Here is a 57,671-nt window from a genome sequence, read left to right as displayed (position 1 = left end):
GCATTACAGAATCTCGCTCAGGAACTGGTCGCGCGCGGTCATCGGGTGACCTTTATTCAGCAATACGATATTAAACACTTGATCGATAGCGAAACCATTGGATTTCATTCCGTCGGGACAGACAGCCATCCCCCCGGCGCGTTAACGCGCGTGCTACACCTGGCGGCTCATCCTCTGGGGCCGTCAATGCTGAAGCTCATCAATGAAATGGCGCGCACCACCGATATGCTGTGCCGCGAACTCCCCCAGGCATTTAACGATCTGGCGATAGATGGCGTCATTGTTGATCAAATGGAACCGGCAGGCGCGCTCGTTGCTGAAGCACTGGGACTGCCGTTTATCTCCGTAGCCTGCGCGCTGCCTCTCAATCGTGAACCGGATATGCCCCTGGCGGTTATGCCTTTCGAATACGGGACCAGCGACGCGGCTCGCGAACGTTATGCCGCCAGTGAAAAAATTTATGACTGGCTAATGCGTCGTCATGACCGTGTCATTGCCGAACACAGCCACAGAATGGGCTTAGCCCCCCGGCAAAAGCTTCACCAGTGTTTTTCGCCACTGGCGCAAATCAGCCAGCTTGTTCCTGAACTGGATTTTCCCCGCAAAGCGTTACCGGCTTGTTTTCATGCCGTCGGGCCTTTGCGCGAAACGCACGCACCGTCAACGTCTTCATCCCGTTATTTTACATCCTCAGAAAAACCCCGGATCTTCGCCTCGCTGGGCACGCTTCAGGGACACCGTTATGGGCTGTTTAAAACGATAGTGAAAGCCTGTGAAGAAATTGACGGTCAGCTCCTGTTAGCCCACTGTGGTCGTCTTACGGACTCTCAGAGTGAAGAACTGGCGCGAAGCCGTCATACACAGGTGGTGGATTTTGCCGATCAGTCAGCCGCGCTGTCACAGGCGCAGCTGGCGATCACCCACGGCGGAATGAATACGGTACTGGACGCGATTAATTACCGGACGCCCCTTTTAGCGCTTCCACTGGCCTTTGATCAGCCCGGCGTCGCGTCACGCATCGTTTATCACGGCATCGGCAAGCGTGCTTCCCGCTTTACCACCAGCCATGCTTTGGCTCGTCAGATGCGTTCATTGCTGACCAACGTCGACTTTCAGCAGCGCATGGCGAAGATCCAGACCGCCCTTCGTTTGGCAGGGGGCACCATGGCCGCTGCCGATATCATTGAGCAGGTTATGCGCACCGGTCAGCCTGTCTTAAGTGGGAGCGGCTATGCAACCGCATTATGATCTGATTCTCGTGGGGGCTGGACTCGCGAATGGCCTTATCGCCCTGCGTCTTCAGCAACAGCAACCTGATATGCGTATTTTGCTTATCGACGCCGCACCCCAGGCGGGCGGGAATCATACGTGGTCATTTCACCACGATGATTTGACTGAGAGCCAACATCGCTGGATAGCTCCGCTGGTGGTTCATCACTGGCCCGACTATCAGGTGCGCTTTCCCACACGCCGTCGTAAGCTGAACAGCGGCTACTTCTGTATTACTTCTCAGCGTTTCGCTGAGGTTTTACAGCGACAGTTTGGCCCGCACTTGTGGATGGATACCGCGGTCGCAGAGGTTAATGCGGAATCTGTTCGGTTGAAAAAGGGTCAGGTTATCGGTGCACGCGCGGTGATTGACGGGCGGGGTTATGCGGCAAACTCAGCACTGAGCGTGGGCTTCCAGGCGTTTATTGGCCAGGAATGGCGATTGAGCCAACCGCATGGTTTATCGTCTCCCATTATCATGGATGCCACGGTCGATCAGCAAAATGGTTATCGCTTCGTGTACAGCCTGCCGCTCTCGCCGACCAGATTGTTAATTGAAGACACGCACTATATCGATAATGCGACATTAGATCCTGAACGCGCGCGGCAAAATATTTGCGACTATGCCGCGCAACAGGGTTGGCAGCTTCAGACATTGCTGCGTGAAGAACAGGGCGCCTTACCCATCACCCTGTCGGGCAATGCCGAGGCATTCTGGCAGCAGCGCCCCCTGGCCTGTAGTGGATTACGTGCCGGTCTGTTCCATCCTACCACCGGCTATTCACTGCCGCTGGCGGTTGACGTGGCCGACCGCCTGAGCGCACTTGATGTCTTTACATCGGCCTCAATTCACCAGGCCATTACGCATTTTGCCCGCGAGCGCTGGCAGCAGCAGCGCTTTTTCCGCATGCTGAATCGCATGCTGTTTTTAGCCGGGCCCGCCGATTCACGCTGGCGGGTTATGCAGCGTTTTTATGGTTTACCTGAAGATTTAATTGCCCGTTTTTATGCGGGAAAACTCACGCTGACCGATCGGCTACGTATTCTGAGCGGCAAGCCGCCTGTTCCGGTATTAGCAGCATTGCAAGCCATTATGACGACTCATCGTTAAAGAGCGACTACATGAAACCAACTACGGTAATTGGTGCAGGCTTCGGTGGCCTGGCACTGGCAATTCGTCTACAGGCTGCGGGGATCCCCGTCTTACTGCTTGAACAACGTGATAAACCCGGCGGTCGGGCTTATGTCTACGAGGATCAGGGGTTTACCTTTGATGCAGGCCCGACGGTTATCACCGATCCCAGTGCCATTGAAGAACTGTTTGCACTGGCAGGAAAACAGTTAAAAGAGTATGTCGAACTGCTGCCGGTTACGCCGTTTTACCGCCTGTGTTGGGAGTCAGGGAAGGTCTTTAATTACGATAACGATCAAACCCGGCTCGAAGCGCAGATTCAGCAGTTTAATCCCCGCGATGTCGAAGGTTATCGTCAGTTTCTGGACTATTCACGCGCGGTGTTTAAAGAAGGCTATCTGAAGCTCGGTACTGTCCCTTTTTTATCGTTCAGAGACATGCTTCGCGCCGCACCTCAACTGGCGAAACTGCAGGCATGGAGAAGCGTTTACAGTAAGGTTGCCAGTTACATCGAAGATGAACATCTGCGCCAGGCGTTTTCTTTCCACTCGCTGTTGGTGGGCGGCAATCCCTTCGCCACCTCATCCATTTATACGTTGATACACGCGCTGGAGCGTGAGTGGGGCGTCTGGTTTCCGCGTGGCGGCACCGGCGCATTAGTTCAGGGGATGATAAAGCTGTTTCAGGATCTGGGTGGTGAAGTCGTGTTAAACGCCAGAGTCAGCCATATGGAAACGACAGGAAACAAGATTGAAGCCGTGCATTTAGAGGACGGTCGCAGGTTCCTGACGCAAGCCGTCGCGTCAAATGCAGATGTGGTTCATACCTATCGCGACCTGTTAAGCCAGCACCCTGCCGCGGTTAAGCAGTCCAACAAACTGCAGACTAAGCGTATGAGTAACTCTCTGTTTGTGCTCTATTTTGGTTTGAATCACCATCATGATCAGCTCGCGCATCACACGGTTTGTTTCGGCCCGCGTTACCGCGAACTGATTGACGAGATTTTTAATCATGATGGCCTCGCAGAGGACTTCTCACTTTATCTACACGCGCCCTGTGTCACGGATTCGTCACTGGCGCCTGAAGGTTGCGGCAGTTACTATGTGTTGGCGCCGGTGCCGCATTTAGGCACCGCGAACCTCGACTGGACGGTTGAGGGGCCAAAACTACGCGACCGTATTTTTGAGTACCTTGAGCAGCATTACATGCCTGGCTTACGGAGTCAGCTGGTCACGCACCGGATGTTTACGCCGTTTGATTTTCGCGACCAGCTTAATGCCTATCAGGGCTCAGCCTTTTCTGTGGAGCCCGTTCTTACCCAGAGCGCCTGGTTTCGGCCGCATAACCGCGATAAAACCATTACTAATCTCTACCTGGTCGGCGCAGGCACGCATCCCGGCGCAGGCATTCCTGGCGTCATCGGCTCGGCAAAAGCGACAGCAGGTCTGATGCTGGAGGATCTGATTTGAATAATCCGTCGTTACTCAATCATGCGGTCGAAACGATGGCAGTTGGCTCGAAAAGTTTTGCGACAGCCTCAAAGTTATTTGATGCAAAAACCCGGCGCAGCGTACTGATGCTCTACGCCTGGTGCCGCCATTGTGACGATGTTATTGACGATCAGACGCTGGGCTTCCAGGCCCGGCAGCCAGCCTTACAAACGCCCGAACAACGTCTGATGCAACTTGAGATGAAAACGCGCCAGGCCTATGCAGGATCGCAGATGCACGAACCGGCGTTTGCGGCTTTTCAGGAAGTGGCTATGGCTCATGATATCGCCCCGGCTTACGCGTTTGATCATCTGGAAGGCTTCGCCATGGATGTACGCGAAGCGCAATACAGCCAACTGGACGATACGCTGCGCTATTGCTATCACGTTGCAGGCGTAGTCGGCTTGATGATGGCGCAAATCATGGGCGTACGGGATAACGCCACGCTGGACCGCGCCTGTGACCTTGGGCTGGCATTTCAGTTGACCAATATTGCTCGCGATATTGTGGACGATGCGCATGCGGGCCGCTGTTATCTGCCGGCAAGCTGGCTGGAGCATGAAGGTCTGAACAAAGCGAATTATGCGGCACCTGAAAACCGTCAGGCGCTGAGCCGTATCGCCCGTCGTTTGGTGCAGGAAGCAGAACCTTACTATTTGTCTGCCACAGCGGGCCTGGCTGGGTTGCCCCTGCGTTCGGCCTGGGCAATCGCTACGGCGAAGCAGGTTTACCGGAAAATAGGTGTCAAAGTTGAACAGGCCGGTCAGCAAGCCTGGGATCAGCGGCAGTCAACGACCACGCCCGAAAAATTAACGCTGCTGCTGGCCGCCTCTGGTCAGGCCCTTACTTCCCGGATGCGGGCTCATCCTCCCCGCCCTGCGCATCTCTGGCAGCGCCCGCTCTAGCGCCATGTCTTTCCCGGAGCGTCGCCTGAAGTTTTGACAGGGGCGGCGCATAGAGGAAGCCAAAAGAAACACAACCTTCTTTGCCCCTGACGGCGTGATGCATACGGTGCGCCATATACAACCGTTTGAGGTAGCCCTTGCGTGGAATATAGCGGAATGGCCAACGTTGATGCACCAGCCCGTCGTGCACCATAAAATAGAGTAATCCATACGCCGTCATACCTGCGCCAATCCACTGGAGCGGCCACATTCCTGTACTGCCCAGATAAATCAGCAGGATCGATAATGCAGCAAAAACCACGGCATAAAGATCGTTAACTTCAAACGCACCTTTACGCGGTTCATGATGTGAAAGATGCCATCCCCAACCCCAGCCGTGCATGATGTATTTGTGTGCCAGTGCAGCAACCACTTCCATGCCAATCACGGTAACGAAAACGATCAGGGCATTCCAAATCCACAACATAATTTCTCCGGTAGAGACGTCTGGCAGCAGGCTTAAGGATTCAATTTTAACAGAGATTAGCCGATCTGGCGGCGGGAAGGGAAAAAGGCGCGCCAGAAAGGCGCGCCAGGGATCAGAAGTCGGCTTTCAGAACCACACGGTAGTTGGCTTTACCTGCACGAACATGGTCCAGTGCATCGTTGATTTTCGACATCGGGAAGTACTCCACTGTCGGCGCAATATCTGTACGGCCAGCCAGCTTCAGCAGTGAACGCAGCTGCGCAGGTGAACCGGTTGAAGAACCCGTCACGGCGCGGTCGCCTAAAATCAGGCTGAAAGCCGGCACGTCAAACGGCTTCAGTACGGCACCCACGGTATGGAACTTACCGCGAGGCGCCAGGGCCGCAAAGTAGGGTTGCCAGTCGAGATCGACGGCGACCGTGCTGATAATCAGGTCAAACTGGCCCGCCAGGCTTTTTAAAGCTTCCGGATCGCGGCTGTTCACCACATGATCGGCGCCCATGTCCAGAATAGCCTGCTTCTTATTGGCCGAAGAACTGAACGCCGTCACTTCTGCGCCCATCGCGTGCAGAATCTTTATGGCGATGTGGCCCAGACCACCAATACCGATCACGCCGACGCGGCTCATCGCGGTAATGTTATGCATAAGTAAGGGTTTAAAGACGGTAATCCCACCACACAGCAGAGGGCCGGCCGTGGCCGCATCCAGCTTTTCAGGTAATGGGATAACCCACTGCCAGTTGGCGCGCAGTTTGTCAGCAAAGCCCCCATTGTTGCCAATCGTGGTTGTGGTGCCATTGGCGCAGTTGACGTGATCGCCGCTGATGCAGGGATCGCAATGCTGGCAGCTCTTGGCTGTCCAGCCGATGCCCACGCGCTGTCCCACTTTCAGGCCTTTCGTTTTGGCACTTTCGCCAAGCGCAGCCACGCGTCCAATCACTTCATGGCCGGCAACAACGGGATACGCGGAAATTCCCCATTCGTTATCGATCATCGACAGATCTGAGTGGCATACGCCGCAGTATTCAACTTCAACTTCTACATCTTCAGCGTCTAACGGGCCGGGATCATAGTCGTAACGCTCCAGTGCTTGTCCCGCCTGCATGGCTGCGTAACTCTTAATTGTCATTCTGTACCTCATTTAACGCGTTGTTTTGGCGGTCAGCGTATTTGCAACTGTCACGAACTGACCGCCGCCAAGATGATGTAAAGTGTGTAGCGCTGAGTTGCTGTCATCGAAATGCCAGCGACCATCGTAAAAAACCCGATTGTCTGCCGCAGCGGTGACCACTTCACCAAACAGCGTGTCGTACGCCTGCTGCGCTTCGGTTTCAGGTAACAGACGGCATTCCATCCACGCTACACAGCTCTCCTCCAACAGAGGCACACCGAAGTGCTGACTCTCGCTGGCCTGAATATCAAAAGCCGCAAATTTATCCTGGTCGCGCCCGGTCGTGCTGCCAACGGCATAAGCCAGATCGACAAATTGCGCGGCAGGGACACAAATACCAAATGCACCACTGGCTTCAATCAGCTCACGTGACCAGGTCGATTTATCCACAATAATCGCTACCCGCGGCGGCGAAAATTCGACGGGAACGGACCAGGCTGCGGCCATGATGTTGCGACGCTGTGACTGACTATCCCGACTGGTTATTAATATAGTCGGTCCGTGGTTCAGCAAACGGCTTGCGTGTTCCAGCGCGACAGGACGAAAGTGCGACATTCGAAAATCCTTAATGACTGGGTCAGGCAATATAACGCCAGTACACCCGGTTTGCAGGTTGATGAACCCGGTACTCTAGCGGTTTTTATCTCAGATGAACTTGCCGCTTTGTGCCTTAGCTTGACAAAATAGTGTTTAATATCATGATTTAACAATCTTGAAATTTTAAACAGGTTGCACGACAAGCGGAACCGCTGAAGGGATAATTTTAGTTCGGTTTGGTATGAAAGATGAGAAATAAGACTAATCCTTATCAGTCTGCATTCACGACTGCTGGCAGGAGCACCTGGCAGAATAAGCGTAAGTTTGTCACAGTCAGTGAAGCAGAATTTTAACCATCGTAACGGGAGTTGCTATGAACAATGACAAGCTACAGGCTGAACCTCTTGTCTGGGGACAAGGTCCACAGGTGTTTGAGGTTTTTATCGAACCCACCTGCCCTTTCTCTGTACGCGCGTTTAACAAATTCGATGCGCTGTTAGAGCAGGTTGGTGAAGATAAAATGACACTCAAAATTCATCTTCAGTCGCAGCCCTGGCACATGTACTCTGGCGTAATCGTGCGCTACATCCTCGCGGCATCGGTAGAAAGCAAAGCGGCGGCTAAAGCGGTTCTGCAGGCCGTTGCCGATCATCGGGAAGCCTTTGAGTTTACAGACCATTGTCGTGGTCCAAACCGAGATGTTACGCCTAATCAGCTTCTCGCCAGACTCAGAGAGTACAGCGGCGTCGATGCTTATGCGGCATTCGACCGGCCTGATTTGCAAAACCTGATCAAATGGCACTGTAAATATGCCCGCCAGAACGGTATTCATGTTTCACCCACCTTTATGATTAATGGCCTGGTGCAGCCCGATATCGGCAGTGGTGATACGGTTGATGAGTGGGCAAAACGTATTCTGGCCTGACAGACTTGCTGCCCAAAAGCAGCCATTCAGGCCCTGCTGTAAAAGGACTTAATATGACGATGACACTTGAACAGATTAAAACGAAATACCCTGACGCGCTGGCCTGGTCGTTTGGCGATTCACCCGATCTGGCCAATGAACTGGCCACGTTGGTCCTTACCGGCAAAAAAATCGCCACCTGCAGTTCTCTGCAAGGCTGGTATGAAGATGACGTGAAACCGCAACCCGGCGGCTATAGCATCATCTTAAACGGCGCGGATAATCCGGTTTGCGTCATCAGGACGACGGGACTGTTTGTGACACGCTTCGATCGCGTTACGCCGGAGATGGCCATGATGGAAGGCGAAGGTGACCTGAGCCTTGAGTACTGGCAGCGTGAACATCAACGCTTTTTTCAGCGTAACGGGGGTTTCAGTGCTGAAATGGAACTGATATTTGAGACCTTTCAGCTTATTGAAGTCATCTGAATCAGCCGTTAATCCGCACGCTATCCGGATTAACGGCCTAAATCACGCAGTGCATACCAAAATCAGCCCTGCTCACTCAGTACAGGATCCAGTAGCGAAGTGCCATAGGAGTTATCCACGGTGCAGCGCCACTGGTTATCGCTTTCCAGGCGAAATACATAGGTGGCCCGGCGGGTGCTTTCTACGGACTGTCCCTGCCCATCGGGATAGCGCAGCACAGTTTCCATAATCACCAGCGCGGTGCCTGCGCCCTCAATGACCTCCATCCTGCCCTGCTCTACCACCAGCTGATGCTGAAAATAATTTGCAATCGCTTCAAAGGCGCGACGAATGGCTACGCGACCCGTAACGGTCATTCCGGGCTTCACAACCAGGCTGGCATCGGCAGCATAGTGTTTCATCAGGGCATCATAATTACCGGCTGATATCGCCCGGTCGCATAACCTGACAACCTCTAAAACGGGATGGTCATTCATCAGCTCTTCCTCACACATAGCGGGTGTGCTAAGTATATCGCCATCAATGTTAAAAAGGAGTTATGTATGTTTAGCCATATGGTTGTTGGTACGGATAATATTGAGCAAGCTAAAAAATTCTACGATGCTGTTTTTGCTGTGATCCGTTGCGAAGATCAGGGCATTGATGCCCTGGGTCGCCCTTTTTACGTTAAAAATCACCAGCGTTTTATTATCACTCAGCCCATTAATGGCCAGCCCGCGACCTTTGCCAACGGGGGTACCATTGGCTTTACCATGGCCTCCTCTGAAGACGTTTTCAACTGGTATCAAAAAGGTCTCGAAAACGGCGGCTCTTCGGCTGAAACACCGCCTCATGTCAGAGAAACGGATGGAAGATGCGTCGCCTATCTGCGGGATCCAACCGGCAATAAGCTGTGTGCTTTTTATAATCCGGCATAATTTTTTAACGAATTTGGTGTGCGCCTTGAAGCGCTCCCACAAGCCGGTGGCGGATGGAGATTAACCTGACAGGGTTTCTGCCTGCGCTTCTACCGATTGCCCTTTCTCCCGGCGCGAGTTTCACGCTGGCGATGAACAGCGCGCTTACGGCTGGCCGCAGGGGGCTGGTGAAAACGCTGCTTGGTACCGCGCTGGGTATTTATACGCATGCTTTGCTGATCGGTCTGGGCCTGTCGACAGCGCTGGTTGCGTCCCCCGCGCTGTTTGCCCTGTTAAAAATAGCTGGCGTACTTTACCTGTTCTGGCTGGGCGGCCTTTTATTTATCACTGGCGTCAGGACCACGGCATTCGTGCTGAAGACAACGGGTAGCGCAATTACCGTTAAAGGTGCGTGGCTGGCTAATGTCGCTAACCCCAAAGCTATCCTGTTTTACCTGACGGTGGTTTCACAGTTTGTTGGCGACAGGGCCGGTATTGATGCCTTTCTGACGCTGGCAACAGTGCACATTGTCGTGATGAGCCTGTGGTTAGCGCTCTTCAGCCAGGCGCTGGTCTTCTCGGCGCAAAAAATCAATCCTGTCGCGCTGAAACGCTACGTCAATATCGGTGGTGGATTACTGCTTATCGGCATTGTCGTACGCACTCTTATCGCCTGACAGGTCTTTCGCCACCGACTCTCATACTTAAACAAGGAATACGGGAAAAATGATGGCACCTGTTCAGCACTGGCATAACGGCGAGTATGCCGTTACGACGGATAAGTCGCAGATGGATATCGGGGCAATATACCGTTACCTCACCCGTTCAAGTTGGGCAGCGGGAATTGATTACGCCACGGTCGCGCGGTCAATTGAAAACAGCCTGAATTTTGGGCTTTTTCATCAGCAGCAGCAGATTGGCTTTGCGCGATTCATTACTGATTACGCGACCTTTGCGTACCTGTGCGATGTCTATGTACTTGAAGAATGCCAGGGCAAAGGACTGGGCGGATGGCTGATCGAATGCTGTCAGTCACATCCCGTGGTTAACACATTGCGCCGGCTGTTGCTCTTCACCTCAACCGCGCCCTGGTTATATCAAAAATTTGGCTACCAGCCGGTAAACAAACCCGACTATGCCTGGACAATCACCCGGCCCGATATTTATCAGGCCAACCGCGATGCCCAGACGTGATCAGCCGCCTGTATTACCGATCTGCAATAATCGCCAGCCGCTGGCAGCCACGTGCCTCCAGGGCCAACGCGACCTGAGCAGCACGCATGCCGCTGGCACAGACCAGAACAATGCGTTTATCCGCGGGCGGCTGCCAGCCGGCAATGTGCTGTGGCAATATCCGCTGTGCATACTGGCTGACACTGACAGGTGCTTCCTCTGTCCCCCGTAGATCCACCACACAGTCATCGGGGGTCAGCAAAGCAGGATCGATAAACGGGATGCCGGCCTTTTTGGGCTCAGGCGCATTATCGAACCGGAACTGACGCAGTTGCCATGAGACAAAATCACAGTTGATCATGCAGCCCAGTGGTGAGGGCGACAGGTGCAACAGAATGCTGAGCGCCATCTGCGCCTGTAAGGCGCCAAGGGTGGCAACCGCCGGGCCCAGCACGCCTGCGGTGTTACAGTTACCTGAGGCTTTGGGTAATTGTGGGAACAGTGCGCGATAGCTGGGCGCGCCGCCGCAAAAACTGCCTGCATAACCCTGTCGCCCCAGCACCGAAGCGCAAACCAGCGGTAGGTTACGGGCAAAGCAGCTGTCGGAAAGCAGATAAGTCACCGCGAAGTTATCCGCAGCGTCGATAACCAAATCAATATCCACCAGTGCTTCTTCAATACGACTTGCCTGTAACGCTACGGGATGTGCTTCAACCACCGTATCAGGATTACGCTGTGCCAGCGCACGTTGGGCGCAAAACACCTTCGGCTCGCCAATATCGGCAGTCGTAAATAGCGTCTGACGATGCAGGTTATGCAGCGCCACGACGTCGTCGTCATAGAGCCGGATATAACCGATGCCAGCGCCCGCCAGGAGCGGTAATAACGTGGAAGCCAGTCCACCCGCGCCAACCACTAAGACGCGGGCAGCGGACAAAGCCTGCTGCCCCTGCTCGCCCACTTCTGGCAGCATTGTCTGTCGTTGATAACGAGCCATATCTGCTCCTTAGCGAAATTGCGCCAGCCCGAAAACGGGCGTAGAGGCGGCAGCCATGTCGCGACGCTCCATCATGCCAGCCTGACGTGCCTGATATCCCGCTTCAATGGCGCGCGCAAATGCGCCAGCCATGCGAACCGGATCGCTGGATTTCGCCACGGCGGTATTCAACAGCACAGCATCAAACCCCAATTCCATCGCCTGAGCCGCCTGGCTCGGCGCACCGATCCCGGCATCAATAATCAGTGGAACGTCCTTAAACCAGGCACGCATCGTGCGTAATCCCTCGATATTGCGTAATCCCTGGCCTGAGCCGATAGGCGCCCCCCACGGCATCAGCACTTCACAGCCCGCGTCCAGCAGTTTCTCGCCCACAATCAGATCTTCTGTGGTGTAAGGGAAAACGTGGAAACCCTCTGCACACAAAATACGTGCTGCTTCGACGAGGGCAAAGGGATCGGGCTGTAAGGTATCGGCATGACCGATCACCTCAAGCTTGATCCAGGACGTGGCAAACAATTCCCGCGCCATATGCGCAGTCGTCACGGCTTCTTTCACCGTGTGGCAGCCTGCGGTATTGGGTAAAACGCGTTTATTTAAGGTTTTCAGGAGATCGCGAAAGGCTCCGCCCTGGCTTCCTTCACGACGCAGACTCACCGTAATAATCTCGGCGCCGGATGCGCCAACGGCCTGTTGCAGAATATCCGGCGAGGGATAACCTGCAGTACCCAGTAAAAAACGTGACTGTCCGCTAAAGTCATAAAACATCGTTAGCCTCCCTGCATCGGCGATAACACTTCAAGACGACAACCCGCCACAAGCGGCTCTGAGGAATAGCGCTCCCGGGGAACAAATTCGCCGTTCACGGCACTGGCGACACAGCCAGCATCGATATGTTGTTCCACGAGTAATTCAGCCAGCGTGCGGGCTTCGGTTTCAATAGCAAGGCCGTTCAGTTCTATTTTCATCGCACTCCCTCGGACGTCAGTTGTTGCATAAGCTTCTCGGCCATCATCGGGGCCAGCAGGAAGCCGTGACGGTACATGCCGTTAATAGAAAAAATGCCATTTTCGTAACGCACTTCGGGCAGATTGTGGCGGTAAGCCGGACGCATACCTGTGCCGCTTTCAATAATGCGTGCTTCGGCGAGGGCGGGATGGATGCTGTAGGCTGCGCTTAACAGTTCCATCATAGCGCGCGCGCTGATTGGGCTGTCATCCTGGCTTTCGACCATGGTCGCGCCCAGCATAAAATGCCCCTGTGCCCTGGGCACCAGATAACAGGGAAAACGCGGGTGCAGCAGGCGAACAGGACGGGAAAACGTTATTTCGTCGGTGTGGAGAATAACCATTTCACCGCGCACGGCACGCAATTCGGGTTGGGATTGCCGGGCATGAATACCCCGGCAATCGATAATTTTCCCGCTGGGTTTACCCGGGTGAAACCGGACCCCCGCATTCAGTAAACGCGTTTGTAATTGTTGCATTGCCAGCCGGGGATCAAGATGACCTTCTGCGGCAAAGAACAAGCCACGGGCAAAACGGTCTTCCAGCGCAGGTTCAATCTCTGCTGGCGTCACCCACTGATGTGATGAGGTCATGTTAGCGAAACGCGTTAACTCAGCACTGTCGCGCGGGGGCGCAATCACCAGGGTACCCTGCTGTTCCACGCCGCTGACCCGGGCCGACCACCATGCCGCAGCATACTGACCCCAGTCAACGACCTGCTGTGGCGCACTTTCCGCTTCGCACCAGGGCGCCAGCATACCGCCAGCCCAGTGCGATGCCGCGCGGCAGTCCGGTAAGGTAATGATTTCGACAGGTTCACCTTGCTCCGCCAGTAGCGTGGCGATACACAGTCCGGACACGCCGCTGCCGAGCACTGACCAGCGGCTCATTGCCAGCCAACCTGACAGGATAACATCAGAAACAGGATTTTCACTTTGGCCTCTCTGTTAACAGTCAGAGACCCGTGATACAAGAAGGGAAAAAGCATGAGCCCGGCAAAAGCAGACTCTGCGGCAAGTATCTGCCTGTGGCAAAGATACCCGTCTTCCTACGCCAGTATCAACTGGGTCAGGTTCTAAGGGTCGCTAAGCCGCGCATTGCGCTATTAGCCTCTCAGTCTCTTTGGCGAGACTCCCCTGACGGGTTCTAGTTTTATTTTAAGCCGCGCCTTACGTCAAGGCTGATGCAGCAATTTGTCGTTAGCGACTAAGGCACATTCAGGTAACGCAGCAGAGCGGTCATACAGGCTGCGCCCAAAATGATGACGATCAGCGGCGCCCTGCGCCAGGCGAGAAAAATGGCAAACGACACGCCCAGCAGCCTTGCCATCCCGGCAAAATGCTGACCTTCGAACAACGTGGTGGTGGCTGCAACGGCCAGTAACAGTACCGTGGCCGCATCGGATAACACATTTTGCGTGCGCTCACTGACAGGCAACCGGTTACCCAGTTTGACGCCCGCATAACGAATGGCATAGGTTCCGGCAGCCAGCAAGGCAATGCCTGCAATTATCATCGGATGATTCATTTACGCGATCTCCACGTAAGCAGCCCTAACAACGAAAACAGAACAGGCATCCCTGCTGGAACAAATGGCGTGACCGCCAGCGACAGCACGGCGCCGGTAGCAGCAGGAATGCGGGTTCGGGGTTTGCGTAACGCCGGGAAGATGAGTGCGATAAGAATGGCGGGAAAAACCGCATCCAGACCGATAACGGAAATATTCGGGATAAACTGGCCAATCGCGGCCCCGAGCATGACGGTGAACGGCCAGATCAATCCGATACCGATGCCGCACAGCCAAAACGCACTGCGGCGTTGAGCCAGCTGCGGCTGAGAGATGCCGAACACCACACTTTCATCGTTCATAATGTGACAGCCGAGCGCCCCCCGCCAGCCTCTGCCCACTAAGTCTTTAACCGCAATGCCAAAGGGAAGATGGCGGGCGTTGACCAGCAAACCTGCCGCGGCAGCGGTTAACGGACTGCCACCGCCGGCAACGATGCCAATAAATAAGAATTCCGATGCGCCAGCCAGCACCAGCGTTGATAACGCCAGCGGTACCCAAAACGGAAAGCCATCAGCAGTGGCGAGCGACCCGTAAGACAGGCCGACAATGCCATCTGCGATACAGACCAGAAAAATTGCTTTTATAACGCCTTTATCCAGCGTGAATTTTTTTGCCAGCATCAACATCGAATCCCATAACGAACGATAAATCCATTATAATGGACATCGGATATGTATTACAAGACGAACGATACGTTCATTTTAACGAACAGGAAAAGTGATGAGCACGCCCATTGATATCATTGCCCGAGGTTTAGTAAGAGAACGCCAGCGTGCCGGCCTGACGCTGGCTGAAGTTGCTCGCCGGGCGGGGATTGCAAAATCGACCCTGTCTCAGCTTGAAGCCGGTAACGGCAATCCGGGTATTGAGACGTTGTGGTCGCTGTGTGTCGCGCTCAATATTCCATTTGCACGCCTGATGGAGCCGGAAACGAACCGGTTACAGGTTATTCGCCGCGGAGAAGGCCCCACGGTGGCTGCTGAGCAGGCTGATTACAAAGCCGTCTTACTGGCAACCTGTCCACCGGGCGCACGACGGGATATCTATCTGCTGCACATACAGCCCGGCAGCGAACGCTGCTCACAGCCGCATTCACCGAATACCATCGAACATTTAATTTTGACGCAAGGGCGCGCAGAGGTTGGGCCGGTTGATTCACCCGTTGAGCTTGAGGTAGGCGATTACATCAGCTACCCGGGCGACACTGAGCATATTTTTCGTGCGCTTGAGCCAGATACGCTGGCTGTGCTGGTCATGGAGCATGTGTGAAGGCAGGTTTCCCTGCCTTCGGTTAAATACAGACTTCCTGGGCTATTGCGGCGCTCTGGCTGAGGGAGGCCAGTGAGATAACACGATGCGCGCTTTTCTCCAGTAAAGCGAGATCGTGGCTGACCAGCAAAATGGCGCAGCGTTGCTGTGTTGCCAGTTCGCTAATCAACGCCAGCGTCTGCTGCTGAACGACAGGATCCAGGCGCGACGTCGGCTCATCCGCGAATAAAAACACAGGGTCCAGTAACATCACCCTGAGCAGTGAAAAGCGCTGAAGCTCGCCGCCTGACAAACCTGAAGCCGGACGGTTCAGCAACGCGTGCGCTAATCCCAGTTGTGCCATCAGTTCATCACGTCGTTTCACCGTGGCGTGGTGCAGCCGCAGAACATCATCGATAACCCTGGCCATCGCGATGTCAGGTGGAAATATGGCTGAGGGATCCTGATAAAGTTTTTGGTAACGTAACCTACTGGCAGCCCCTGGACGCACGACCTTGCCCGCATCGGGCGTTATCAAACCGCATAGCGTATCCCCCAGGCTACTTTTACCGCAGCCGCTTTCGCCGTAAAGCCCCACGATTTCGCCAGCCCGGAAGATTAGCGAGGCATTGTGAAATAGTTGCTTCCCTGACCGTTTCAGAGAAAGGCCCTCTGTCTGTAACACGATGGTTTCATCACAGGGTACTCGCGAGCCTGGCGCCCAGGCCTCAGGATCGGCCGCCAACAGCAGTTGGGTGTAAGGCGCTTGTGGACGGTATAACACCTGCCCGGCGCTGCCCTGCTCAACGACTTTGCCTTTATGCATCACCATGACCTCACCACCTAACTGCCGGGCCAGTGCAATGTCGTGCGTGATCGTCAGCAAGGTTTCACCCTGAGCCACCGCCGTATTTAACAGGTTACCCATTTCATCCCGCCGCGCGACGTCCAGCCCTTTAGTCGGCTCGTCTGCAATCAGCAGCGTCGCGCCCCCCGCGCGAGCAGCCGCGAAGCAAACCCGCTGGGCCATTCCCCCTGAAAGCTGCCAGGGAAAACGCGCAGAGGCATGCGCAAGCCCCAGTTGGTCGAGTGCCTGTGCCGCGGCCTGTTGTGCATCCCTCCTGGCTAAGCCCCGCACGTACCGGTAACCTTCCGCGACCTGAGCGCTGACACGCATTGTTGGATCGAGCGCCAGCCCGGGTTCCTGGGGCAAAGACGCGATGCGATGCCCCCACTGAGCGCGAAGACGGGCCAGATCGGTTTGGAGATCATAACGTTGTCCGTCAATCTCAACCGTGCCTGTGGCACGGAGTCCTTCTGGTAACGCCCCCATGATGGCCTGGGCGAACAGACTTTTTCCCGATCCGGTTTCGCCCACCAGCGTCATGGGTTTGCCCGGCTGAATGACCATGCTCACGGGCTCGACGATGCAGTCTTCGGCGTAAACGGCGACCTGTTTAATTACTATGCCCGTCATATCCGATCCTTATTCACTAATAAATTCATGCCAGTCAGTAACAAAAAAAGCACCAGCACGGGCTGGAGTAGAAGCCAGGGCGCTTCCCAGGCATAGGGAAAAAGTTCTGTCATCATCAGCCCCAGTTCTGGTGTCGGTGGGCGAACCCCCACGCTGATGAATCCCAATGCGGACACCGCCATAACGGCACTGCTAAACGCATAGACCGTTAACGTCAGCAACAAGGGCGCCATGGCTGGCCATAAGTGTCTGCGAAACAGATAGCGTATCGAGAAACCAAGCAGTGAAGAGGACTGGACGGCGGGAGACGTAACAACGGGTCGCAGGGTGGCTCGCGTCACGCGAAAAAACTCGACCCACAGCACCAGTGAAATCCCCAGCCACAACATTTCTGGCGAGTCAGGTGAGATAGCCGCTAACAACAGCACCAGCAGCAGACCGGGAAGCGCAAGGCACATATCCGCTAATGCGTTGCACACCTTGTCCACCCAACCGCCGCGCCAGGCACTCATGATCCCCGCCAGCGTGCCCATTATCAGTGCCGTGATAACGCATATCGCTGCCAGGCCCAGTGATAACCTGAGTGCCGCACTCAACCGGGCCAGCATTGAGCGGCCAAGATGGTCATAGCCCAACCAGGCCTGCCCAGAGGGAAGCTGTAACATCTGCAACAGGTCCTGCTGCACAGGATCCCCAGCCCCGAATAACGGCACCAGCCAGGCAAACGCGAGCAACGCCAGAATAATTGCCAGACCTGTTTTTTGACGAAAGGTCATATGCGTTTCCCCCTTGGATCCAACACATAGCACAAACCATCGACCAGCATGTTCAGGGTGACAAACGTCAGCCCCAGTACCATTGCGCTGGCCTGTATCACGGGCACGTCCCGGGCAAAAATCGCATGGACCAGCGCATGGCCAATGCCTGGCCAGGCAAACAGCGTTTCCACCACCACCACGCCTTCCACCAGCCAGACGAACTGCATGCCGAGCCAGGTCACGACCGAAACGCTGAGATTACGCAGGGCGTGACGCCAGAAAAGACGCGGTTGAGAGAGACCCTTTTGTGCCCCCCAGCGATACCAGCTGGCCGTTACAGCCTGGAATGTCGCCTCACGTACGACCCGAGCGCCCACGGCACTTAGCGGCAGCGCCAGCGTCACTGACGGCAGGATGAAATGTCGCCAGTTCCCCTGCCCGGCACTGGGCAGCCAGTCCAGACGCAGCGCAAACAAAACGATAAGCAGCAGGCCAAGAGCAAAATGCGGAACCGATTTGAGAATGGCGGCAGCGCCGTTAATGGCCCGGTCCAGGAAACGGCCGGGATGACAGCCTGCCCAAATCCCGAGTGGAATAATCAGCAGCAGGGTCAGTAACAGAGAAAAGCCGGCAAGGGCGAACGTTTGTTTCAATTGCCAGACCAGTTCGCCACTGACAGGCTCACCCGATACCAGTGAACGGCCAAAGTTGAAGCGCAGCAGATCCCACATCCACTGCCCCAGCGCACTTCCCTGGGCGGTCATATCCGCCAGTTGCTGTTTTACCTGGGCTACCGCTGCCAGATCGACCCTATCATAACCATAACGTCCCGATGCGATACGCCAGGCCATATCACCCGGTAATGCCTGTACCAGAACAAACGTTAAGATCCCGACCGCGAGAATGACGAAGGCGGCCTGGCAAAGGCGCCAGCTGAGTTGTTTAAGCATCATTTCACCCATTGCATATCACGCAGGCCAAAATGGCGTTCAAACGGATCCAGCGTGACCGAGGTGAGGCTGGCATTAACTGCCGCCGACTGCTGATACCAGGCGATGGGAATAACCGGCAAATCGCGCTGGAAAGCCGTAGTAATGACCTCTCTGGCCTTTTGTCGCACCGCAGGATCATGACTCTGCGATAACGTACCGAGCGCCTCGTTAAAGGCCTTGTCGTGCCAGTTCATTGCTCCCCAGTCACCGCCTTGAGGGCCGTAATCCTGAAGCAGCGTACCGGTGGGATCGGGCGTTAAGGCAAAATTACGGGCGAACAGCGCCATCTGCAGGCTCCCGTCGTGATGACGAGCGGGGATTTCACTGGAGTTAGTTGAATTAATGACGACATCGATTCCAATCTGACGCAGCTGCTGTTGGATTACCATCGCGATGAGCGGCAATTCAGGACGGTCCGGATAGGTCAGCAGCGTGAGCGTAAAACGCTGTCCATTACGGATCAGTATCCCATCCTGACCGGCTTGCCAGCCTGACTGCGTAAGCAATGCTGCTGCACGCTGTGGTGAGTAATCCAGCGTGGGCAATGCCGGATTGTGCCACTCGGCCATCGAAGGCGGGAACATCTGTGTCGCCGCCCCCGGATAGCGCAAAACCGCATTAGCAAGCGCACTCCGGTTAATCGCCAGGCTTAACGCCTCGCGCGTGGTGTGGTCGCTGAGAAAGGGATGTGCCAGATTCAGTTTGAGCATCACCGTTCGTGGAACGGAAACGGTAAGCAGCTGCAGAGATTTTTTATGTGACAGGCGCTGCCGACTGGCGGCATCAAGGTTAAAAACATAATCGGCGTCTCCGCTTTCAGCCAGCAGTGCGCGTGTTTCAGCGCGTCCCGCAGATAAAAATTCAGCGCCAGCGATGGCCGGTTTTCCCCCCCAGTAACCCTCAAATCGCTTTACGCTCAGCGCCTGAGGCGGCTGGAAACTTACCAGCTGAAACGGACCGCTGCCAATGATCCGCGTGACAGCGTTCGTGCTATCCCATGATGCCAGCGCCAGAATTTGTGAACGACTTTCTGCCAGCACCGCCAGTAGCGGTGTAAAAGGTTCACTGAGTGTGATGGTGACCTGTCGATCTTCACCCACAATCGACGTTATCGGTGCCTTATCCAGCAAGCCCGGCTTACCGCGGGCGATGTTAAGTGATTTCACCACGCTTTCAGCAGTAACAGGGGAACCGTCGTGAAAATGGGCGCCTGGACGCAGTGTAAAGCGCCATTGCAGACCATCCGGAGAAGCCTGCCAGCTCTCTGCCAGCGCTGGAACAGGGGCTCCTTTAGCATCCGTCTCCACCAGCGTTTCCACCACATCCATGCGGAGTAAAATATCACCCGAAAGAGCGGGATCGGCACCCTTAATTTCAAATGGGGCGGCAATACGGACCGGTTTTGTTTCGGCAGCACCGGCACTCAAGGAGGCAAATAACAGGCACGCAAGCGTGCTGTGAAGGAGGTGCTTAAGTTGTTTCATAATATGTCTTTTAACCACATAATGTTACCCAGAAATATTATGTTATAACATATCAACCCAAAGCAAAACCCATCTGAACATGTCGAGTCGAAAACGGGATAGTCACTCAGCAGTTTCACGATCCTGTGTTTTGCTATTCCTGACAAACAGTGTTGAAAATCACCGCCATTTTGTTATGTTATAACATATTAAATGACACTGATTTTAAGGATCTCTCATGGCGCTTCATTCCTTACCGGACTCACCCGATCCCCGCTTGCCTGTTTCTGTACTGTCAGGATTTCTCGGTGCAGGTAAAACGACACTGCTAAATCACATTCTTAATAATCGCGAGGGTCGACGCATTGCAGTGATTGTTAACGATATGTCTGAAGTCAACATCGATGCGGCGTTGGTGCGTAATGGCGGAGCTGAACTCTCTCGTACCGACGAAAAGCTGGTGGAAATGAGCAATGGCTGCATATGCTGCACCCTTCGTGAAGACCTGTTACTGGAGGTCAAACGGCTGGCGCAGGAAGGCCGCTTTGATCATCTTGTCATAGAATCGACCGGCATCTCTGAGCCGCTTCCGGTTGCAGAAACCTTCACCTTCGCCGATGAGGACGGGGAGAGTTTATCCACTATTGCGCGGTTAGATACCATGGTCACCGTCGTAGATGGGTATAACTTCCTTCAGGATTACCGTTCGGTCGACTCGCTTCAGGCACGAGGAGAATCTCTTGGGGCAGAAGATGAGCGATCTGTCGTCGATCTTCTGGTCGATCAAATCGAATTCTGTGATGTGCTGGTGGTTAATAAGACTGACCTCATCACGGAGGATGAGCAACGGACGCTTAAAGCGATGTTACATTCGCTGAATCCACGAGCGCGTATCATCACCAGCCACTTTGGTAACGTTCCCCTTGATCAGGTACTGGATACCGGTCTGTTTGACTTTGATCAGGCTGCACAGGCACCGGGTTGGCTGAAAGAGCTGCGCGGCGAGCATCAGCCTGAAACAGAAGAGTATGGTATTCGCAGTTTTGTTTACCGTGCCAGGCGCCCTTTTCATCCAGAACGTTTCTGGCATGCTGTTAACCACCAGCTTGATGGCGTCATTCGCTCGAAAGGCTATTTCTGGCTGGCCAGCCGCCCGGAATATGCGGCGATGTGGTCACAGGCCGGCGCGGTCGCACAGCATGGTTATGCCGGGAGCTGGTGGGCCAGCATTCCGCGGGACAAATGGCCCAGAGACAGCGAGTCTCTGAATTTTATTGCTGAGAACTGGCTGGATGGGATTGGCGATGCCCGACAGGAACTGGTTTTTATCGGCATTGAAATGGATGAAGATCAGGTGCGCAGCGCGCTTGACGCTGCGCTGTTAACGCCGCTTGAAATGGCTCAGGGCCCCGAATACTGGGTAACGCTTCCGGATCCCATGCCGGGCTGGTTTGGTGATGCTGATTCCTGATCGTTATATCCTGATTGCATCCTCTGACTCGCAATAGAAAACCCGTTTGTCTGTTCTGCATGAAGGCTGAAAGTGATAAGAAAAAGGCGCATTGTCATGCGCCTGTTTTATTGTTGTTGTCGCCAGAAGCCAGAACGTGGATTACCGACGGTTTTTCCAAATCGTCTGCACATTACAGAACTCATGCACACCAAAATGTGACAGTTCGCGGCCATAGCCACTCTTTTTCACACCACCAATGGTGACGCGCGGATCTGAAGCGCCATTGCCATTAATAAACACAGCGCCCACTTCCAGCTCTTCGCTCATCCGGGCAGCCATATGCTCATCGCCTGTCCAGACGGTCGCGCTCAGCCCAAAGTCGCTGTTATTGGCGATTTCCAGAGCGTGCTCCGCATCCCGGGCCACGGCAATCGCCGCTACCGGACCAAACAGCTCTTGCCGGAAGGCGGTCATTTCGCTGGTGACGTCTGAAAGGATGGTGGGGGCGTAATAGTTGCCCTGCCCTGCTATTTTCTCACCGCCTAACACCAACCGGGCACCCTCACGCAGGCTGGCTTGTACCTGCTGATCCAGCTCATCACGCAGATCGGCGCGGGCCATTGGTCCGATATAGGTGTCCTCATTCAAAGGATCGCCGATTTTAAGCGCTTTGACAGCCTCTACAAAACGGGCCTCAAATGCCTCTGCGATGGATGCCTCAATGATGAACCGTTTAGCCGCCATACAGACCTGTCCGGTATTCTGATAACGGCCTGTCACCGCAGATTTCACCGCTTCATCGAGGTCTGCATCAGCCAGCACGATGAAAGGATCTGATCCGCCCAATTCCAGCACGGTCTTTTTCAACGCTGCGCCCGCCTGTGCTGCGATCGCTGCACCTGCCCGAACACTGCCTGTTACTGCGACTGCAGCAATACGATCATCTTTGATAGCGGTTGAGACACCTTCGTTATCAACGTTAATCAGATTAAAACCGCCCTTTGGCAGGTCGGTTGCATCAAATAACTCAGCCATCAGCGTTGCGCTTCCCATGACGTTGGGCGCGTGTTTAAGCAGATAGGTGTTACCCGCCAGCAGCATGCCTACGGCGCCGCGCAGAACCTGCCAGAAGGGGAAATTCCACGGCATGACGGCCAGTATTACGCCTATTGGGCGAAAGGACTGCCACGCATCAGGTACCTGTGATGGCTGGTCTTCCAGCATCGCAGGTCCAAATTCTGCATACCAGTCACACAGATTGGCGCATTTCAGGATCTCCGCTCTCGCCTGCGCCACGGGTTTACCCATCTCTAAGGTAATCATGCGTGTCAGTTCAGGCTCGCGTTCACGAAGCTGATGACCGAGCTGGCGAAGCACCGTTACGCGTGATGCCATGCTGCTTTTTCGCCATTTTTTAAACGCAGCCGCGCTGGTGCTTAATGCCTGTTCCAGTTCAGCTGTGTTCTGCATGGGATAGCTGGCGAGAATGTCGCCCGTGGTTGGATTACGTGACACGGCAAAGTCAGTCATGGTTTCGATCCTTTTCAATAAGTGATGTTGTCACCATACGCCGGGATAATGCTGATGAAAAATGAATAATGCTGAGCAAGTTGTTTATAAAAAATGAAGTGCTAGCTTTATCACGCCAGGTTTCGCTCAGGCGAACACGACGAGCAGCACGTAACTATTTTGGCAGAACGGATCCGGACAGACGGCTGAATAATGTGAATGCCATATGTGTTTCATGCAAGTTATCCACTTATACAGTGAATAGTTCCTATATAACGATCATAAAGAGATCCCTTATAGATCCAAAGAGATCCCCGATCGTCGCAGGCCGCACCACACAAGGGCTGAGAGGGTGTTTGCATTCACTGTAATCAGTAAAGTATTCACTGTAATCAGTACTTTATTCACTATACACAGTAGAATGTTCACTATAATCAGTGCTAATGTTCACTGTAATCAGAAAACGATCCTTTTCATCCACAGAATGAAGATCTTATCCAATGGCAGATAAAGATAGTGAAAACAAAGCGTTACTAGAGCCTTTTCTGTCTGTGACCAAAAACAGTGGTGAAGTTATTCAGCTTCATCCCAACAAAAATAATACCGTTCAGCCCGTGGCCTTAATGCGTCTGGGACTCTTTGTTCCCACGCTTAAATCCACAGCGCGGGGCATTTCTGGTGCTATGGCTTCAACCGATGCCACCAAAGAGCTTAAAAACCTCTCTCTGGTTAAAGCGGAAGGTTATGAAAAGATTACCATCACCGGTGCCAGACTGGATATGGATAATGACTTTAAGACCTGGGCCGGTATTATTCAGTCTTTTTCCCGTTACCCTACACAGGGTGATACGGTAACCCTGCCTTTTATTGATTTCGTGAAGATGTGCGGTATTCCCTCCGCCAACTCCTCTGCCGCATTGCGTAAGCGACTCGACGCTTCGTTACGCCGTATTGCGACGAACACTCTCTCTTTTGAAGGTAACGGTAAGGCCTATCATACGCATCTGGTACAGTCAGCTTATTACGATCGTGAAAAAGACATTGTCCGCATACAGGCTGATCCCAAGCTCTTTGAGCTGTATAACTTCGACCACAAGGTTTTACTGCAGCTGAGGGCTATCTCCCGCCTTAAGCGTAAAGAATCGGCTCAGGCGCTTTATACGTTCCTGGAGAGCCTGCCGACCAACCCTGCGCCTATCTCTCTTGCCCGCTTACGTATGCGGCTCAATCTTGGCTCAAAGATTACCACACAGAATCACGTGGTACGGCGCGCGATGGAACAGCTTAAAGAGATTGGCTACCTTGATTACTCTGAAGTCAAACGAGGCCGCTCCGTATTTTTCATCATTCACAGCAGAACACCGAAACTCGATGGTATCAGTAACCTGGAAGGAATCGATACGCTCGATGACATCGATTTTGAAGACTGAGCCCAACGTTCACTGTAATCAGTACTCCTCGCGTTGCAGTGTCACTTTTGCCAAAAAGTGACACGTATGCCTATCACTTTCGTCTGAATTCTCCAGGCAGTTGGCTGGCCATTCACTGTAATCAGTCGTGTTCACTGTAATCAGTAGAAGTGAGCTGGTCCATATCTCTACTTTCGCCGTCCCTTTTTTAAGTGCATTTTTATCAATAGCTTATAAGTTAGCTTGCACTTACTAACCTTTTTTAGAACACCTCTCTCCGTGCGTTTAAACCGCTTTTACTGATTACAGTGAATGTCGGCTCGAAAGCAAACCTCCGCGTCGTCATACTGTTTATAGTGAATTTACTGAGCTTTGTTATTTACAGAATACAGTGAATGTTAGAGTTAACCCATTGTTTAATAGTGTCTTTTTTTACCTCTGTTTTGCTGGCTATTTGCCCTGCCTTTCCTGTTCCAATTGGGTGCTTTTCCGCTTAAAAAAAAGTGACAGGGTTAAGCCAGTGCTGATTACAGTGAATGATGTGTGCCGTTTGGGATGAAGCTTCAGCATTTGTCACGAAGTCAGCTGACTACAGTGAACACTTAGCTCATTACAGTGAATGTTGAGATACTGGCAGGTTAAATGAAAATCACGTTTGCTGATTATAGTGAACATCCCATCTGACGCGGCCAGGTTCCGTTTGCAGCCAACCGAATTCCTTTCCTTCTTTTACTGATTACAGTGAATGTTTTACTGACTACAGTGAATCCCCTCTCACCCGTAAGCCCGCCCATGATGAGACGTGGCCTGATTCTGGTCACTGACCCGCGGGTCAGAACTTACGAAGTATACTGATTACAGTGAATGCTCTGACCATGCTGGGGCTGGTGAAAGTAGATTGAGTTGTTTAGCATTCAACCCCGTATGAGGTGTTTGGCTGGATGCGTATTTACTGATTACAGTGAATGTTTGAAACTCAGTCCCATAGCCGTTCTGCGTTTACGTTAGAGTCTGGCTGTGGGAAAGGCCAGCCTGATGACTCCTCGTAAAGGGGCCATCAAAATGAAAGCGGAAGGTTACTGACTACAGTGAATGCCTAAAGTTACCCATAACTTTTACTGATTACAGTGAATATACTGAGCGCTGTACTTGCTGATTATAGTGAATCCTCTGTCGGCGCCCTATGTAATGACTCCCCTTTTCTTTCGTTGAAAAACGGGATATGACACCCTGCCAGTTGCCAGTTGCCAGTTGCCAGTTGCCAGTTGCCAGTTGCCAGTTGCCAGTTGCCAGTTGCCAGTTGCCAGTTGCCAGTTGCCAGTTGCCAGTTGCCAGTTGCCAGTTGCCAGTTGCCAGTTGCCAGTCCGTTCAACTCAGTACCCTTTTGTCTACCGGCTTCACAGCAGGGCTACACATCGGCCTGAACTCATGATGCACCCATCCCTCGTTTTACTGATTACAGTGAATCTTTTGCTGACTATAGTGAATCTTTCAGTTTAGCGATCTTACAGCTGCCAACCGGCATGAATCTGTGCTCCAGATATGCGGTTAAATCAGCATATTGGCCTGGCCCTCCTGCTTACGGGTAACACGTATTGGAACTGAATTGATCTCCATCAGGTCTGCAAAAATTCGAATGCATTCATTCACTGATTACAGTGAACGTTCGACACTGTTATTGATGCCTTTTCTTACCAGCTTTTACAGGAGATAGAATTTGTCAGCCTTATCGTGTGCTGGATCAAGCGTCAAGGTTAAGGCTGTGAAGATGAATGGGCGGTATTTCATGTGCGCGAGCTCGAGATGTGTCCCGCTCATCACAGTGAATTGTGCGAACAAAGTCACAGAAATCAGGAGTCCTACATTTAACACAGTATTGCGTTGATATGATAACTTGTTGCCTTGTGTGCAGGATTTAGGTATAAATTCATAAATCCTACATATTTGGAGTAAGTATGGCTAACGATGATAGTCAGGTCATGAAAGTTGCTCAGCGTTCCGAACGCATGTTATTGAGCCTTACTGAACAAATTCAGGCACAAAAGCTTGAGTTGCAGGAAAACAGCTACTACCAAATTTATGCCAAGGCGGCTCTGGCTAAACTGCCAAAACTGACCCGCGCCAGCGTTGATTATGCCGTAAACGAAATGGAAGAGAGTGGTTATCAGTTCGATAAGCGCGCTGCCGGTAGCTCGGTGAAGTACGCCATGTCCATTCAGAACATTATTGATATCTATCATCATCGCGGCGTGCCGAAATATCGCGATCGTCACACTGAAGCCTTTACTTTATTTGTGGGGAATCTTAAAGGCGGCGTTTCCAAGACGGTTTCTACTGTTTCTCTGGCTCACGCTCTTCGGGCTCACCCTCACCTTTTATATGAAGACCTGCGCATCCTTGTGATTGATCTCGACCCACAGTCTTCTGCCACGATGTTTTTGAATCACGAGCGTTCTGTCGGGCTCGTGGAGGCGACTGCCGCTCAGGCGATGCTACAAAACGTCACACGGGATGAGCTGGTAAGTGAATTTATCGTTTCATCCATTATTCCCGGTGTGGACGTATTACCTGCATCAATAGATGACGCATTTATTGCATCAAGTTGGGATCAGCTGTGTGCCACTCATTTGCCAGGGCAAAACATTCATTCGGTGTTATACGATAATGTCGTGTCTAAGCTTAAAAAAGATTACGACTTCATCTTCATCGACAGTGGCCCACATCTGGATGCATTTTTAAAGAATGCGATCGCCGCATCCGACCTCCTGATGACTCCAGTCCCACCGGCACAGGTTGATTTCCACTCTACCCTCAAATACCTGACTCGTTTACCAGAGCTGATTGGCATTATTGAAGAGTCGGGAGCCGTATGCCGTCTCCAGGGCAATATCGGGTTTATGTCAAAACTCTCTAACAAAGCAGACCATAAACTTTGCCACAGCCTTGCTAAAGAAATTTTCGGCGGCGACATGCTGGACGCAACCCTGCCCCGTCTGGATGGTTTTGAGCGTTGCGGTGAGTCGTTTGACACGGTTATATCGGCTAATCCGTCAACCTATGTAGGTAGCAGTGAGGCGCTGAAAAACGCCCGTTCTGCCGCCGAAGACTTCGCTAAAGCGGTTTTTGACCGCATTGAATTTATCCGCCTGAACTGAGGTTTTTATGAGTGCGAAAAGAATAACGATCGGCAGAACCTTCAGCCAGACACCGTTAAACACAGAAAAACTCTCTGATAACCCTTCGCAGACGTTTGTTCTTGCCACAGGAAAACGTGCCGTATTCCGTTTTGAACACATTCCTGCGAATGAGATAGAAAGCAAAACCTTTGTGACCATGGAAACGAATGGTCGCGATCAGTCTGGTCTTACGCCTGACTCACTGCGGGATATTATCCGCACGATTAAGCTTCAGCAGTTTTTCCCTGCCATTGGTGTGATGCAGGGCGAACGTATAGAGATACTGGACGGCTCACGACGTCGCGCGGCAGCACTTTATTGTAAAACCGGTCTGGATATTCTTGTGACCAATGCGGTCATCACTCCGGATGAGGCACGCAGGCTTGCGCAGGATATTCAGACGGCTCGTGAGCATAATTTGCGTGAAGTCGGGATGCGATTACTGGCGCTCAAAGACGGCGGCTTATCCCAAAAAGAGATTGCTGAAAATCAGGGCCTTTCGCAAGCCAAGGTCACCCGTGCTTTACAAGCTGCCAGCGTTCCCGCTGATTTGATCTCTCTTTTTCCTAATCAGTCAGAGCTGACTTATCCTGATTATAAAGCCTTGCTTCAGGCTGCGGATAAACTGAGTGAGACCGGGCAAACCGTCGAGGCATTGATAAACGCTATCTCGGCTGAAATCGATGTTGTCAGGGCTCGTGATGGTTTGGCTGAGGACGAGTTAAAAAACACGATTCTGAGGTTGATTCGTCAGGGCAGCCAGACGCTTGTTAAAGAACCTGAGAAAGATAAAACCACAGCGGTGGCTCTCTGGTCCTTTGCTGATAAGGATCGATTTGCGCGCAAAAAAACGCGAGGAAGAATGTTTAGCTATGAGTTTAACCGCCAGTCGAAAGAACTCCAGGACGAGCTTGATAAGGTCATTGCTGAGACATTAAAGAAGTATATGACCCGATGAAACATATCAAACCAGGCAAAATGATTGTCTGGTTTTTTATTCCCTCATATTTCCTTTATCCCTGTAATATTCGATATCGCTATAGCGAATTTCAGGCTGAAATCGCCAAATAAATAGCCTGAGATTTATCTCTAAGATACTGTTTTTTAAATTTTTTAATTTAATTTCCCAAAATGAAATTCGCTATATTTCCCGCCTGCCGCCTGCCGCCTGCCGCCTGCCGCCTGCCGCCTGTGGTTTTAATGTGGTTGTCTGCCTCGGTGCTAAAGGATTTTTGATTCGACTGACCTGCTCCCCGTTGCTGGCCACAACATGATGTTATAACAACGCGAGGACATCCCAATGAAGACAGATTTTGTACGAACAGATCATCAGTATCGCTTGCATAGCCGAGGCTGGCACTTCCTCCCATAAGCATATTATTTCTGACACAAACTTTTGCGCCTGGCGTAAGACATTTAATGGCTTTGCTCTCCCTGAAGTAAAACGCCTGAAGAAGAGAGAGCCCGTCTCAGGAAGTGACTTGCAGAAGTGATGCCTGAGTGAAGATGCATTACAGGTGGTTGAGCCGATAATACTGACGACAGATCGCAAGCGGGAAGCGGTTGCAGTGAGGTGTGAAGTGATGAGTCTGTCACGACCTCGTGCGTGCACGTATGCTGATTTGTTCCTGTCGACTTGCTGCCATGAGAAGCAGCCTCCGGTGGCTGATGCGCATTTTTCAGGGCGCTCGATTGCGCTGCCATCCGAGCGACGGCGTTTCGGTTAGCGCCGTATAGCGGGAAACTACGGCAACGAGAAGGCCTGCATGTTAATCACAAGTACTTGTGATGCCTTTACCCTCTCAGCGGCCCGGGTGTTAATTGCAGGCGAGGTCGTAGAGTACGGGTTACAGAACGCCTTCCTCTGCTCCGTCTTGCTGCTCCTGGTCTGTCGTGGTCACCGTATTTCGTCATGGACGCACAGGCATCCTGACGCAGAATAAAGTGTTATATCTGCGTTGATGATTTTACCAATGAATACCTGTCAGTTTCTCTTACCTCAGGTATATCTGGCATGCAGGTCACACGTATTCTGGACAGTATTGTGCTATTTCATGGCTATCCGGTAACGTTAAGACCAGACTCTGCACCAGCGTTTACCTGGCGGGCACTGAACCAGTGGACCTTTGCGCATGGCGTTAAGCTTCGGCTTATTCAGCCGGGCGATCAAATACCTATGGGGTTATCGAAAGCTTAAATGGTAGTTTTCTAAAGGCGTGTCAGATTAAGCCCGGGTTAAGCGAAAGTGTTCACCCAAAAAAAACATTAACGACTGGCGGAAGGACTATAAGCGTTTCAGCCTCATTCCTGAGTGATTTATCTGACGTCAGCGAGGTTAGCAGTGGGCTGGCAAAATGCTAACAGAGAAGGTAACCCAACCGACATGGCTAACGGTCTATTGTGCTCAATGCTGTGGGGGCAAATCACGTCGATGATTTTTATTGGATGCAGTCTGCGCGATATTTACACAAACAGAGACGGATACAGCAATTTTTCGACGGCATCTCAATTAGCGGTGTTGCTGTGATTGCAATAAGAGATTTAGCAGTGTGTGGATTATCGGTGTCAGGGCGAAAGAGACGCTTTTTTCAACCCTATCTTCATGAAAAATATTGTTTTTATGATGGCGATTTCAGCCTGAAATTCAGTCAGCGATAAAAAGTAATCCCTCGGTTTCTGAGAGAAGTCAATGCGTCAGGGTTTTGCTTTGTTATTTTTTTGAAGACGAACGTCCCGGTCAAACTCTGGTTAAATTGATATACAGAAAATATCCCTTAGTTATCCACAGAAAAAGTGGATAAGTTGAGAAAGCCTTAATGACAGAGACATGCGCCAATCTTTCGCCTTACTGATAGGCGTTTCAGGAGTAAGTAAGTTAAGCACATGGAGTTGGTTTCATGCCCCGATGCTAAAAAACATGTCGCAGTTTGCATCGTGACTCTGGCCTTTCGCTTAAGCGGAACAGATTCACGCCTGGCAATCGGCCTCACGTTGATAACATAACGATTTAGTGAAAACGAGCGCTGACGCGACGACAGAATGCACAGCGACAAGCTGAAATCGGTGCAGTCATCATCCAAAACCCGTTTCAGCCCAGGTATTATTCGAATCAGTAAGAGACAAGGCTGGAGAGCGAAAGCGTTCTGTTAGGCGCTAATGAAAGTAAAAGCCTGATGCTGTACAGCATTTTATCAAATTCGCATCAGTGCCTGCAGGAGGAGAAAAACGCTATTCCTTACAGAACAGTGATGCCCGGGCGAAAGCTAACGGCTTATGGCGTTGGCATGATGTTTTTACTAAATACTATAAGCTGCATTCAGGCCAACCCGACGTTCACTGTAATCTGTAAACGTAGGCCATAGGCTTGATTCTACTATGTGTGGCACTGTCACATCCCCATCCATGATGAAAAACTGATTACAGTGAATCGGCAACGAGATCCTTTTGAGATTAACTGTTCTGGTCTTCACTCATAACATGCTCATGTTGGCTGAGTTTTGTTTATTTCATCCTGCTGAGGCTACATCCCGCTTCAATCACAGGAACGACTTTCGACACTGATTACAGCGAATCACAACCACTGTAATCAGCAATCGCAGATGACCTGTTTGGCGATTTCAGGCTGAAATTCATACTTATCAATGGGTTTGCTGCATGAAATTGTTGAAAGCAGTCATTATGAAAACAGGCAAGCCTCGCTGGCAAGTGGCCGTTTAGACAGGTTTTTTTGATCGCATCATCCAGGCTTTACATAGGTATCTGGGTTGCAGTGTACAGTGAACGGTTAAGATGCGTTGCTCACCTGGTTAAAAGTATTCTTCACATGATGGCGGGTTGGGGACAGCTGTCTTTAACAGGCTTAAAATCGCTTTAAAGCAGATAAATGACGACTCGCCACGAAGGGAAATCCACGTGGCGGTATTAACGTGTTTTAGCCAAATCGAAGGAAAAATACGTCACTTTCTTCTCAGGACGTCAACGATTTCAGGGGCGAAAATTTGCGACCGTGCCTGATTATTTAACATAATATACAGGTTTACCTGTGTCTTTGACGTTCAAAAAAATCATTCATCCTCTGGCTGGTTTTTATTTCCTCTTTCACTGATTACAGTGAATGTCACTTAAACGTTCACTGTAATCAGTAACACCTAAATGTTGGCGATTTCAGGCTGAAATTTATCTTATGCACCTAATGGCAATTTGCGGCACGTATATCAGCCTGGTGTAAATGGGAGTCTTACACGATTTCTTTTTATGAGCAGATAGCCACTGGTTCAGCATTCAAGCCGAAAAGCGCGCAGCCTTCCTAGTTAACTGAAACTGTTAAGCCCGGCGTGGAGTGCGACTGGCGTAAGCGTTCACGAAGACAAGGCACAAGCGGCGATTCGACAACATACGTATCTCTCAAGACGAAAATGTCTTTGCCAGCGTGACCGCAGAGTGAAAGCGGTAATGGGTGAAGATGGAGAGATGAGAGTTCAGTGACAATTCATGTGTCATGCGCGTTTCAAGGCAATAATGGTCAGTGGCTATTAGCCAGCACTGAGCTTCAGGTAAGTAAAGGGTAGGGGGCTTTGTTACTCAACGATTCCAGAACTTCCACCAGATTACTCAGCATCACTAACGTCGGGGGCATTTATAGCCTTTCAGCACTGTGCCACTTACGCATAAACCTGTTCGTTCAATGCCATCTGACGGTGCGGCAACTGAAGTATAAAGCGTTGGGTCAAGGATGAGAGAAGGAAAAGACGATCATAATCAGATGTTAATCATGCCGTATGATCAAAATTTGTTGTGTCTTTTTTGCCGGAATAGATGCCAGGCCTGAAAACATCTGTCGTCATCTGATATATCCGTCGATAACAGCCGGTAAAGGTTCAGGTCGCTCTGCGTGGTTTGAACGGCTTTGCGCGAAATGAAACTTTGCTCCCATTGCCAGTGAGTTGCGCTGGATTAAGTACTGTCTCGAACATCATTGCGTTACCTCAATTTCTGCCCTTTTCATAACCCAGAAAATGAGGTTTATAAATGTTCAAAGACCCAGGATTGCGTCGATCTCAATCAGCAAGTCAGGTGAGAACAGAGCACTAACCTGTACCAATGCGCTCGCAGGTAAATAATCACCATAACGTTTAAACAGCACGTTGCGGAGTGCATCAATATCTTTAAAAGAGGTTACAAAGAGGGTGACCTTAATGAGTTGCTGCAGAGAGGTGTTTTCAGCCGCCGCTATGCTTTCCAGCTGATCAAAAATCACTTCAGCCTGCGCCGCGATATCCCCTGGTTTGCAGGCGTGCCAAACGCCGTTAAGCCTGAGACATAGAGTGTTTGATTGTGGCTGACGGCATGGACATAGGGGGCAGTCACTTCCCCACGCGAAGCATAGTTTTTCCGTACAGGCATCATAGTGCTTAACTCCCAATATATTACTTGTTGGTCATTAGCAACTGCGAGCACGCATGATTGCTAAGTGCTGCCTGCTGCTGCTGTTCTTGAGTCAGACTTTTCCAGTTGTCGATCACCCGAGCGGCCAGGCCAGGAACAAAATGTATTTTTTGCAACGCATAGTCTGAATTACTGCCTTCTATAACGTTTTTCATGTCTTTCTGCAGCTGTTGCTCATTTTGCTGAGGTACGGCGCAGAGCACAGAAATGTAGTAGTTTTCATCTTCAGCGTCATAATGAGGTGTCAGCCACCACCCCAGGAACCCAACGACAAGGGCGGCAGGGATAAGAAAAGCGGGTTTTAGTACTGTCATCTATCCATCCAGAGTCATTCTTCTCACTGGCCAACAGGGGCATCAGTCCGGTGGCATATCCTGCCATAAATAGCGCTATTAGTTAAATCCTCTGCCTGGATTAGGCTATCGGGTTACACCAGGCACCAGCCCTGGCCATAAGCAGCATAAAAAATATGACCGGCATTGACGTTTTATGAAATCAGTCAATGAAACTATAAAAATCAATACAATTAACAGGTTACAGACCCAGACTTATCTGTATTCACCGCTGAGTTTTTAAAAGCATACTACTATTAGTTGTCTGGAGCCTCAGGATCCAGACTGATATTTATGCACATTTATAGGGGAACCGCGTGCTGATAAAGAAGAAGAAAATACGGTCACATACCGAGGATAGATATCTGGCACTGGCACTGGCAACGACTGCCGGGATACTCAACGCAATGGCTTTAGGCGCGTTTGGTTTTTTTCCGTCACACATGAGCGGTAATACTTCTCAGATTTCTAACGAAGTTTTCACTTCTGACTTTGATAGTCTGGTTTTCCTTGCGGGTCTGATTTCTGCGTTTGTGATCGGTTGTACCACCGCGAGATTGTTCATTATTGCCGGCGAAAGACGGAAAATCAGAACCATCTTCTGCCTGATCATTCTGGCTGAAGGGTTTGCACTGACGGCAGCGTCACTCTTCGAAAAATGGTTTTATTCACCCAGCTACAACGGTGAGGTATTGTTGATGCTGGGCTTCCTGATGGGCTTACATAATGCGACTTCTACGCAACTGTCGAACGGCCGTGTCAGATCAACCCATATTACCGGTACGCTAACTGACGCAGGCATTGCATTAGGTTCCTATTTATCATCTTTTATATCCCGGGCAGAACCTTGCGACAGACGATTTGCCCAGAAGCAGCTTTATACACATTTAACCACGGTATTATCTTTTTTAACGGGGTGCATTGTCGGGCTATTACTTTTTAAAACCTATGCATTTAACGCTATGATTGGACTGGGGATTTTTCTCATCGCCCTTGCAGCTGGCGCGATTGTTATTACATTGTATAATGCAAAAAAGCTTTACTAGTTGATTTTTATAAATGGCGGTTTCGTGAAATTTTATTTCAGGTGCCGCCATTACTAGCAGGAATAATTAATTTAAGACTGTATTTTAAAAGTGGTATAGCAAATTAAATAGAGGGATTAACTTCCAGAATATGACCGGTGAACAAGTCCATAAAACTGACAAAAAGTAATAGAAATTTACGTTTTATCCGATTTAGAAAAGAATTACCATTTCACTAGATTGGTCGTGGAAAAATAAAATTATTGTATAACTAAATCAATAATATAAGTAGATTCTACCGCTTCGCTTAAGGTTTATTTCCTCTGCTGGCTTTGTTTTCCTGACCACAAAAGTGTTAGTCTGTATATACATACACCGGTTGGAGGTTATGTGAATAACCATGAAGACAACGACATTCGTGCGCTGATTGGGGCGGTGGTGAGTGAACTTCTGAAGATAGGTGAGCCCGTGCAGTTTCACCAGATCACAGATGCATTGTTTCGTTTAAGTCAGGACAGCCGAGACAAAAGATTTAAAGTACTTTGCCAGCGCGCAATCCATTTTTTCTCACGCAAAATGCATTAAGAGTGACCTGCAATCTGGCTGCGTTGCAGGTCAACAAACTCACGCTGACTTAGGATAAACGCCCTCACCACAGATGTCAGATGCGAAACTACACACCTGCATCGTCTGGCGTACGTCCTACCACGATTTCAAGAGTTCTGCGTAACAGTTCGATGTGGAACTCATCATCCGTCGATTCGAGTTCTGCGATGAGGTACAGGATGATCGCTTTATTGGTTACGCGTTTTTCGTCACTGACAATATTTCTGATAACTCTGCCAAGCAGCTCAGTCTCCTGAGCAAGATGCTCTCCCTCACTGCGAAAAAACTCGATGATGGCTAAATCTGATGTGCTCTGTTGCATAGTTATCATTCTCTAAGAATCGTCAGTTGCGTCTTAAGGAGTCAGCCGACAAGGTCATTAAGTAGTAAGGGTTACCAGGCATAACACACTTTGATGCCCATCTTTTCTCTCGCTGGCACAGCTTAAATCTTAGACGCCAGCGTCAGTGTTTTTTAGAGCCTTCTGGTGGGCCGTCGTTGTTCAAACGGTGTTTATCGCGCTCGGGAAGATCCACCCGGCGGCGACTGTTCGCTGTGGCCATGCCTTTTTGTACTTCAACAATCGCAACTTTGATGGCTTTCAGCCTGGTTGCGTCCTCGGTTTCACTTGCCATTGCTTCAAGTTGAGCAATAAGTGCATTGCTGGATATCGGACTTTCTGATTTCAGTAAGATCAGAACGGCCTCACCAATCATGACATCCGTTATTTTTTCTTCTTCACTTCTGTACATACTGGCTTCTCTGATTACGAATTTGTAGCCACGCTCCGGCTACGATGACGGGGGACAGCTAACCTTCCCGCGTCAGCTGTGGGCAGTACTATCCCTGTGAGTAAACATGGTACTGCCCGATCAGAAATTACTTCAGGTAACGAATTAATTTTAAAGCATTAAATTTATATTAGCTTTCGCGACTAAACAGTAATCCAATTAGCTCCTGGTAATGACGTTGCTGCTCTGTGGCATCACAACCGTCAAGACGATGGAGCAATTTACTGCAAATTGCTTTGCGTGAAAGTGTTTGGCCTGCGCGCAGTAGCTCAACAACAATCTCACCCAGCGTTTCCTGCTGAGAGGGCAAATTTGCCTGGCTGAAGTAACGGGCGATGTCGCTGGTATTATCCGGTGCATGTCCGTTCTGACGCATACGATTATCCTCAGGTGGTTAAAATGTACTTTGCCATAGAGCGAAAGTTATACATCTTTCAAAAACTTGTACAGAATTTTGATGGTCTTAACGGGAGTTTTTTGTGCAAAAAATGCTAATTGATTAAAAACAGAGAGTTACAGAGGTGTGAAGTAGGGCGGATGTTATCAAGCATTGTGCCAAAATTAAGCTTAAAAGTTAACACAATGCGTAAAATATGAGCATAGAACTATTTTATGACAATGTCATCGCCGTCGTTGTCTGAAGATCCTGAAAACGCTGATTTGCGTGCAGACCAGCCTCTGCCTGAAGTCAGGCGCGAACCAATTTGCCTGAAACCCATCAGCCATTTGGTTGCATCATCGAGCTGTGACAGCCTGGCTTCATCCACTTCAGACCGGGTCATTACTTTAAGCTCATCGACAAGAGACTCCACACTGACGTCCTGATTGATGGCGATCAGGTTCAGAGCGGCTTCGCCGATGATCGTGTTTGTCAGGTGCTGCTGGGAAAGTAACAAAATGACCTCCTTTGCCTTTCATACGACAAGTTTATTTTAGCAAAGCATAGCGTTCCTGTTTTACCCTGCGCGCGCTCAGCGTTGATCCATCCACTTTATGGACCTGCATCAGGAAGGTTTCTTCATTATTCGATGGCGCTACACTGCTGGACTTTTACTTTCAGAATAACTAGTTAGCCACTCTGCATTACAAAACTTAAAACTTCCATTCATTTCATTAAAAAACTTCACAAAGTGTTTCTGTGTGAATTTTATAGCCTGTGCTATAAAATTTAGCACGGGCTAAATTATTGGCGCTTTCTTCATTAATCTCAGGATGACGAACATGGTGAGTAAATTATCGGTTTCAACACTTGGCATGATGTTGAGTGTTTTTATTAGCCTCAACAGCTATGCGGCTGATAAATTTAAGGTTGTCACGACCTTCACCGTTATTGCTGACATGGCAAAAAATGTGGCAGGGGAGGCGGCTGAGGTGACGTCAATCACCAAACCTGGTGCCGAAATTCATGAGTATCAACCGACCCCTGGCGATATTAAACGTGCACAGGGTGCACAGTTGGTGATGGCTAATGGTTTGAATCTGGAATTGTGGTTTCAACGTTTTTATCAACATCTCAAAGGCGTTCCTGAAGTTGTTGTTTCAACGGGCGTTTCTCCAATAGGAATAGGGGAAGGACCTTATAATGGCAAACCCAATCCTCACGCATGGATGTCACCGGATAACGCACTGATCTATGTGGATAATATTCGTGATGCGCTTGTAAAGCACGATCCGGCCAATGCCAGCACCTATCAGCAGAACGCAGCCGCCTATAAGCAAAAGATCGTTGCAGCACTCGAACCTGTTCGTAAGCAACTCGCCGCCATACCAGAAAACAAACGCTGGATAGTGACCAGCGAAGGCGCTTTTTCCTATCTGGCACGTGATTTAGGGCTTAAAGAACTTTATCTCTGGCCAATCAATGCCGATCAGCAGGGAACGCCACAGCAGGTTCGGAACGTCATCGATCAGATGAAAAAGAATGCCATTCCCGTCATCTTCAGTGAAAGCACCGTCTCCGATAAACCTGCACGCCAGGTCGCGCGCGAAACGCACGCACATTATGGCGGTGTGTTATACGTTGACTCATTAAGCGCGGCCAGGGGGCCTGTGCCAACGTATCTTGACCTGTTGAGAGTTACCACCCAGACGCTGGTTAACGGCATTCAGGACGGGATGAAAACACGATGAACCCCACAATTGTCGTTTCGGACCTCTCGGTAACCTACCGTAACGGGCATACAGCGTTGCACAACGCCAGCTTTAGCGTGCCAGCCGGGTCAATTGCTGCACTCGTCGGGGTAAATGGTTCGGGTAAATCTACGCTTTTCAAAGCGCTTATGGGATTTGTACCTGCGCGATCGGGCCATATCAGCGTACTGGGATTGCCAACGCGTAAGGCGCTTCGCCGTAGCCTGGTCGCCTATGTGCCGCAGGCCGAGGAGGTTGACTGGTCTTTTCCGGTTCTGGTGGATGATGTGGTTATGATGGGGCGCTATGGGCATATGGGCCTGATGCGTATCCCTAAACGGCAGGATCGCGATCGGGTGACTGACGCGCTGGCACGCGTTGACATGCTGGATTTTCGCCATCGCCAAATCGGTGAGCTTTCCGGCGGTCAGAAGAAACGCGTTTTCCTTGCGCGGGCCATTGCGCAACAGGGTGAGGTGATTTTACTGGATGAACCCTTTACCGGCGTTGATGTTCATACCGAGGCCAAAATCATCAGCTTGTTGCGTGAGTTAAAGGAGGAAGGAAAAACTATGCTGGTTTCGACCCATAACCTTGGCTCCGTGACCGAGTTTTGTGATTACACCGTCATGGTTAAAGGCACGGTTCTTGCCAGCGGCCCCACGGCGACGACGTTTACGCAGCAGAATCTGGAGCGCACATTCAGTGGCGTACTGCGCCATGTCATGACTGAGGGCGGTATCACGCAGGTTATCGCCGATCATGAACGTCCGGTTAATGCATCCATGGACACGCATTCATCATGGGGTAAACGATGACCGCGCTACTTGAACCTTTTGGTTATCAATATATGTTGAACGCCATGTGGATTTCAGCCATGGTCGGCGGGCTGTGCGCCTTTCTGTCCTGTTATCTGATGTTAAAGGGCTGGTCGCTTATTGGTGATGCGCTGTCACACTCTATTGTTCCCGGTGTCGCGGGCGCTTACATGCTCGGACTGCCGTTTGCGTTGGGCGCTTTTTTATCAGGGGGCTTAGCGGCAGGGAGCATGCTGTTGCTCAACCAGCGCACGCGGCTGAAAGAAGATACCATCATCGGCCTGATTTTTTCTTCGTTCTTCGGCCTTGGGCTGTTTATGGTTTCCCTCAATCCCACTTCGGTAAATATTCAGACTATCGTGCTGGGCAATATTCTGGCTATTGCGCCTTCCGATATCATTCAACTGCTTATTACCGGACTGACTTCTGTCGCCATTTTGTTTTTCAAATGGAAAGATTTAATGGTCACCTTTTTTGATGAAAACCATGCTCGCGCCGTTGGTTTAAATCCGGTGCGTCTTAAGATCTTATTTTTCACTTTGTTGGCCGTTTCGACCGTGGCTGCGTTACAAACTGTGGGCGCGTTTCTGGTTATCTGTCTGGTTGTCACGCCAGGCGCAACGGCCTGGTTGCTGACCGATCGCTTTCCCCGGCTACTTGCCATCGCGGTTGCCATTGGCAGCATCACGAGCTTTATGGGCGCGTGGGCAAGTTATTATCTTGATGGCGCAACGGGCGGCATTATTGTCGTTGCGCAAACGTTACTGTTTTTACTGGCCTTCATCTTTGCGCCTAAGCACGGTGTGCTGGCGAATCGTCGTCGTGCCCAGGCGCATGCTGTGCGGGAGACAAGATGATGTGGCTGGAACCTTTTCAGTTTGGTTTTATGAATCATGCTTTACTCATCGCGGCGGTGGTTGCCGTGCCTTGTGCGCTGCTGTCAGTCTTTTTGGTCCTGAAGGGCTGTGCGTTGATGGGTGATGCGATGAGTCATGCTGTCTTTCCAGGCATAGTGCTGGCGTGGATGATGGCATTACCTCTGGCAGTGGGCGCATTCAGTGCCGGTTTGTTTTGTGCTGTCGCCAGTGGCTACCTTAAAGAGAACAGCAGAATCAAGCAGGACACGGTTCTGGGTATTGTTTTTTCCGGGATGTTTGCGGTTGGCCTGATTTTGTACATCGCCCTGAAACCGGAGATCCACCTCGACCATATTTTATTCGGCGATATGCTGGGGATCAGCCAAAGCGATATTTTTCAGACGTTAGGCATTGCCGCTGTGATTGTCGCTGTCGTCGGTCTGAAATGGCGCGATTTCATGCTGTTCAGCTTTGATCCTCAACAGGCTCAGGTGTGCGGGCTTTCGGTGCGCTGGCTGCATTATAGCCTGTTGTGTATGGTCTCTCTGACCATTGTGGCAACGCTTAAGGCAGTAGGGATTATTTTATCGATTTCATTGCTTATTGCACCCGGAGCGATTGCCGTTTTGCTGACGGATCGGTTTTCCCATGCGTTGATACTGGCGACGTTTGTTTCGCTGGTTGTCTCACTCTGCGGCGTTTATCTCTCATTTTTTATTGACAGTGCTCCCGCACCAACCATTGTGGTGCTTTTCGCTCTGGTCTTTATCGTCAGCTTTATCACCACTCACTATAAACTTTCTCGCCTGTCTAAATCCTCCTGCTGATTACTGTGCTGGTCGCCTGAATGAACAGGGCGACCAGCCGTGTTAATTAACGCAATCGTCGTCTTTTTACCTCTTACCCTGAAAATAAGTGCTAAACCTAATGACGTACATACGCATGTAAACATCAGGGTTATCCGGCTTTCCCCGTTCTTATCTCGCCCGTTATGTATAAGTAACCGATCACCTAACCGGCCCTGCAACCATGGGAAAAAGACAATGTCAGAAACAATACCGTTAACGATGCAGGTCAATGGTCAGACCCAACAGATCAGCATCGATCCTCGCGTAACCTTATTAGATGCGCTGCGCGATCATCTTAACCTGACCGGTACCAAGAAAGGGTGCGATCAGGGGCAGTGCGGTGCCTGTACCGTACTGGTAAACGAGCAGCGGGTACTGAGTTGTCTGACACTGGCCGTGCAGACGCAAGGTAAAGCCGTGACCACAATTGAAGGTCTGGAACAGTCCTCGGGTGAACTGCACCCGGTGCAACGCTGTTTTATTGAGCATGATGGTTTCCAGTGCGGCTACTGTACGCCAGGTCAGATTATGTCTGCGGTGGCCTGCATCAAAGAAGGCCATACCGGTTCTGACGACGAAATTCGGGAATATATGAGTGGCAACCTCTGCCGCTGCGGTGCTTATCCTTTCATCCTTGATGCCATTAAACAGGCCGCGGCGGAAATGGCGGAGGAGGCACGATGAATGAATTTCACTGGCAGGTTGCGCAGTCCGTTGAGGATGCTGCTGGCGCCAAACAACATCCCCAAAATCATCTTATCGCGGGTGGGACGACACAACTCGATTTAATGAAATGCGGTGTCTTTACGCCGTCCCAGCTCACTGATATCGCTGGATTACCCAACTTGTCTGCGATTGATTTTGGTCAGGATAACATCACCATTGGCGCACTGGTCACTATGAGTGAGCTGGCGAATCATCCGGCCTGTGAACGCGAGGCGCCGGCTTTGTACGGCAGCTTATGGCAGGCGGCGTCGCCTCAGATTCGCAACATGGCTACCATCGGCGGCAATTTATGCCAGCGCACACGCTGCGCGTATTATCGCGATCCGGCCACCTTCTCTGCGTGCAATAAACGCGTGCCTGGCTCCGGCTGCGCTGCGCGGCATGGTGTGAATACCAACCACGCTATTCTGGGAAACAGCGACCACTGTGTGGCGGTTTATCCCGGCGACATGGCGGTCGCTCTGACGGCATTCGATGCAACGGTTGTGGTGCAAAACAGCCAGCAGCAGAGCCGACGCATTCAGATTGAAGATTTCTTTCTTCTGCCAGGTGATACACCCCATCAAGAACATGCGTTGTTGGCAGATGAAATCATCGTAGCCATTGAGATCCCATGCTCCCCGGCGCTTAAGCAGTCTCACTATTTAAAAGTCCGCGATCGCACCTCCTACGAATTCGCCAGCGCCAGTGCAGCCGTTGGACTCACGCTTAATCAGGGAATGATCGAAACGGTCCATATCGCTTTAGGTGGTGTGGCAACGAAACCCTGGCGCGCGCGCCGCATTGAACAGGCACTGACAGGACAGCCTTTTGAGCACCAAACGCTGTATGAGGCTGCAGAGCTGATTAACCAGGAAACACAGGCGCTCTCCGGGAATGCACATAAAATACAGCTTACACCGCGGGTAATCGCACGCGCCTTGATGGCGGCAGGAGAAATCGTATGACCCATGACCAAAACGACCTGCTTCACAGTGGGAACGCCGTGGATTCAACGGGCGATCACAACGAACGCTATCGCCGCGCACCCGCAAGCCTGTCAGGACTGGGAACGCCGCGTACCCGGGGTGATGGTAAGGTTAAAGTGACAGGAAAAGCGCGTTACGCGATCGAACATACACCCGAGAATGCTGTGCACGGCGTGGTCATTCAGTCCACCGTCGCCAGCGGTCGCATCAGACACATGGATACCACTAAAGCAGAAAGCGCAGCGGGTGTTATTGCCGTTTATACGCATCTCAATTCACTGAAAATTCATCAGCCGACGGCAATCGCTGACGGGGGCGCCGCGCAGACAACCTACACGCCGATCCAGGATGACGTGATTATTCACAACGGTCAGAACATTGGCCTGGTGGTGGCCGAAACCTTCGAACAGGCAACTTACGCAGCTTCGCTGGTAGAGATTGACTATGACACCACGCCTGCGCTGATATCACCGACAGATGAAGGGGTGGAACCCAAGCCGCTCCCACCTCAGGATATTGAGATGGGTGATGCGCAGAGCGCCATGAACCAGTCTGAAGTCCGCATCAATCAGCGCTACACGACCCCGCGTGAATACAATATGCCCATGGAACCCCATGGCTGTATTGCACAATGGGAGAACGATCATATGACCGTCTGGGAACCCAGCCAGTGGGTGATGGGCGCCCAGGTCGAAATTGCGGAATGGATGGGCATCTCACCCAAACAGGTGCGTATCATTTCGCCCTATGTGGGGGGCGGCTTCGGTTCTAAGCCCGTGCCTTACACACATGTTGCGCTGGCCTGTGTGGCCTCGCGCGCGCTCAATCGTCCGGTTCGTGTGTCACTGACGCGACCGCAAACCTTCACGGGTTTGGGCGGACGTCCGGCAACCTCACAACAGCTGGAAATGGGGGCGACGCGGGAAGGAAAGATTCAGTCCGTTATCCTGCGCAGTTTTAGTGAGACATCACTTATTGACGTGTTCGCCGAAAACTGCAGCAAGGTCACTGGCCGCATGTATGCCATCGAAAACCTCTCAGCCCAACATCAGGTCAGACCTATTAATACGGTGACGCCTGGCTGGATGCGCGCACCGGGTGAAAACCCCAGCGCGTTCGGTCTTGAAGTGGCGATGGATGAGATGGCTTACGCACTGGATCTTGATCCCCTGGCTTTTCGGCTACTTAACTGGGCCGATCGTGATTACCAAAAAGATCTTCCCTGGAGTTCACGTCGGCTTAAAGAGGCCTACCAAAAAGGGGCTGAGGCGTTTGGTTGGGATAAACGCGTCATGGCGCCCCGATCGATGCGTGAAGGACGCGAACTGATTGGCTGGGGAATGGCCTCGGGGACCTACCCGGTCAACACCATGCCAGCGGAAGCTAAAATCCTGCTTTCTCCGCAAGGTCAGTTCGTTGTGCAGTGCGCAGGAGCGGATATTGGTACCGGCACTTACACCATACTGGCGCAAACCGCCGCAGATATTCTGGGCGTTGATTCACAGCGCATTGATGTTGAATTAGGCGATACGCAACTGCCCCGGGCTGGCGTTGCGGGCGGCTCCCAGCTGGCAGGGAATCTGACCGCTGCCGTAGACGATACCGCGAAAAAGCTGCGCGCCCGTTTACTGGCGTTGGCCAGCCAGACCTCAGGTTCCCCTCTTGCCGGCATTTCGCATGACCAACTCACTCTGGCCCAGGGTGGCATCCATCTCACGGCTAAACCGTCTCAGGCCATTGATTTGGGGGCGCTGCTTAAGCTGGCTAACCTTAATGGGCTCAGCGTTGAAGGCGGCACGTTTTCACCGAACATGTCTGCGCAGGAACGGGACAGCGTTACCGGTAGCCTGAATGAAATGAGCCGACCGGATACGGTCTCGGCACACAGCTGGAGCGCACAGTTTGTTGAGGTGCGGGTGGACGAAGACTTTGGCACCATACGGTTGAAACGTATGGTCGCGGCCTTCGACAGTGGCCGACTTTATAATCCTAAACTCGCCCGAAGTCAGTGGGTGGGCGGCATGATCATGGGGGTAGGTCAGGCATTACTCGAAGGCGGCATTATCGATCCGCGTAATGGTCGGGTGATTAACAATAATCTTGCCGATTATCTGATTCCAGTGAATGCGGATATTCCCGAGATCACCACCATTGATGTCGGTGAACCTGATTATCAGGCCACGAGCATGGGCGGGAAAACGGTCGGTGAACTGGGCATCGTGGGCGTGGCTGCGGCTATCAGCAATGCGGTTTATCACGCGACCGGTAAGCGCGTCAGGGATTTACCCATCACGCTGGATAAAATCCTTTAAATATGGGTAGCGAGGTTGCCGGGAAGGCGGATGTGAAGACGGCGATTGTGCTCACGGCGGCGGGGATGAGCCGCCGGTTTCGACAGGCAAGCGGCCAGCATAAACTGCTGGCGGTACTGCAAGGAAAAGCCGTCCTCCGGCATTCGCTGGAACAGGCAAGGGCAAGCGGTATGGATATAATTGTTGTGACGCGCCCGGAAGATAAGGCTATTCATGTGCTGCTGGACAACGTGCGTGCTGTTTTCTGTGTCAGTCAGGGGCTGGGAGATTCCATAGCAGCAGGCGTCAGCGCCTGCCTGGACTATGATGCCGTCATTATCGCGCTCGGCGATATGCCTTTTGTCACGACTGACAGCTATCAGGCGGTGGAGCAGGCGTTGCATGCTTCACCGCTTGTACGCCCGTGGGTCAAAGGACAGCCAGGCCATCCGGTTGGCTTCCAGCGAGCATTTTTTCCCGCGCTGCAACAGCTTTCAGGCGATACGGGGGCACAACATTTGCTGTTAAACCAGCAAATCCGCTATGTGCCGCTCAGCGATCGGGGCTGCCTGGAGGATATTGATTACCCGGAAGACCTACTGCGAGTAAGGAGCAGCTCATGATTACGCTGGATCAGCGGGTTATCGAAATGGCCTTGAACTGGCATCAGGCGGGACAGGCGATTTGGCTGTGCACCGTGCTTCGCACCTGGGGTTCGTCCCCACGCGCGCCGGGGACAATGATGGCGATTAACGCCTGCGGTGATTGCTGTGGCTCGCTTTCTGGCGGCTGCATCGAAGAAGATTTCCTGGCACGTCTGGCGGAAGGGCATTACCGGATAAGCAGCCAGGTTGTCCGATATGGTGATGGCGGACGGCAAACCCGGGTGCAGTTGCCTTGTGGCGGCCGTCTGGACGTGCTGGTGGAACATCTGCTTCCTGACATGCTCAGCGGCGCGTTGTTAAGTGCGATGCATCAGGCGCTTATCGGCCAAACCCGGATGATCAAAAAGTTGTCCGTGGGCGAGCGCGCATCGTGGGAGAGGGTTGCAACGTCGGCCGCCTTACCCGTGCTTAGCTATCAGGACTCCGACATCGTGTTGCCAGTCGGCGCGATTCCTGAACTGTTGGTGGCAGGGTATTCCACGGTTGCGTTTGAATGCATTCGTCTTGGGCAACTTCTGGGTTTTCATGTGCGCGTCTGTGAGCACCGTTCGGCAATGTTAAGTGAACTGGAGCGTCATTTTTCGGGTGAAGACAACGTGACGATTGTGCCGCAGCATCCTGCGCGCTGGCTGGAGTTAAACGGTGCCCATGCTGCTGTTGCCATTGTGTCGTTAACACACGATCCCCGTATTGATGAGTTAACCATGATGGAAGCGGTCAATACGCACGCTTTTTATATCGGCATCATGGGATCGGTAAAAAACAGCGCTAAGCGTAAGGCACGCTTAACGACGATAGCCGGATTGGCTGAGGATGAGCTGGCCAGGATTCAGGCACCGATAGGTTTGGCCATTGGCAGTAAAACGCCTGCGGAGATAGCGTTATCAGTGATGGCCGATATCGTAAGGGTCAAAAACCAACACTGATATTATACCAGCCGGTTCTGGCGGCGCGATGTTCAGTCTGCCGCCAGACCGCGCTTTAAGGCGATGCTTTCTCCAGCGAATAAAAGTAGGTTCCTGAATAGGGAACAGGCATGAACGTGGTGAATATCTGCTGCAGGGTGTGTTCCGGATCAACGTCTTTAAACCGATCCGGATAAAGGGTTTTAGCAAAAAATTCCGCTGCCGCAACGTGCCACGGGCTGAGATAAAAGTTGTGCCACAGCGCGGCAGCATGACCGTTATGAAGGGCCCGAAGCTGCTTAAGGCCATTTTGTTGCGCAGTCAGCTGGATCAGGGACGCGCGTGTTTCAGCCGAACTGATGGCGGGACCGATCTTCAGATCCGATGAATCGCCGCTGTCTCCGCTACCTGTCGCAAAATAAAAATCCGGATGCGCGACAATCACGGCTTCTTCATTCAGTCGGCCAAAAACGCCAGCCAGGGTTTTACCGGCAATGTTATCTCCCCCTGCCAGCGACAACACCTCGCCGAGACTGCCATTCACAGCGGTGACGCAACATTCATTGCGGCGGCCCAGGTGGAGCTGTAACAGCACGGTAGGTTTAGGGCCTTGATAACGGGCAAGGCGCTGCTGAATAACCTGCATATGTTGCTGATAAAACTGGTTGAACGCCGATGCACGCTGTGGCTGATCCAGTACATCCCCAAGGATGGCAACACTCCGCGTGGTGTTTTGCAGTAGATGGACCCGCAAATCGATTTTAACCACGGGAATGTTCGCCGCTTTCAACGCCTTTTCCAGCCGTTGCCCGGCATCACTGCTGCGGGCGAGCTCGGGCAGGATCACCACGTCTGGTTTTAACGCAATCACCTGTTCAGGATTAATATCATTTATTCCATCAAAACCTAACGACGGTATGTTGAGCATCTCTGGAAATTTGTGCGCAAAAATATTCCATGTTTGCCGGTCATACTTCTTCAGATCCTGTGGCCAGCCGACCAGCCTTTTGAACGGATTGCCGGGTTCCAGCATGGCGAAGGTGTACAACATTCTGCTTTCGCCAAGAACAATACGCTGAGGACGATCGGGAATATCAACCCGATCGCCATTAATATCAGTAATCGTCTTGCCCCAGGCGACGCTGCTGACTGTCATGGAGAGCAGCAGGAGCAGGAGCCGCCAGATTGTTTTGCTGGGATTAGAATTCAACACGGGCTTGCACCATCAGGTTACGGGTTTCACCTTCACGTACGCGCAGGTTACCGCCGCTCGACGTGTAGTAGTGTTTGTTAAACAGGTTATTAAGATTCAGTCTTAACTGCGTTTTTTTACCCAGTAGCTGATTGTTCCAGGCAATAAAGCCGTCAGCGACAACGTAATCCGGCAAAGAGAAGCTGTTATCCGGATCGCCGGCGCGACTGCCAACATAGCGTGCGCCACCACCTACACGAAAATCACCGGGTAAACTGCGTATCACCAGGTTGTGACTCAGGTAAAGCGCCCCGGCATGTTCAGGTGCATTCTGAAGGCGATGGCCGTTGTTGGCCGGATTAATTCTGTCATCGACGATTTCGGCATTGTCATAACTGTAATTGGCACTGATGTCCCAGTCGGGCGCCACTTCACCATTAACCTCAAGCTCAACCCCTTGAGACCGCGCCTTGTTAATAGGGCGGGTAGTGCCGTTAATGCTCAACGACATCTGCCTTTCATCAATGTTGTAGAAGGCGACCGAGGCGAAAAGGCGAGGGGTGATTTGCCATTTGCTCCCTGCTTCCCATGTCGTTCCCTGTTCGGGTTGACTGACATTGCCCGCATCATCAACATCGGTTGACGGGGTAAAGGATTTACTTATGCTGGTGTAGAGCGAAATATCTGGCGTGATTTTATAAATCAGCCCGGCCTGTGGCAGGAATTTATTCCCTTCATCATCCAGTGTCTGAACGACCGGGTTAAAACCTTTTGAAGCTCGTTGCTCATAATGTTGGTAACGCCCGCCCACGACGGCGATCCAGTCGGACGTCAGCGAAATACTGTCTTTGACATAAACCGAGCGGCTGTGGATACGGTTTAAGTTGTTGGCATTCGCCGTATTCTCTGTCGTGCTGTCGGTGACGGGAGAAAACATGTCATAAACCGGATTGAAATAGTTGAAGCGCCTGTCATTCTTGCCCTGATACTGATGCGCCCGATAGGTTTGGTTCATTTCATAATCGGTGCCAAACACCAGCGCATGCGTCATGCCAAAAAGTTCCGGATTGCCCAGAACATCCCAGGAGACGTATTTGGTTTTTTGATTAAAGCCGCGATTGGCATCCGCGCGCCGGGTGACAACGCCGCTGGCAGGATCAATGGCCGTTACCCGCACCTCATTATTGTCATAACGGCGCTGATTCCAGCCAAGCGTCAGGCGCGTGCTCCAGCTGTCGTTGAACTGCCAGTCATAATGGGCGTTCAGCGCCTGATTGCGTCCCCAGGCATGATTGGCTTTATCGTCCAGCCGCTGTTTGTAGGGCAGTGAGAGGGGTGAGCCGTTGATAAACGCTGTGCCGCGATCGTAGGGAATATCATAACGATAATCGCTGTAACTGATTAACAGGCTGGCCTTCTCCCCATACCACTGAAGAGAGGGAGCCAGCAGCGAGTGTTCATCACTGCCAAAGTTACGCCAGTAATCCTGGCGTTGTTTTTCCGCGATGAGCCTGAAGGCAACGCCGTTGCCCAGTGGGCCCGTAACATCCAGCGTACCGGCACCGCCGCCTTCGCTTGCGTAGCGGCCACTGACCGCTGAGTGCCAGGAAAATTGCGGCTTTTTGCTGATCACGTTGATGATCCCACCGGGATTCTGAATACCGTAGAGTAACGAAGCCGAACCCTTTAGCACCTCGACGCGTTCCGTGGTGGCATCCAGATTGAGTCCCTGGCTGCTGCGGATGCCGTCGCGATAAACAGACCCATCAGAATTACTCCCAAAACCGCGCCGCACAAAGCCATCTTCCGTGCCTGCCAGGGTGTTTGCTTCAGACACGCCACTGACAAAACGCATTGCATCACTCAGGCTGCTGGCCTGGTAGTCATCAAGCTGTTGTTGTGTCACGGTACTGACAGACTGTGCCTCATCCAGACGCGCCACCGGGGCTTTGCTGGCCACGCTGGTGGTGGGGATGGTGTAGCCATCGTGACGATCTGCGTCACTGGTTACCGTCACCGTATTATCACTGACCGCCGCCAGGCCTTTACCCGAGGCAAGCAGCGCGCCAGAACACATCGCCAGCATGACTGCCTGCTGGATCCCCAGGTTTTTAATCTCGTTGGAACGTTTTTTCATTATTTTTTCGCTGATCATCAATGACAGAAATAAAGGGAATAACCCTGTGTATTGCGTGTATTTATTCAGCGACGGGCAGATAACCTCATCACCTCGCCCTCGCTTTTTTGTAATTGATAATCATTCAATCATTGGCTGATGTAGTAGTAAACAGAAAAGAGAGGGTTTTCACTACATTCTGAAATGTTACCTGGCATGCAGTAAAAGCGGTGCGTGAATGACTTTATATATTGAATTTAATGCTTTTTTTAATTCATGCTGGGCGAGTGAACGCGTAAGCTGTCCCAGGAGGAGGATCCTGTGGGCGATAAAATTGCTTGCTGACTACATTGTGCAGGGCCATTATCTGCAGGCGGGAAATGAGAAACATTATCCTTTATCCGGCTTATTGGGGCCTCCTGCATTCAGGTTTCCGGCACTCATGTCGCTTCAGGATCAATACGTGCGGGAATAACATCACATGTTTACTAGTGAAAATGATAAGGCGGACGATCATCGCAATGCAGACTAAAATCCGCGTTGATATCGTGGGTGAGCGTATCCGGTCACGTGAGCATCAACTCTCTCCACGCCTTCTGGCTGTCGCGCATTACATCAATAGCAACCGGGAAACGGTGCTTGACAGCACGGCGATGGATATTGCTGACGCCAATCATACCTCTGACGCCACCGTTATCCGCGCAATCCAGGCGCTGGGGTTTTCGGGCTTACGCGATCTGAAAAAAGTGCTGCAGGCCTGGTTCGGCCCTGGCATGTCGTCAGAGGAGAAGATGACAACCACGGTCAACGACGTAACGCGTGATGTCACCTCGTCCATAGACTTTGTTTTGCAGGGGCATCTTCATGCCTGCCATGTTTTATCCTCTGAGCAAAACCGTCAGGCGCTGGCCGAGGCTACCGGATTGATGATCGAAGCCCGTCAGGTTGCCATTTTTGGCATCAATGCCTCAGGCATCCTTGCGGACTACAGCGCCCGCCTGTTAAACCGAATCGGCCTGGCGTCATTCTCACTTAATCGGGCAGGGATAGCGCTGGCGGAGCAAATGCTGGCCTTGCAGCGCGGCGATGTGCTGATCATGATGGCGCAGAAGTCTGCCCACCGTGAGGGAAGCACCGTGGTGCGTGAAGCCAAAAGACTCGGCGTGCCCATTATTTTACTCACGAATGCCACTGACTCCTTTTTTGCCCGCGAAGCGGATGTGGTAATCAATGTTCCACGCGGTGGAGAGAAGGGGCGAATTCCGCTCCATGGCACCGTAATGGTTTGCCTGGAGATGATGATTTTGTCGGTTGCCTCCTCCCTGCCTGACCGCACCGTGAAGACCATGAAAAGACTGCAGGACCTTTACCGCGGGCTTAAGCCTGCGGCTAAAAAATAGCGCCTTTGTTGGGTGTCACACAGTCCCAACCTGATGAGGCCTGTCCACGGCCGCCAGGGTTGACGACATTGCCTCCGTCCTGGCCTCGCCGGGCACGCTTTTCGCGCTCCGGGCTCAGGTGCGGCTGTGGCTGGCACTTTTCGGAATTTTAAAAAAAGTTTTCGTTTTTGCGAGCGCACCCCAGCTTTCACCTGGAGCCTTTCACTCTCAACGGCTATTACTGAGCCGTGATGTTATTTGCTGTTCTTCGATTTATCCATCCTTGTTACATCCCTGAGCGGAGCAAATGATGAAGAGAGCGCGCGTGTGGTTTCCTTTATCCTTAGTGGCGCTGGCCACGGTGAGTGCCCTGACAACACCGCTGCCGGCCATGGCATGGGACAGTCTTACCGTATTCGGTGACAGCCTGAGCGATACCGGAAATGTGGGGCGGTTTACCTATAATTCTGCAACCAATCCGCTGTATGACGAAATCCTTGCGCGGCAGGCAGGGCTTACGCTCCAGCCTTCTTCCCAGGGCGGCAGCAACTACGCGGCAGGCGGGGCCGTTGCCGTACCCGCTATTAATCCGCAGTTTAATACTCAGGATCAGGTGGCGCGTTACCTCGCATCGACCAACGGTCGGGCCGATCCCAACGGATTATATATTCACTGGATAGGCGGTAACGACCTGGCCGCAGCCGTTGCGCTTCCTCCGCTGGCAACCACCCTCATTGACAACAGTGCCGGTGCGGCCGCCAGTCAGGTGAAAGCGCTGCTCAATGCTGGCGCTGGCACCGTGATTGTGCCGACAGTCCCTAACGTAGGCGCCACGCCCGCGCTGATCGAGGCGATTCTTCAGCCGTTTAGTGCCGCAGCCGTGTCCGCTGCCTTTCAGTCACTGGATGCTGCCGCAACGCCCAACAGTGCCGCCAGACAGCAGGCTATTCAGGCTGCGTTCAATCAGGCAGCCGGACAACTCTCCGGTGTCCCGGCGGTTCGCGATCTGCTCGCGCAGCAGTTATTCGCCGCCTGGCAACAGCTGAGCGCTCAGGCGGCAGCCTTGACGGCGCGGTACAATCAGCTGGAGGAAAACGCGCTGGCAAATACCCAGGGAAATATCGTCCGGGTTGATATTAATGGGCTCTTTAGTGAAGTCATCGACAACCCCGCGGTTTATGGATTGAGTAATACCGCAGGCATGGCCTGTCCGCCCGGAACCTCCTCCGTTGACTGTACCTCATCAACAGCAGGTTTTTCGTCCCAGCAAAATTATCTGTTCGCCGATCGCCTTCATCCCAGTCCGGCGGTACATGCCATCATTGCCGACTACATTCAGTCGATTCTGGATGCACCCGCGCAGGTTGCGGTGCTGACGCAGGCCCCACTCGCCATGCTGCATGACATGCACAACACACTGGATGGTCATCTTCAGCAGCAGCGCAAGCAACCTACTGAGGCCGGTCAGTTCACCGTATTTGGCGGTTATGCCGGTCAGCATGCTCGCAATAAAAACGATGTTTTCAATGATGGCGACACCGATACCGCCAACCTGTCTGTGGGCATCGGTTATCAACTGAGCGATAACTGGCAGGCCGGTGCATTGCTGTCGACCGCCAGTCAACGCCAGCATCCCTCTGATCGGTATGATTACCGGCTGCGTGGCAATATGGTTGCGCTCTGGAGCCAGTTGCAGCTGGTGGATCGGCTCTGGCTTAACGCCGACGTCCACTATGCGGATCTGGATTACGACGCAATAGAACGGCGGATAAAACTTGGACCTGCAACGCGAACGGAGCAGGGAAGCAGCGGGGGTAAACTGATGGGGCTGCGCGTCCAGACAGGCTGGGATTTACCGTTAGGCGAGGTTATCACTACCGGTCCGGTAGCCAGCTATGCACTGGACTACGTGCAGGCAGATGCTTATCAGGAACGGGGCGACAGCAGCAGCGCCATGCGTTTCTCCGATCAAACGCGGCACTCACAGGTTGGCGCAGCGGGCTGGCGTATCGACACCCAAGGATTATGGATAAACCCCTGGGCGCAGGTCAGCTATAACCACCAGTTTGGCGACACCGACTCAGCCGTGAGCGCGGGGTTAAAATCTACCCGCACGACCTTCCGGCGCACCAGCGCAGGCCAGGATAAAGACTGGGTGGATATGGCCGTTGGCGCCAATGTGCCCTTGGGCGAGGCGGTGACCGCATTTGCCGCTGTTTCGACGGTGGTGGGTGACCGTGATTATCGCGACGTCACATGGAACCTGGGCCTGAGCGCTCGTTTTTAAGAGGATGTTGTCGCAGGGACGCGATAAAGGTTTGCTTGCTCATGAACCCGGGCGCTGGACTGACGGATACCCCGGCCTGTGTCCTGAGGTCATCGCCACGAGATAAATTGTTACCTGGCTGAGGGAGGGTGAACGGCTCAGAAAGTTTGACGGATCCCGCTTCGCAAGCGGGTTTCGGTAAGGTATAGTGCGCGTTTTTGGAGGAACCATGCTGACCCAATCATCTACACGGCTCAATAAATACATCAGTGAGAGCGGAATATGCTCCCGCCGCGATGCCGATCGCTTTATCGAACAAGGCAACGTTTTCATCAATGGCAAGCGCGCGGCGGTAGGTGCCCAGGTCTTTGCAGGCGATGTCGTAAAAGTGAATGGTCAGTTAATTGAGCCACGTGATGAAGATGATTTGGTGCTGATTGCGCTGAACAAGCCAACCGGCATTATTACCACTATGGAAGAAGGCGAGCGCGATAACATCAGTGATTTTGTCAATCACAGCAAGCGCGTTTTCCCTATTGGTCGGCTTGATAAAGATTCTCAGGGCTTAATTTTCCTGACCAACCATGGCGATCTGGTCAATAAAATTTTGCGTGCCGGCAACAACCACGAAAAGGAATATGTGGTGACCGTCGATAAGCCTGTTACCGACGAATTCATCGCGGGCATGGCGTCAGGTGTTCCCATGTTGGGTACGGTAACCAAAAAATGCAAAGTAAAGAGAGAAGCGCCTTACGTGTTTCGTATTACGCTGGTTCAGGGGCTTAACCGGCAAATCCGTCGCATGTGCAAACACTTTGGCTATGAAGTGACTAAGCTTGAACGCACGCGCATCATGAACGTCAATCTTAAAGGGATCCCTTTAGGAGAATGGCGCGATCTCACGGATGATGAACGGGTTGAACTGTTTAAGTTACTCGAAAATTCCTCTTCAGAAGACAAGCCAGCGAAGAAAACACCACAGAAGAGTCCGGCGGCAAAGAAACCGGCAAAAAATGCCGTTAAACAGGGCGAAAAGTCAGAGGATAAACCGGCGTCACGCAAGCGCTTTACCCAGCCCGGTCGTAAGAAAAAAGGGCGCTAGTACGAATGCGCATCAACGAGTCGTTTCCCTTTGATTATCCGTGAATACCGGCCCGAATGGGCGGATCACTTTTCTACCGAAGCTGCCGTTATCGCGGCGGCATTGGGTGAGCATCTTGTGGCTATCCACCACATTGGCAGTACGGCTGTTGAAGGGTTATCAGCCAAACCTGTCATCGATATTCTGGCAGAAGTGATGAATCCTGATGCGCCAACAGCAGAGTCTGGGCTAATACAGGCAGGCTATCAACCGCGCGGAGAAAACGGTATTCCGGGAAGGCGCTATTTTACTAAAGGTGTTCAGGCGCGGACCCACCAGATTCATGCTTTTCTCCCGAGGAGTCCGCATATCATACGGCACCTGGCGTTTCGGGATTATTTGCGACATTTTCCCGCGATTCGCCATGAATATGCTGCGGTCAAATACGCCGCACAACGTGCCTGCCAGGGCGATATGAAGATCTATTGCGCATTGAAACATGATTTTATTCAGTTTCATCAGCAATGCGCACTGGCGCTCTTTCCCTTCTGATTTCTTCCACAGCCTCGCTCTCCATTACCCGCAACTTTTCTGGAATTTTGTTTCTGCCCTCTACACTTTTTCATTCAGCAGCAAGCGCGTACTGGCGTTTGGCGAAAGTGCCTGAAACGATGAGATAAAGCATGTGGGAACAGCCAATGCGTGCGAGAAAGCGTCAGGCCAGTGCCTCAGGCCGCATAATCAGAAGACGCCACCTTTTCAGGATGAAAACGACATGGCAGGATAAGCCAAATTACTAAGGAGTGGGCCTGATGTTACTGAAAGGTATGAATGATCCGTTACTTAAAGCGTATCAGCATCCAAAATCAAGGTTGATGATCAGTCGTTTCAGAGGGTTAGCGGGGGATCGTCGTCTCAGTGACTGGCAGGTTTTTTGTATTCTGGTCAACGGATTTACTAATTACTGGTACGTATTATCCGGTAATTTCAACATCCATGTTGAATATACTAAAACGCGGCAGTTCGATTTCATGCAGGATTTTTTGCATTTTTCTGTCACGCTCGATGGCTTATTAAGCGACGCGCACTTTCGCTGCCCCGATTTTATTTTGCCGCATTATGATGTTCCTTATGAATTTTGCCGCTGGCGCAGCAAACGCGGTTATGATTCTCCGGTGACGTATGTTGGCAACCACGGTGTTAAATCCCATAAAGGTCTGTTTATTGCCAGCCACGATGCGACGCGAGATGAGTACCTGATGAAATGGGAAGGAACAGTCACGGTTTTTGATAAAGCCTTTTTTAAAATGGGAAGTTTTCAGACTACCTGTGACTTTTTAGTGAATGATATGACAAAAACCATTCGTGAAGGCGTGATCAAGCATTTGAGCCTGTATCGTGACCTGTATAATTATATTTTTCCCTCGCCCGTGGAAGCGCGTATTCAGGCGCGTGACAATAAACGTTATTTGGCAAAGAAATAAACAATCGGCCAGACCTCTCCTCGCAATCCGTTCAGAAGGGTAAACCGTTAGTGTCCGGAAGGCTCGCCAGGTAACTTCCAACGCAGCCAGGCATCCAGTTCAGTTTCGGCCATGGGCTTGATATTGAAATATTCATATGCGACATCATTATCTTGCGGGGGAGCGGCAAGGGGTGACGTCGCAGCGTGAAAGCCGGTTTCATCCGCTAAGACGATCGTATTAAACTCTTTTAAGGTGCTAAAAATACTGTGCGCTATCAGACGTGAAGTGATTTTTGCATTGATCGCGTTTGCCAGGACGTTATTAAGCTTGATGATGACAGGCGGGCTTTGGCGAAGGTAGCGTATTTTGCTATAGCCTTTAGCGGCATCCTCCCACGACATACTGAATCCCAGACGTCTGAGCATTTCCAGCCCCAGCATGGCGGCCGGACTGTCAATGATATGCTCCGTTTTCACTATCTTGATGATGAGCAGTGAGACCGGCAGCCCTGCCTTTAGCATTTTCTCCGCCAGCTTTTCTGCAAAAGCGACGTCAGCAACATCTCGCTCGTGAAGACTTATCGTTACAGGTAACTGAATAGGGTGATGCCGGAGACGCCTAAGGCGGCAAATAGCGCGGTCGACCAGCCAGGCTGTGAGCTGTTTGTCCAGCTCTGTTCCCTCAGCCAGCGTGACAAAATTATCTGCCGGCAGGTCGCCGCGCAACGGATGGTGCCAGCGCATCTGTGCTTCAAGGCCCACAGGTTTGCCGCTTTTCAGGCATACCTTGGGCTGGAAAACTAAATATAAACCGTGATTGTGTCGTAAGGCTTCTGCCAGTTCACTCATCAGGGTAAAATCTGGCGCACGGCCTGAATCGCTCAATTCATCAAGACGAAACGGCGAGACCTTTTGGTCACTCTCATATTCCAGCGCATTGACTGCTCGTCGGAGAACCTCATGGGCGGGGGCATCACCGGCAACAAAATCTGTTTGCCCGACGCAGGTGGTCAGGGCCATAGTCAGACCATCACCGACATCAGCACTGATTCCATTCAGACGCTCGACCACCCAGCGCGCACTGATGTGGCTGTCAGTATGGGTTAAAATCGCAAAACGCCCGGTGGCGATAGTATAAAGCAGGCCGCCACTGATTGGTCGAAGGCGTAAAGGCAGAAGCGTCGCCACATCTTTAAGCAACGACTCCAGCGATGCCATACCTAACGATCGGGATAATTCGAACGCGCGTGACATATCGATACAGTCAATCAGCACCAGACGGCGAGAAGCCGTGTCGTTCAGATTAGCAAGGAACTGTATATCACGAACAAGACGTTCCCGATTCGCCAGGCCAGTAACCGGTTCGACAAAAGCCGCAGAGTGCCAGGCGTCAAGGAATGCGACAACTAACGCTGCCAGGGATTCAAAGATATTTTTTTGCTGGTTGTCGAAAGGGCGCGGTACCGTATCCGTTACGCACAGCGTCCCCAGCATCAGGCCATTTTTGTTTTTTAGCGGCGTGCCGACATAAAAGCGGATGAAAGGCGCATGCGTTATTAACGGATGATGAGCAAAACGTGCATCACGGAAGGTATCCGTGACAACGACCGTTGCGCCGCCTTCGACCACGTGCCGGCACAAGGCCTGCTCGCGAGATGAATCTTGCAGCTCAATATTATAACTGGCGCGAACAATATGCTGTTCATCGGTCAGGACGGTAATATAACTTCCATGGGTGCCCAGCAGCTGGCTGGCCAGACGCAGAAATTTCTTCAGACCTTCATCCCGGCCGCGATCGGAAATGCTGAGTGCATTTTTTTCACTGGTGCGGTGAGGTTCCTTTTTAGTGTATTCCATAGACATTCCCGCTCCTGCCCGTTTGCTGAATAGAACTGCAAAAAAAGAGTGTACGACAAATGCTGGAAATAAAACCCAATCAATATAAAAGGCAAAAGCAATTAATTTATTTCTTGTGGAGAGTGAGGGTAGGAATTATAAAGTTTTCATGTCTTTTTACTTAATGCAAATTGTATCCTTTTTTTTGGCGTTGTTTTTTGGTTAAGAAGTTTGATGCTGAAATATTATAAATAATAGTGCGGCCATTTTAATCAAACGATTCACTTTTATTTTATCATTCAGCCCTAAATTAAATTTCAGGTATTGTTCGTTTTTTTTAATGTATACATGCCGGGTCTTATGTCATTTATGCGTTGTGCATTACGCCGCCTGACGGGATGGCACTCAATGGTTACGTCTGCAATGTAAGCTAATACAAG

The 57,671-nt window shown here is 51.7% G+C and carries 54 protein-coding genes, 2 pseudogenes and 1 riboswitch (1 of these 57 only partly in view); of the genes and pseudogenes, 31 read left to right on the top strand and 25 right to left on the bottom strand.

What is annotated here, in order from left to right; genetic code table 11:
- The 4 genes in view from P9J57_RS21230 to crtB are tightly spaced (at most 11 nt apart) and all read left to right on the top strand, a layout consistent with a single transcriptional unit that may run on beyond the window.
- On the top strand, positions 1–1,248 hold the 3' portion of the coding sequence (locus P9J57_RS21230; RefSeq protein WP_019105893.1) for a glycosyltransferase. It extends 48 nt beyond the left edge of the window; the window shows 1,248 of its 1,296 coding nt (coding positions 49–1,296); its start codon lies off the left edge, out of view; its stop codon occupies positions 1,246–1,248.
- A complete protein-coding gene (gene crtY, locus P9J57_RS21225; RefSeq protein WP_105088750.1) occupies positions 1,232–2,380 on the top strand; it encodes a lycopene beta-cyclase CrtY in 1,149 nt (382 codons plus the stop codon). Before P9J57_RS21230 ends, crtY begins: the two co-directional genes overlap by 17 nt.
- 11 nt (positions 2,381–2,391) lie before the next feature.
- Entirely contained in the window at positions 2,392–3,870 is a 1,479-nt protein-coding gene (locus P9J57_RS21220; protein ID WP_029571298.1) for a phytoene desaturase, read from the top strand.
- Complete coding sequence (gene crtB / locus P9J57_RS21215) at positions 3,867–4,796, top strand: 15-cis-phytoene synthase CrtB (protein ID WP_105080745.1); 930 nt, start codon at positions 3,867–3,869, stop codon at positions 4,794–4,796. The genes P9J57_RS21220 and crtB overlap by 4 nt, the downstream gene beginning before the upstream one ends.
- On the opposite strand, the gene P9J57_RS21210 is transcribed toward crtB, so the two are convergent.
- From P9J57_RS21210 to P9J57_RS21200, 3 genes are all read right to left on the bottom strand, one after another.
- Positions 4,735–5,262 (bottom strand): sterol desaturase family protein, encoded by a 528-nt coding sequence (locus P9J57_RS21210; protein WP_013027996.1) that lies wholly within the window; start codon positions 5,260–5,262, stop codon positions 4,735–4,737. The genes crtB and P9J57_RS21210 overlap by 62 nt on opposite strands.
- 112 nt (positions 5,263–5,374) lie before the next feature.
- Entirely contained in the window at positions 5,375–6,391 is a 1,017-nt protein-coding gene (gene ahr / locus P9J57_RS21205) for an NADPH-dependent aldehyde reductase Ahr (RefSeq protein WP_014333258.1), read from the bottom strand.
- 12 nt (positions 6,392–6,403) lie between these two features.
- On the bottom strand, positions 6,404–6,988 hold the full coding sequence (locus P9J57_RS21200; RefSeq protein WP_014333259.1) for a flavin reductase family protein: 585 nt from the start codon (positions 6,986–6,988) through the stop codon (positions 6,404–6,406).
- Positions 6,989–7,343: 355 nt separating this feature from the next.
- On the opposite strand from P9J57_RS21200, the gene P9J57_RS21195 reads away from it, so the two are divergent.
- Both P9J57_RS21195 and P9J57_RS21190 read left to right on the top strand, forming a co-directional pair.
- The gene (locus P9J57_RS21195; protein WP_014598224.1) at positions 7,344–7,895 is read left to right on the top strand and encodes a DsbA family protein; all 552 of its coding nucleotides are present in this window, start codon (positions 7,344–7,346) and stop codon (positions 7,893–7,895) included.
- Between the two features lie 53 nt (positions 7,896–7,948).
- Positions 7,949–8,362: an ASCH domain-containing protein gene (locus tag P9J57_RS21190; protein ID WP_019105889.1), complete on the top strand. Its 414-nt coding sequence runs from the start codon at positions 7,949–7,951 to the stop codon at positions 8,360–8,362.
- Between the two features lie 62 nt (positions 8,363–8,424).
- Here the strand turns inward: P9J57_RS21190 and P9J57_RS21185 are convergent, their stop codons facing one another.
- Positions 8,425–8,838 carry a YybH family protein gene (locus P9J57_RS21185; RefSeq protein ID WP_014333262.1) on the bottom strand — a complete coding sequence of 138 codons (414 nt, stop codon included), beginning with the start codon at positions 8,836–8,838 and terminating at the stop codon, positions 8,425–8,427.
- Positions 8,839–8,904: 66 nt separating this feature from the next.
- Between P9J57_RS21185 and P9J57_RS21180 the strand changes: the two genes are divergently transcribed.
- Genes P9J57_RS21180 through P9J57_RS21170 form a run of 3 tightly spaced genes read left to right on the top strand, consistent with a single transcriptional unit; the run spans position 8,905 to position 10,452 of the window.
- Entirely contained in the window at positions 8,905–9,279 is a 375-nt protein-coding gene (locus P9J57_RS21180; RefSeq protein ID WP_019105888.1) for a VOC family protein, read from the top strand.
- 53 nt (positions 9,280–9,332) lie between these two features.
- On the top strand, positions 9,333–9,935 hold the full coding sequence (locus P9J57_RS21175; protein WP_019105887.1) for a LysE family translocator: 603 nt from the start codon (positions 9,333–9,335) through the stop codon (positions 9,933–9,935).
- Positions 9,936–9,984: 49 nt separating this feature from the next.
- A complete protein-coding gene (locus P9J57_RS21170) occupies positions 9,985–10,452 on the top strand; it encodes a GNAT family N-acetyltransferase (protein ID WP_207806233.1) in 468 nt (155 codons plus the stop codon).
- Positions 10,453–10,465: 13 nt separating this feature from the next.
- On the opposite strand, the gene P9J57_RS21165 is transcribed toward P9J57_RS21170, so the two are convergent.
- From P9J57_RS21165 to P9J57_RS21140, 6 genes are all read right to left on the bottom strand, one after another.
- Positions 10,466–11,428, bottom strand: coding sequence for a HesA/MoeB/ThiF family protein (locus P9J57_RS21165; RefSeq protein WP_014333265.1), 963 nt, complete (start codon positions 11,426–11,428; stop codon positions 10,466–10,468).
- Between the two features lie 9 nt (positions 11,429–11,437).
- On the bottom strand, positions 11,438–12,196 hold the full coding sequence (locus P9J57_RS21160) for a thiazole synthase (RefSeq protein WP_013028007.1): 759 nt from the start codon (positions 12,194–12,196) through the stop codon (positions 11,438–11,440).
- A 2-nt stretch (positions 12,197–12,198) separates the two neighbouring features.
- Positions 12,199–12,396, bottom strand: a complete 198-nt coding sequence (gene thiS, locus P9J57_RS21155; protein WP_013028008.1) for a sulfur carrier protein ThiS — start codon at positions 12,394–12,396, stop codon at positions 12,199–12,201.
- Positions 12,393–13,325: an FAD-dependent oxidoreductase gene (locus tag P9J57_RS21150; RefSeq protein ID WP_028716065.1), complete on the bottom strand. Its 933-nt coding sequence runs from the start codon at positions 13,323–13,325 to the stop codon at positions 12,393–12,395. The genes thiS and P9J57_RS21150 overlap by 4 nt, the downstream gene beginning before the upstream one ends.
- A gap of 138 nt (positions 13,326–13,463) precedes the next feature.
- A riboswitch (TPP riboswitch) is annotated at positions 13,464–13,583 on the bottom strand.
- 58 nt (positions 13,584–13,641) lie between these two features.
- Entirely contained in the window at positions 13,642–13,962 is a 321-nt protein-coding gene (locus P9J57_RS21145; RefSeq protein ID WP_013028010.1) for an AzlD domain-containing protein, read from the bottom strand.
- The gene (locus P9J57_RS21140) at positions 13,959–14,630 is read right to left on the bottom strand and encodes an AzlC family ABC transporter permease (protein ID WP_013028011.1); all 672 of its coding nucleotides are present in this window, start codon (positions 14,628–14,630) and stop codon (positions 13,959–13,961) included. The genes P9J57_RS21145 and P9J57_RS21140 overlap by 4 nt, the downstream gene beginning before the upstream one ends.
- Before the next feature lie 94 nt (positions 14,631–14,724).
- Between P9J57_RS21140 and P9J57_RS21135 the strand changes: the two genes are divergently transcribed.
- Positions 14,725–15,273 (top strand): helix-turn-helix domain-containing protein, encoded by a 549-nt coding sequence (locus tag P9J57_RS21135; protein ID WP_014604694.1) that lies wholly within the window; start codon positions 14,725–14,727, stop codon positions 15,271–15,273.
- Between the two features lie 22 nt (positions 15,274–15,295).
- Here the strand turns inward: P9J57_RS21135 and P9J57_RS21130 are convergent, their stop codons facing one another.
- From P9J57_RS21130 to P9J57_RS21115, 4 genes are read right to left on the bottom strand one after another with little or no spacing between them, the layout of a single operon-like run.
- On the bottom strand, positions 15,296–16,729 hold the full coding sequence (locus P9J57_RS21130; protein ID WP_028716064.1) for an ABC transporter ATP-binding protein: 1,434 nt from the start codon (positions 16,727–16,729) through the stop codon (positions 15,296–15,298).
- A complete protein-coding gene (locus tag P9J57_RS21125) occupies positions 16,726–17,505 on the bottom strand; it encodes an ABC transporter permease (RefSeq protein WP_022622827.1) in 780 nt (259 codons plus the stop codon). The genes P9J57_RS21130 and P9J57_RS21125 overlap by 4 nt, the downstream gene beginning before the upstream one ends.
- On the bottom strand, positions 17,502–18,437 hold the full coding sequence (locus P9J57_RS21120; RefSeq protein ID WP_072404682.1) for an ABC transporter permease: 936 nt from the start codon (positions 18,435–18,437) through the stop codon (positions 17,502–17,504). The genes P9J57_RS21125 and P9J57_RS21120 overlap by 4 nt, the downstream gene beginning before the upstream one ends.
- Positions 18,437–19,963, bottom strand: a complete 1,527-nt coding sequence (locus P9J57_RS21115; RefSeq protein WP_028716062.1) for an ABC transporter substrate-binding protein — start codon at positions 19,961–19,963, stop codon at positions 18,437–18,439. The genes P9J57_RS21120 and P9J57_RS21115 overlap by 1 nt, the downstream gene beginning before the upstream one ends.
- A gap of 217 nt (positions 19,964–20,180) precedes the next feature.
- Here P9J57_RS21115 and zigA point away from each other — a divergent pair, with 217 nt between their 5' ends.
- On the top strand, positions 20,181–21,413 hold the full coding sequence (gene zigA / locus P9J57_RS21110; RefSeq protein ID WP_013028017.1) for a zinc metallochaperone GTPase ZigA: 1,233 nt from the start codon (positions 20,181–20,183) through the stop codon (positions 21,411–21,413).
- A 141-nt stretch (positions 21,414–21,554) separates the two neighbouring features.
- Here the strand turns inward: zigA and P9J57_RS21105 are convergent, their stop codons facing one another.
- A complete protein-coding gene (locus P9J57_RS21105) occupies positions 21,555–22,925 on the bottom strand; it encodes an aldehyde dehydrogenase family protein (RefSeq protein ID WP_116197827.1) in 1,371 nt (456 codons plus the stop codon).
- A 479-nt stretch (positions 22,926–23,404) separates the two neighbouring features.
- On the opposite strand from P9J57_RS21105, the gene P9J57_RS21100 reads away from it, so the two are divergent.
- Positions 23,405–24,334, top strand: a complete 930-nt coding sequence (locus P9J57_RS21100) for a RepB family plasmid replication initiator protein (protein ID WP_013028019.1) — start codon at positions 23,405–23,407, stop codon at positions 24,332–24,334.
- A 1,135-nt stretch (positions 24,335–25,469) separates the two neighbouring features.
- Here P9J57_RS21100 and P9J57_RS21095 read toward each other — a convergent pair.
- Positions 25,470–25,685 (bottom strand): hypothetical protein, encoded by a 216-nt coding sequence (locus tag P9J57_RS21095; protein WP_483279553.1) that lies wholly within the window; start codon positions 25,683–25,685, stop codon positions 25,470–25,472.
- Between the two features lie 583 nt (positions 25,686–26,268).
- Here P9J57_RS21095 and P9J57_RS21090 point away from each other — a divergent pair.
- The 3 genes and pseudogenes from P9J57_RS21090 to P9J57_RS21080 all read left to right on the top strand — a co-directional run.
- Positions 26,269–27,468, top strand: a complete 1,200-nt coding sequence (locus P9J57_RS21090) for an AAA family ATPase (RefSeq protein WP_013028020.1) — start codon at positions 26,269–26,271, stop codon at positions 27,466–27,468.
- 7 nt (positions 27,469–27,475) lie between these two features.
- A complete protein-coding gene (locus tag P9J57_RS21085; protein ID WP_207806235.1) occupies positions 27,476–28,447 on the top strand; it encodes a ParB family protein in 972 nt (323 codons plus the stop codon).
- Between the two features lie 352 nt (positions 28,448–28,799).
- Positions 28,800–29,881 (top strand): annotated as a pseudogene (locus P9J57_RS21080) (DDE-type integrase/transposase/recombinase); the annotation flags it as partial.
- Between the two features lie 2,640 nt (positions 29,882–32,521).
- Here P9J57_RS21080 and P9J57_RS21075 read toward each other — a convergent pair.
- Both P9J57_RS21075 and P9J57_RS21070 read right to left on the bottom strand, forming a co-directional pair.
- A pseudogene (locus tag P9J57_RS21075) lies at positions 32,522–32,895 on the bottom strand (RidA family protein).
- A gap of 20 nt (positions 32,896–32,915) precedes the next feature.
- A complete protein-coding gene (locus P9J57_RS21070) occupies positions 32,916–33,248 on the bottom strand; it encodes a hypothetical protein (RefSeq protein ID WP_013028026.1) in 333 nt (110 codons plus the stop codon).
- A 335-nt stretch (positions 33,249–33,583) separates the two neighbouring features.
- Between P9J57_RS21070 and P9J57_RS21065 the strand changes: the two genes are divergently transcribed.
- Together P9J57_RS21065 and P9J57_RS21060 are read left to right on the top strand one after the other, a co-directional pair.
- On the top strand, positions 33,584–34,312 hold the full coding sequence (locus P9J57_RS21065) for a YoaK family protein (RefSeq protein ID WP_014598206.1): 729 nt from the start codon (positions 33,584–33,586) through the stop codon (positions 34,310–34,312).
- A gap of 369 nt (positions 34,313–34,681) precedes the next feature.
- The gene (locus tag P9J57_RS21060) at positions 34,682–34,876 is read left to right on the top strand and encodes a hypothetical protein (RefSeq protein WP_014333016.1); all 195 of its coding nucleotides are present in this window, start codon (positions 34,682–34,684) and stop codon (positions 34,874–34,876) included.
- Between the two features lie 88 nt (positions 34,877–34,964).
- Here P9J57_RS21060 and P9J57_RS21055 read toward each other — a convergent pair whose 3' ends face one another.
- The 4 genes from P9J57_RS21055 to P9J57_RS21040 all read right to left on the bottom strand — a co-directional run bounded on the left by P9J57_RS21055 (position 34,965) and on the right by P9J57_RS21040 (position 36,584).
- Positions 34,965–35,219, bottom strand: coding sequence for a biofilm/acid-resistance regulator YmgB/AriR (locus P9J57_RS21055; protein ID WP_014604571.1), 255 nt, complete (start codon positions 35,217–35,219; stop codon positions 34,965–34,967).
- Between the two features lie 142 nt (positions 35,220–35,361).
- The gene (locus P9J57_RS21050; RefSeq protein WP_013028030.1) at positions 35,362–35,649 is read right to left on the bottom strand and encodes a hypothetical protein; all 288 of its coding nucleotides are present in this window, start codon (positions 35,647–35,649) and stop codon (positions 35,362–35,364) included.
- A 169-nt stretch (positions 35,650–35,818) separates the two neighbouring features.
- The gene (gene ycgZ / locus P9J57_RS21045; RefSeq protein ID WP_013028031.1) at positions 35,819–36,064 is read right to left on the bottom strand and encodes a regulatory protein YcgZ; all 246 of its coding nucleotides are present in this window, start codon (positions 36,062–36,064) and stop codon (positions 35,819–35,821) included.
- Positions 36,065–36,293: 229 nt separating this feature from the next.
- On the bottom strand, positions 36,294–36,584 hold the full coding sequence (locus P9J57_RS21040; RefSeq protein WP_013028032.1) for a hypothetical protein: 291 nt from the start codon (positions 36,582–36,584) through the stop codon (positions 36,294–36,296).
- 358 nt (positions 36,585–36,942) lie between these two features.
- On the opposite strand from P9J57_RS21040, the gene P9J57_RS21035 reads away from it, so the two are divergent.
- From P9J57_RS21035 to P9J57_RS20995, 9 genes are all read left to right on the top strand, one after another.
- Entirely contained in the window at positions 36,943–37,818 is an 876-nt protein-coding gene (locus P9J57_RS21035) for a metal ABC transporter substrate-binding protein (RefSeq protein WP_231858616.1), read from the top strand.
- Entirely contained in the window at positions 37,815–38,636 is an 822-nt protein-coding gene (locus P9J57_RS21030; RefSeq protein ID WP_014333019.1) for a manganese/iron ABC transporter ATP-binding protein, read from the top strand. Before P9J57_RS21035 ends, P9J57_RS21030 begins: the two co-directional genes overlap by 4 nt.
- On the top strand, positions 38,633–39,493 hold the full coding sequence (gene sitC / locus P9J57_RS21025; RefSeq protein WP_014598203.1) for an iron/manganese ABC transporter permease subunit SitC: 861 nt from the start codon (positions 38,633–38,635) through the stop codon (positions 39,491–39,493). Before P9J57_RS21030 ends, sitC begins: the two co-directional genes overlap by 4 nt.
- A complete protein-coding gene (locus P9J57_RS21020) occupies positions 39,493–40,320 on the top strand; it encodes a metal ABC transporter permease (RefSeq protein WP_105088755.1) in 828 nt (275 codons plus the stop codon). The genes sitC and P9J57_RS21020 overlap by 1 nt, the downstream gene beginning before the upstream one ends.
- A gap of 216 nt (positions 40,321–40,536) precedes the next feature.
- Complete coding sequence (locus P9J57_RS21015) at positions 40,537–41,025, top strand: (2Fe-2S)-binding protein (protein WP_014333021.1); 489 nt, start codon at positions 40,537–40,539, stop codon at positions 41,023–41,025.
- Positions 41,022–42,014, top strand: coding sequence for an FAD binding domain-containing protein (locus tag P9J57_RS21010; protein WP_210532330.1), 993 nt, complete (start codon positions 41,022–41,024; stop codon positions 42,012–42,014). Before P9J57_RS21015 ends, P9J57_RS21010 begins: the two co-directional genes overlap by 4 nt.
- Positions 42,011–44,347, top strand: coding sequence for a xanthine dehydrogenase family protein molybdopterin-binding subunit (locus P9J57_RS21005; RefSeq protein WP_105082614.1), 2,337 nt, complete (start codon positions 42,011–42,013; stop codon positions 44,345–44,347). The genes P9J57_RS21010 and P9J57_RS21005 overlap by 4 nt, the downstream gene beginning before the upstream one ends.
- Before the next feature lie 2 nt (positions 44,348–44,349).
- The gene (locus tag P9J57_RS21000; protein WP_013028040.1) at positions 44,350–44,949 is read left to right on the top strand and encodes a nucleotidyltransferase family protein; all 600 of its coding nucleotides are present in this window, start codon (positions 44,350–44,352) and stop codon (positions 44,947–44,949) included.
- Entirely contained in the window at positions 44,946–45,917 is a 972-nt protein-coding gene (locus P9J57_RS20995) for an XdhC family protein (protein WP_105088756.1), read from the top strand. The genes P9J57_RS21000 and P9J57_RS20995 overlap by 4 nt, the downstream gene beginning before the upstream one ends.
- Before the next feature lie 55 nt (positions 45,918–45,972).
- Here P9J57_RS20995 and P9J57_RS20990 read toward each other — a convergent pair whose 3' ends face one another.
- Both P9J57_RS20990 and P9J57_RS20985 read right to left on the bottom strand, forming a co-directional pair.
- On the bottom strand, positions 45,973–47,109 hold the full coding sequence (locus tag P9J57_RS20990; RefSeq protein ID WP_105088757.1) for an ABC transporter substrate-binding protein: 1,137 nt from the start codon (positions 47,107–47,109) through the stop codon (positions 45,973–45,975).
- Positions 47,096–49,225 carry a TonB-dependent siderophore receptor gene (locus P9J57_RS20985; RefSeq protein ID WP_483279552.1) on the bottom strand — a complete coding sequence of 710 codons (2,130 nt, stop codon included), beginning with the start codon at positions 49,223–49,225 and terminating at the stop codon, positions 47,096–47,098. Before P9J57_RS20985 ends, P9J57_RS20990 begins: the two co-directional genes overlap by 14 nt.
- Before the next feature lie 500 nt (positions 49,226–49,725).
- Here P9J57_RS20985 and P9J57_RS20980 point away from each other — a divergent pair, with 500 nt between their 5' ends.
- The 5 genes from P9J57_RS20980 to P9J57_RS20960 all read left to right on the top strand — a co-directional run bounded on the left by P9J57_RS20980 (position 49,726) and on the right by P9J57_RS20960 (position 55,414).
- Positions 49,726–50,604, top strand: coding sequence for a MurR/RpiR family transcriptional regulator (locus P9J57_RS20980; protein WP_210456449.1), 879 nt, complete (start codon positions 49,726–49,728; stop codon positions 50,602–50,604).
- Between the two features lie 289 nt (positions 50,605–50,893).
- Positions 50,894–52,870: an autotransporter outer membrane beta-barrel domain-containing protein gene (locus P9J57_RS20975; RefSeq protein ID WP_483279556.1), complete on the top strand. Its 1,977-nt coding sequence runs from the start codon at positions 50,894–50,896 to the stop codon at positions 52,868–52,870.
- A gap of 208 nt (positions 52,871–53,078) precedes the next feature.
- Positions 53,079–53,951: a 23S rRNA pseudouridine(2604) synthase RluF gene (rluF, locus tag P9J57_RS20970; protein WP_014604580.1), complete on the top strand. Its 873-nt coding sequence runs from the start codon at positions 53,079–53,081 to the stop codon at positions 53,949–53,951.
- A gap of 30 nt (positions 53,952–53,981) precedes the next feature.
- Positions 53,982–54,482: a GrpB family protein gene (locus P9J57_RS20965; protein WP_483279551.1), complete on the top strand. Its 501-nt coding sequence runs from the start codon at positions 53,982–53,984 to the stop codon at positions 54,480–54,482.
- A 260-nt stretch (positions 54,483–54,742) separates the two neighbouring features.
- The gene (locus P9J57_RS20960) at positions 54,743–55,414 is read left to right on the top strand and encodes a hypothetical protein (protein ID WP_014333033.1); all 672 of its coding nucleotides are present in this window, start codon (positions 54,743–54,745) and stop codon (positions 55,412–55,414) included.
- 47 nt (positions 55,415–55,461) lie between these two features.
- Here the strand turns inward: P9J57_RS20960 and P9J57_RS20955 are convergent, their stop codons facing one another.
- A complete protein-coding gene (locus tag P9J57_RS20955) occupies positions 55,462–57,258 on the bottom strand; it encodes a sensor domain-containing phosphodiesterase (protein ID WP_483279550.1) in 1,797 nt (598 codons plus the stop codon).
- Between the last annotated feature and the right edge of the window lie 413 nt (positions 57,259–57,671).

The organism is Pantoea sp. nfd-35 (assembly GCF_056892255.1).
This window is presented reverse-complemented; position numbering and strand designations above follow the sequence as displayed.

Bases quoted from the DNA above. Each gene is read 5' to 3' on its own strand.
- P9J57_RS21200 (WP_014333259.1), bottom strand. From the start codon at position 6,988: ATGTCGCACTTTCGTCCTGTCGCGCTGGAACACGCAAGCCGTTTGCTG.
- P9J57_RS21180 (WP_019105888.1), top strand. From the start codon at position 8,905: ATGTTTAGCCATATGGTTGTTGGTACGGATAATATTGAGCAAGCTAAA.
- P9J57_RS21105 (WP_116197827.1), bottom strand. From the start codon at position 22,925: ATGACTGACTTTGCCGTGTCACGTAATCCAACCACGGGCGACATTCTC.
- P9J57_RS21185 (WP_014333262.1), bottom strand. From the start codon at position 8,838: ATGAATGACCATCCCGTTTTAGAGGTTGTCAGGTTATGCGACCGGGCG.
- P9J57_RS21035 (WP_231858616.1), top strand. From the start codon at position 36,943: ATGATGTTGAGTGTTTTTATTAGCCTCAACAGCTATGCGGCTGATAAA.
- rluF (WP_014604580.1), top strand. From the start codon at position 53,079: ATGCTGACCCAATCATCTACACGGCTCAATAAATACATCAGTGAGAGC.
- P9J57_RS21135 (WP_014604694.1), top strand. From the start codon at position 14,725: ATGAGCACGCCCATTGATATCATTGCCCGAGGTTTAGTAAGAGAACGC.
- P9J57_RS21055 (WP_014604571.1), bottom strand. From the start codon at position 35,219: ATGCAACAGAGCACATCAGATTTAGCCATCATCGAGTTTTTTCGCAGT.
- P9J57_RS20985 (WP_483279552.1), bottom strand. From the start codon at position 49,225: ATGAAAAAACGTTCCAACGAGATTAAAAACCTGGGGATCCAGCAGGCA.
- P9J57_RS21050 (WP_013028030.1), bottom strand. From the start codon at position 35,649: ATGTACAGAAGTGAAGAAGAAAAAATAACGGATGTCATGATTGGTGAG.
- P9J57_RS21015 (WP_014333021.1), top strand. From the start codon at position 40,537: ATGTCAGAAACAATACCGTTAACGATGCAGGTCAATGGTCAGACCCAA.
- P9J57_RS21010 (WP_210532330.1), top strand. From the start codon at position 41,022: ATGAATGAATTTCACTGGCAGGTTGCGCAGTCCGTTGAGGATGCTGCT.
- crtY (WP_105088750.1), top strand. From the start codon at position 1,232: ATGCAACCGCATTATGATCTGATTCTCGTGGGGGCTGGACTCGCGAAT.
- P9J57_RS21030 (WP_014333019.1), top strand. From the start codon at position 37,815: ATGAACCCCACAATTGTCGTTTCGGACCTCTCGGTAACCTACCGTAAC.
- P9J57_RS20960 (WP_014333033.1), top strand. From the start codon at position 54,743: ATGTTACTGAAAGGTATGAATGATCCGTTACTTAAAGCGTATCAGCAT.
- P9J57_RS21190 (WP_019105889.1), top strand. From the start codon at position 7,949: ATGACGATGACACTTGAACAGATTAAAACGAAATACCCTGACGCGCTG.
- P9J57_RS21005 (WP_105082614.1), top strand. From the start codon at position 42,011: ATGACCCATGACCAAAACGACCTGCTTCACAGTGGGAACGCCGTGGAT.
- P9J57_RS21220 (WP_029571298.1), top strand. From the start codon at position 2,392: ATGAAACCAACTACGGTAATTGGTGCAGGCTTCGGTGGCCTGGCACTG.
- P9J57_RS21165 (WP_014333265.1), bottom strand. From the start codon at position 11,428: ATGGCTCGTTATCAACGACAGACAATGCTGCCAGAAGTGGGCGAGCAG.
- P9J57_RS21070 (WP_013028026.1), bottom strand. From the start codon at position 33,248: ATGACAGTACTAAAACCCGCTTTTCTTATCCCTGCCGCCCTTGTCGTT.
- P9J57_RS21210 (WP_013027996.1), bottom strand. From the start codon at position 5,262: ATGTTGTGGATTTGGAATGCCCTGATCGTTTTCGTTACCGTGATTGGC.
- P9J57_RS21145 (WP_013028010.1), bottom strand. From the start codon at position 13,962: ATGAATCATCCGATGATAATTGCAGGCATTGCCTTGCTGGCTGCCGGA.
- thiS (WP_013028008.1), bottom strand. From the start codon at position 12,396: ATGAAAATAGAACTGAACGGCCTTGCTATTGAAACCGAAGCCCGCACG.
- P9J57_RS21020 (WP_105088755.1), top strand. From the start codon at position 39,493: ATGTGGCTGGAACCTTTTCAGTTTGGTTTTATGAATCATGCTTTACTC.
- P9J57_RS21090 (WP_013028020.1), top strand. From the start codon at position 26,269: ATGGCTAACGATGATAGTCAGGTCATGAAAGTTGCTCAGCGTTCCGAA.
- P9J57_RS21195 (WP_014598224.1), top strand. From the start codon at position 7,344: ATGAACAATGACAAGCTACAGGCTGAACCTCTTGTCTGGGGACAAGGT.
- sitC (WP_014598203.1), top strand. From the start codon at position 38,633: ATGACCGCGCTACTTGAACCTTTTGGTTATCAATATATGTTGAACGCC.
- P9J57_RS20975 (WP_483279556.1), top strand. From the start codon at position 50,894: ATGAAGAGAGCGCGCGTGTGGTTTCCTTTATCCTTAGTGGCGCTGGCC.
- P9J57_RS21140 (WP_013028011.1), bottom strand. From the start codon at position 14,630: ATGTTGATGCTGGCAAAAAAATTCACGCTGGATAAAGGCGTTATAAAA.
- P9J57_RS21150 (WP_028716065.1), bottom strand. From the start codon at position 13,325: ATGAGCCGCTGGTCAGTGCTCGGCAGCGGCGTGTCCGGACTGTGTATC.
- P9J57_RS21120 (WP_072404682.1), bottom strand. From the start codon at position 18,437: ATGCTTAAACAACTCAGCTGGCGCCTTTGCCAGGCCGCCTTCGTCATT.
- P9J57_RS20980 (WP_210456449.1), top strand. From the start codon at position 49,726: ATGCAGACTAAAATCCGCGTTGATATCGTGGGTGAGCGTATCCGGTCA.
- ycgZ (WP_013028031.1), bottom strand. From the start codon at position 36,064: ATGCGTCAGAACGGACATGCACCGGATAATACCAGCGACATCGCCCGT.
- P9J57_RS21085 (WP_207806235.1), top strand. From the start codon at position 27,476: ATGAGTGCGAAAAGAATAACGATCGGCAGAACCTTCAGCCAGACACCG.
- P9J57_RS20955 (WP_483279550.1), bottom strand. From the start codon at position 57,258: ATGTCTATGGAATACACTAAAAAGGAACCTCACCGCACCAGTGAAAAA.
- P9J57_RS20995 (WP_105088756.1), top strand. From the start codon at position 44,946: ATGATTACGCTGGATCAGCGGGTTATCGAAATGGCCTTGAACTGGCAT.
- ahr (WP_014333258.1), bottom strand. From the start codon at position 6,391: ATGACAATTAAGAGTTACGCAGCCATGCAGGCGGGACAAGCACTGGAG.
- P9J57_RS21160 (WP_013028007.1), bottom strand. From the start codon at position 12,196: ATGTTTTATGACTTTAGCGGACAGTCACGTTTTTTACTGGGTACTGCA.
- P9J57_RS21175 (WP_019105887.1), top strand. From the start codon at position 9,333: ATGGAGATTAACCTGACAGGGTTTCTGCCTGCGCTTCTACCGATTGCC.
- P9J57_RS21100 (WP_013028019.1), top strand. From the start codon at position 23,405: ATGGCAGATAAAGATAGTGAAAACAAAGCGTTACTAGAGCCTTTTCTG.
- P9J57_RS21000 (WP_013028040.1), top strand. From the start codon at position 44,350: ATGGGTAGCGAGGTTGCCGGGAAGGCGGATGTGAAGACGGCGATTGTG.
- P9J57_RS21115 (WP_028716062.1), bottom strand. From the start codon at position 19,963: ATGAAACAACTTAAGCACCTCCTTCACAGCACGCTTGCGTGCCTGTTA.
- zigA (WP_013028017.1), top strand. From the start codon at position 20,181: ATGGCGCTTCATTCCTTACCGGACTCACCCGATCCCCGCTTGCCTGTT.
- P9J57_RS21170 (WP_207806233.1), top strand. From the start codon at position 9,985: ATGATGGCACCTGTTCAGCACTGGCATAACGGCGAGTATGCCGTTACG.
- P9J57_RS21130 (WP_028716064.1), bottom strand. From the start codon at position 16,729: ATGACGGGCATAGTAATTAAACAGGTCGCCGTTTACGCCGAAGACTGC.
- P9J57_RS21125 (WP_022622827.1), bottom strand. From the start codon at position 17,505: ATGACCTTTCGTCAAAAAACAGGTCTGGCAATTATTCTGGCGTTGCTC.